Below are 57671 nucleotides of genomic sequence, written 5' to 3' on the forward strand. Positions count from 1 at the left end.
AGCACAAATGTTGTTAAATAAATACGTACAAACCAATGTTGAAAATTACCAACAAAATAGAGCGCTAAACCTACCTGATGCGGTCGTTGATGCTTTCAGAGCGACGCTCTTGTCTGAATCAACCGATCCGGCGTTAATTGCTCAAATCATTACACTACCTTCAGAAAACGAACTGGCAAATCTGTTTAACATCGTTGACCCAATTGCCATTTACCAAGTCCGCCAGTTTTTATTGGCTCGTTTTGGCAATGCGTTATATGACGAATTAACAGCCGTTTACCGCCATAATAAACTCGACAATTATCGAATAGAGCATAACGATATCGCTAAACGATCTTTAAAAAATGCCTGTTTAATGCTACTCGCTTATTCAAATGAGCGCGCACAAGTTAATCAGTTAGTTAGCCAACAATATTATCAGGCTAATAATATGACCGATTCAATTGCCGCACTATCGACTGCGGTCAAAGCGCAGCTTGATTGCCGACAAGAACTTTTAGCCGATTTTGACAATAAATGGCACCAAGATGGTTTGGTTATGGATAAATGGTTATCGTTAAACGCAACCAGTCCGGACCAACATGTCCTGTCAACGGTTAAAAAACTGCTTACCCATCGCTCGTTCACGCTCAGCAATCCAAACCGGATTCGTTCACTCATCGGTGCTTTTGTGAATAATAATCCGGTTGCATTCCATGCGACTGACGGTAGTGGTTATCAATTTTTAGTTGAAATTTTGACAGAACTAAATCAAAAAAATCCACAAGTTGCAGCAAGACTAATCGATCCATTAATCAGATTGAAACGTTATGACCAACAACGCCAACAACAAATGCGCAAAGCACTGGAATCATTGCTAAAACTGGACAATCTATCAAAAGATTTATTTGAGAAAATCAGCAAAGCGCTAGCGGCATAATCCCCCCTATCTCATCATGTTAATGCTTTAGCATGATGAGATCATGGCGTGTAAAACCAGATTTTTATACTTAAACATGGGTATTTTCTGAAACTTCTTGACAAGAATTAAAAGGAATTTAACCCAATAATTAAGACAAAAGCCCAACACTGACAGGGCTTTTAGCTGAATTAAAATAGAAAGATAGTATTATTGGTGCTGTCACAGAAGCTATTGTATTTTTTACTTAAACATAGGTATTTTCTGAAACTTCTTGACAAGAATTAAAATGAATTTAACCCAATAATTAAGACAAAAGCCTAACACTGACAGGGCTTTTAGCTGAATTAAAATAGAAAGATAGTATTATTGGTGCTGTCACAGGAGCTATTGTATTTTATACTTAAACATAGGTATTTTCTGAAAGTTCTTGACAAGAATTAAAATGAATTTAACCCAATAATTAGGACAAAAGCCTAATACTGACAGGGCTTTTAGCTGAATTAAAATAGAAAGATAGTATTATTGGTGCTGTCACAGAAGCTATTGTATTTTTACTTAAACATAGGTATTTTCTGAAACTTCTTGACAAGAATTATAATGAGTTTGACATAATGAATAATATAAACACCCTAACAGCTACCGAGCTTTCTGAAAAACTAAATCAGAAAACTCCGTTATTTTTACTTGATGTACGCGAGCCTAACGAAGTTGCGATCTGCGCAATTGCGGGGGCAACTCATATTCCGATGAATTTAATTCCACTTTATCTTGATCAAATCCCGGACGAAATTGATATTGTGATCTATTGTCATCATGGTGTAAGAAGCCTGAATGTTGCCAACTATTTAGCTGAGAATGGTTTTGAAACTCAACACCTTTACAATCTAAGTGGTGGGATCGATGCGTGGGCGTTAACCGTTGATCAGCTGATGCCAAGATATTAAAACGCCCGTTCGACAACGGGCTTTAACTTGACTATTCTTGTGGCATTACCCAATAACCGTTTTGATTATGGGCTTTCATATAATCTTTAAATTGTTGCGATTGATAAATACGCTTCACATCTTGAGCCCACTGGCTATTTTCATTACCGCCATTTACCACAACCATGATTTCTAAATCCGGAATAATGGTTTCTGATAATAATGCGGTTTTTGAATCAATATTGGCTGAATAGACAATACTGCCGGGTATAACCGCAAAATCGATTTCATTAAGCACCCGTGGAATATTCGCCGAATCCATTTCAATAATTTCAATACCGGCAATATTTTCCGCCACATCATTTTTACTGACAATAATCGGATTACTGTTCGGTTTCAACTTTATCCAACCGGCTTTTTCAAGCAAATTATAAGAGCGGGCGGCATTTGATGCATCTTGTGGTATAGCCACTTTAGCGCCGGCAAAAACCTGATTTAACGAAGTATATTTATTAGAAAATATCGCCGCCGGCACTGAAGGAACATGCACAACAGGTTTTAAATTCGCTTTACGCTGTGCATTAAACACATTCATATAGGCGGTGTGTTGTGCCACAGTTAGATCGATACTTCCTTCACTTAAGGCAACATCTGACTCTAACAAATGCGGAAAGTTAACCAATTTTACTTTATATCCTTCAGATTCAAGGATCGGTTTGACGGCATCTTTAAAAAGGTCATTATAAGGACCGGGTGAGACGCCCATACTGATCTCTTTTTTCGTTTGATTATCGGCTTTTCCCGATGAGTTATCACACGCACTGATTAAAAATATTGTACTAAATAAAGCGACCACGGCTGCACGCTTAATAAATGTTTGTTTGATAAATCCCGCTTTCATTTGAACAACCCTCAACAGTCTAAAAACATAAACACACTCTAACATAGAAAAAACCATTCAGTTATTCCATGTTCTTCTAACTTATAACTTTTAGGAATAAGATATAAAAAACGATTATTAGGGTGATAAATTAAGCTATGTTACTGTAAAAACTATCAATAATTAATTAGCGTTGGGTATAACATGAATTCGTCACTTGCAGATACGCTTAGAGAGCTTTTTACCACGTTGCATCAACATCCTGAATTATCCAATCAAGAGTTTGAAACAACAAAAACACTACGCGCTTATTTGGAAAAAGCACACATCCGCATCTTAGAATTAGGCGCTAAAACCGGCGTTATTGCCGAAATTGGCAGCGGCTCGCCGGTGCTTGCACTGCGGGCAGATATTGATGCGTTACCGATTAATGAGCAAACCAATTGCGCCTACCGCTCTAAAACACCCGATGTCATGCATGCCTGTGGACACGATGTGCATGCCACCATTTTAATGGGCGCAGCTTATTTATTAAAACAGCAAGAAAAACACTTAAAAGGCACTGTTCGCTTACTGTTTCAACCGGCAGAAGAGAACTTCACCGGCGCCTTGCAATTTATCGACATTGGCGCCCTAAATGGGGTAGATGCTATCTTAGGTCTGCACAATAATCCCAACTTAACGATTAATCAAATGGCATCACGAGCCGGCGCATTTTCCGCTAATGTTGATCGAATCGAAATCACCGTAACTGGCGTCGGTGCGCATGCGGCAAGGCCTGAATCGGGCGTTGACCCGATTGTCATTGGCGCACAAATTATCAGCGCAATACAGACTATTTCCAGCCGTGCGGTCAGTGGATTAGATGCGGTCATTGTCAGCATTACCAAATTTCAAGGCGGAAATACTTGGAATGTCATACCTGAAAAAGTTGAAATGGAAGGTACTGTCAGAACATTAACCCCTGAAATTCGTGCCAAAGTAAAACAACAGTTGGCGACTATTATTGAAAATATCGCCATTGCCATGGGCGGTAAAGCCGAATTAAGGTGGTTTGACGGCCCGCCTTCCATTATCAATGTGGCCGAATGGGTTGAATTTGCTCAAAAAGTTGCCAAACAAGTTGGTTATGATATTATTGATTTCAAACCACAACTTGGCGGTGAAGATTTTGCCCACTATTTACATCATTTGCCGGGTGCATTTATCAATCTTGGTTCACAAAGTTCTTATTCGCTTCATCATCCAAAATTCCAAATAAATCAAGACATGATAATGCCCGCAGCCAATTATTTATCCCAATTGGCGCAGCAAGCACTGATACAATTAGCACAGAATCGATAGGAACGAAATAATGATAAGATTTGAAAACGTCTCTAAGCAATATGAGCGCAACGGCATCACCACTCAAGCATTAAACAATATCAATTTAACTATCGATAAAGGCGATATTTACGGCATCATCGGTTATAGCGGCGCCGGTAAAAGCACCTTAGTGCGATTGATCAATTTTCTTGAAAAACCCACTCAAGGTGAAGTTATTATTGAAAACCAACTGTTAAATCAACTATCTAACAGTGAATTACGTCAAGTCAGACGAAAAATCGGCATGATCTTCCAACACTTCAATTTACTTGAATCAAAAACCGTGTATGACAACGTGGCAATTCCACTTATCTTAAATAAAAAAAATAAGCAAACAATCAAACAAAAAGTCCATGAACTGCTGGAATTTGTTGGATTAAGTGATAAAGCCAATAGCTATCCCAAAGAGCTATCCGGCGGGCAAAAACAGCGCATCGGTATTGCCAGAGCTTTAGCCAACGACCCGACTATTTTACTTTGTGATGAAGCCACTTCTGCGCTCGATCCGCAAACCACTCAAGCTATTTTAAACATCATCAAACAGATCAACGAAAAGTATAAAATAACCGTTGTTTTAATTACCCATGAAATGCATGTTATTGAACAAATTTGCAATAAAGTGGCGGTGATGGAAAAAGGCCAGATCATTGAACATGGTAATGTGCTTGATGTGTTTGGACACCCTAAACATCAAACGACCCGCAACTTTGTCAGTTCGGTCATTAACGATCAGATCCCAACTGGGGTCGTTGAAAATCTGTTAGAGATAGAAGGCAAAAAAGAGAATATCAAACTATTCAAGCTGGAATTTTTAGGGCGATCTGCTTCTGAGCCGGTCATGAACTCATTGATATTACAACAAAAAGTTGTCGTCAATATCCTGTTTGCCCATATGTCTGAAATTGAAAAAACGGTATTAGGCAGCATGTTTGTACAACTAAAAGGCAGTGAAACAAACATCGAACAATCAGTGCATTACTTACGTGAAAACGGCGTACAAGTCACTGAAATTAAACATTGGGAGATAAACTAAATGGAAATATTAACCAACATTTGTGATTACCTGAAAACTAATTTCTCAACATCAGTGACCGTCGATCAGTTTATTCAAGCCACTTACGATACCTTTTATATGGTGTTTTTTGCATTATTATTGGGATCGCTAATTGGCATATCCCTTGGCATCTGTTTAGTGACAACTCGTCCGGGTGGGCTGTTGGAAAATAGTCGGGTCTATCGCATTATTAATCCAATCATTAATCTGGTACGCTCACTGCCTTTTATTATTCTATTAGTCGCCATTGTTCCGTTAACGAAATTGATTGTCGGTAGCTCAATTGGTACAACGGCGGCCATTGTGCCTTTAACATGCTACGTGGCGCCTTATATTTCAAGGCTGGTTGAAAATTCACTGCTCGAAGTTAACAGTGGCATTATTGAAGCGGCGCAATCTATGGGCGCAACACCGGTACAAGTTATTTGGTATTTTATTTTACCCGAAGCGTTCAGCTCCTTAATTTTAACCCTAACAACTGCCACAATTGGTTTAATTGGTGCCACCGCCATGGCGGGCGCTATCGGTGCCGGTGGTATTGGCGATTTGGCGGTATCATATGGTTATCAACGCTTTGATACCACCGTGACCTATATTTGCGTGGTCATTTTAGTTATCGTCATTCAAATTGTCCAAAGTTTAGGAAACTATTTAGCACGTAAAGCTCGCCACGAATAACCTAAATCCTAGCGTACATTATTCACATAACAGGGAAAAGCCAGCTAAAAGCACTTTTCCCTAATAAAATAATGGGAAAATAAAGGATAGTAATGAACACTATTTCCAGCCAATAGTGATAAAGCATGGAACTGCTGATAAAATAAGCTAACTTACCAAAAAATATCGACAAATTGGCTAAAATGTCAGTTAAATCAACTATATGTTTAATAGATTTCATTATTCTAAAATATCAAGTAAAATAACTTCAAATTTAATCATGGTAGTGTAGGAAATCATAGTGACAAACACATTACAGCAAAATATAGTCGAAATTCACGATATGTCCTTTTATCGGGGAACAAGACCTATTTATAAAAATATGAGCCTGAATGTGCCAAAAGGCAAAGTGACTGCCATTATGGGTCCATCCGGAATTGGTAAAACAACACTACTCAGGCTTATTGGTGGTCAGCTTAAACCACAATCCGGTCAAATCTTATTTGACGGTGAAGATATTCCCAGTATGTCACGTTCAAGATTATATGAAGTGCGTAAACGCATGAGTATGTTATTTCAATCGGGCGCATTATTTACCGATCTCAATGTCTTTGATAATGTGGCTTACCCATTGCGTGAACATCTCAACTTGCCCGAACCGGTATTGCATAATTTAGTTCTGATGAAATTACAAGCGGTCGGACTACGAGGCGCGGCGCATATGATGCCTTCGGAATTATCCGGCGGTATGGCTCGGCGTGCAGCGCTAGCCAGAGCAATTGCGCTTGACCCAGACTTAATCATGTTCGACGAACCTTTTGCCGGTCAAGACCCTATCTCAATGGGCGTGATTGTCAAACTCATCGCCGAAATCAACCAATCACTAGGCTTAACCTGCATTGTGGTAAGCCATGATGTTAAAGAAGTACTAAGTATAGCTGATTATGCCTATATTATTGCAGAACAACATATCATTGCCGGTGGAACATCACAGCAACTTCGAGACAACCCGGATCTACGTGTGAAACAGTTTCTTGAAGGCTTAGCTGACGGCCCGGTGCCATTCCATTATCCAGCAGATGATTACAAATTAGACCTAAGCAGAGGTGCAAAATAATGTTGAATTTAATTGCGAAACTGGGGCAATCAGTCATTAATACTATCGCAATGCTGGGTCGTTCAGGTGTGATGCTATTTGGTGCGCTCATTGGTCGTCCACAATTTAAAAAGCAATTTCCACTGCTGATCAAACAATTCTATTTTGTCGGCGTACAATCACTGACAATTATTATTGTATCGGGTCTGTTTATCGGCATGGTATTGGCGTTACAAGGTTATTTTATTCTTACCACATTTGGTGCCGAAGCCAGCCTCGGGATGATGGTAGCCCTTGCGCTACTTCGTGAGTTAGGACCTGTGGTTGCCGGATTACTGTTTGCCGGGCGAGCCGGTTCAGCGTTAACCGCTGAAATTGGCTTAATGAAAGCCACAGAACAGTTATCAAGTATGGAAATGATGGCAATTGACCCCCTAAGACGGATTATTGCACCACGTTTTTGGGCTGGATTTTTTAGCATGCCTTTTTTAACCGCTATATTTGTCACCGTCGGAATACTGGGCGGCGTGCTTGTGGGCGTTGAATGGAAAGGTATTGATTCTGGATTTTTTTGGTCATCGATTCAAAACAACGTTGATTGGTGGCATGATTTAGGTAACTGTTTTGTTAAAAGCTTTGCATTTGCAATTGCCAGTACTTGGATTGCACTTTTTAATGGTTATGACTGTGTACCAACATCAGAAGGAATTAGTCGGGCAACAACCAATACTGTTGTCTATTCATCATTAGTTATTTTGGGGTTAGATTTTATTCTAACCGCATTAATGTTTAGTCATTGAGGTCATTAAACATGAGTCGTAAAGTTGAAATTACAGTTGGATTATTTATGCTACTGGTCATTGCATCAGTATTATTTTTATGCTTTAGAGTCACTGACCCGACATCATTTGTCAGTCATAACTCTTATCGTGTCTATGCGATATTTGATAATATTGGCGGATTAAAAGTCAAATCACCGATAAAAATTGGTGGCGTGGTGATTGGGCGAGTAAGTAACATTACCTTACAATCAACCGATGCTGAACAATATAAACCTTATGTCACAATGGATATTGATACATCATATGACAAAATCCCTAGTTCAAGCTCACTTTCAATAAAAACATCCGGTCTTTTAGGTGAGCAATACATCGATATCAATTTAAGTTTTGATAATCAAACCGTATTTGATATCGATTCCTATTCTGCAAATAATTCTACACCGGTTAACCCGAGTAAAGACAAACAACCCCCTTATTTCGAAGAAGGTTTTGTAATACATAACACAATACCGGCTATGGTCATCGAGGATTTAATCGGAAAATTCCTTTACTCAGTTGGTTCATCTGACAAAAATAAAACCGAAAATACAGAAAATACAGAAAACAAATAACAAGTAAGGAGTTCACATGTTAACCAAATTTAAGCAAGCCATTGTATTAGTCTTCGCTTTATTATTTAGTAGCCTAGTACTGGCTGAAAACAATCCGTATCAAGATATGCAAGTAGCCGCTGATAAAATCTTCGGCACAATGAAAGCACAAGCGGCAACCTTAAAAGCCAATCCGGATAAATTAAAAGATATTGTACGAACAGATTTATTACCTTATGTCCAAGTAAGATATGCTGGTGCACTGATTTTAGGTAACTACTACAAATCAGCAACCGACGCTCAACGTACAGCTTATTTTGATGCATTTGAAGGCTACTTAGTGCAAGCTTTTGCCCAAGCATTAACCCTATACAATGGTCAACAGTATGAAGTTGAATCCGCAAAAGATTTAACCGGTAAAAACTTGATATCAATTCGTGTATTACTTATTCAACCGGATAAGAGCCAACAACCGATTCGTATCGATTTCCAATGGCGCAAAAACACCGTTACCGGTCAATGGCAAGCTTATGATTTGATTGCTGAAGGGGTCAGTATGATTACCACTAAGCAAAACGAATGGTCTACCACTTTACGTCAGGAAGGTATCGATGCGTTAACAAAACAGTTAATCGACCTATCCAATCGTAAAATCGATCCTAACGCCAAACCAAAAGGTTAGTTGAACATGTCGCAAATTCAAGTAGAAAAGCAACAAACAGTATTACATTTAATTGGTGAGCTTGATGCTCACTCATTAAATGATTTGTGGTCAAAGCCAGATTCGCTCTTTATTGGTACTGACAGTATCGACGTAGCACAACTTAGTCGGGTTGACTCTTCGGGACTTGCGACACTCGTCTACTTTTGCATTAAGTATGGAACGAAACTAATCGGCATAAACCCTCAGCTACAAACCTTAATTGCGCTGTATGATTTGCAGCCGGTTATTGCCGATTAAATTAGGTTTTTACTTAAACGTATACAATTTCTGAAAGATCTTGACAGCACGTCACTATAATCATTAACAACAATGAGTTTTAATAATGGATAAACAACAAATCATTGATAAATTAAACAGTTCACTTAATCTTGATGATCTTCATGTCATGACAACTGACGGAAGTCATTTTCAGGTTATTGCTGTTGCCGACTTTTTTGGGCAATTAAGCAGGGTAAAAAAACAACAAGCAATTTATGCGCCATTAGCTGAGTTTATTAACGATAATCGTATTCATGCATTATCAATTAAAACTTATACACCCACTGAATGGCAACGTGAAAGAAAACTAATGGGCTTATAAGTTATTCGATGATTAGAATAGACTTCAATAGCCCTTTTTTGCCATTAAATTACGTTCTATCTATAGACGAAATCAATGCATAAGGTATCGCAACATGACAAACCCATTACTAACAGATGCACCTCTTCCACTATTTTCACAGATTAAGCCTGAACACGTATTACCAGCCATAAAACAGACTTTAGATAATTGTCGCAATACCATTGAGACAGTACTTAAACAAAATAGTGAATATACATGGGACAATTTAATTCAACCGATTGATGAAATGGACGAAAAATTTGGCCGGGCATGGTCTCCTGTTAGTCATCTCAATTCAGTGAAAAACAGCCCTGAGCTACGTCAAGCTTATGAAGCTTGCTTACCACTGCTTTCACAATACAGTACCTGGGTTGGTCAACACAAACCGCTTTACCAAGCCTATAAACAGCTCAAACAAAGTGAGCACTACAACACCCTTTCTAAAGCACAAAAAAAAGTGATCGACAATGCCTTGCGTGATTTTGATCTATCGGGAATCGGATTACCGGATGATAAGCAAAAACGCTATGGTGAAATTGTTGCGAAACTTTCCGAACTTTCATCACAATATAGTAATAATGTGCTTGATGCCACTATGGGTTGGTCAAAATTAATTACCGATATTAACCAGCTAGCGGGCTTACCGGAAAGTGCGCTTAGTGCAGCTAAGCAGCAAGCGACAGCGAAAGGACAAGAAGGCTGGTTATTAACCCTTGATATGCCTAGTTACATACCTGTCATGACCTATTGTGATAATCGAGATTTACGTTTTGAATTTTATCAAGCCTATAATACTCGTGCTTCTGATCAAGGTCCAAATGCCGGCAAATGGGATAACACCCAAATCATCAAACAGATTTTAGCATTACGTGATGAATTGGCTAAATTACTCGGTTTTGACACTTATGCCGATAAATCCTTAGCCACCAAAATGGCAGAATCAACCTCGCAAGTTATAGCATTTTTAACCGATCTTGCTAATAAAGCCAAACCGCAAGGCGAAAGAGAGCTGGCCGATTTAAAACGTTACGCTTATGAATTTTTTGGCGCAAGTGATATTCAACCATGGGATATTGCATATTACAGCGAAAAGCAAAAACAGTATTTATACTCGATCGATGACGAACAATTGCGCCCCTATTTTCCGGAGCAACGTGTCATTAACGGCTTATTTGAAGTTGTTCATCGCATCTTCGGTATTACTGCCAAAGAGCGTCATGGCGTTGAAGTGTGGGATCCGCAAGTCAAATTCTACGATCTTTATGATGCCAACGGTGAATTGAAAGGTAGCTTTTACTTAGATTTATATGCTCGTGAGCATAAACGTGGCGGCGCTTGGATGGATGATTGTATTGGTCGGATGCGTTTTGCGGACGGTCATGTACAAAAACCGGTTGCTTATTTAACCTGTAATTTTAATCGCCCGGTCGGTGATAAACCGGCACTCTTTACCCATAATGAAGTAACAACCTTATTCCATGAGTTTGGTCACGGTCTTCACCATATGCTAACCGAAATTGATGTATCATCGGTGGCCGGTATTAATGGTGTGCCATGGGATGCGGTAGAATTGCCGAGTCAATTTTTAGAAAACTGGTGCTGGCAACCGCAAGCATTGGCATTTATCTCCGGTCATTATCAAACCGGTGAACCGTTACCAACGCAAATGCTTGAAAAAATGTTAGATGCCAAAAATTATCAAGCGGCACTGTTTATTTTACGTCAGTTAGAGTTCGGGCTATTTGACTTTAAATTACACTCACAGAAAGATGCCGACATACTTGACACATTGGCACAAGTTAGACAACAAGTGGCGGTTGTGCCAACAGTTGACTGGGGACGATTTCCGCATGCATTTAGTCACATTTTTGCCGGCGGTTATGCAGCAGGTTATTACAGTTACTTATGGGCTGAAGTGCTATCTGCCGATGCTTTTTCACGCTTCGAAGAAGAAGGCATCTTTAATACCAAAACCGGTAATGCTTTCCTTGATCACATCTTGTCACAAGGTGGCAGTGACGAGCCGATGACACTGTTTAAAAACTTCCGTGGACGTGAGCCACAGCTAGAGGCACTACTACATCATTATGGTATCTCCTAGTTCGAATTTAGCTCAGCTAATCCAATTAGCTGAGCAGTGGTTATCTCACCATACCGATCTGCCATTCGCACTGACGTATCAAAATCAGCAACTTGCGTTAAAAAAAACTGACGAGCCAAAACTCAGTGCCATTACGGTTGATTTTGTGTCAGGCGCAATGGCGCATCGTCGTCAATTTGGTGGAGGTCGGGGCGAAGCAATTGCCAAAGCGGTGGGGGTTAAAGGCAGTTATCTTCCGAAAGTGATTGATGCAACAGCCGGGCTTGGTCGTGATGCATTTGTATTAGCTTCAATCGGCTGTCATGTGACAATGTTTGAAAGGCATCCGGTCGTTGCCGCCCTGTTGGCTGACGGTTTAAAGCGTGCCTATCAAGACCCAACTATCGGTCAGTGGCTGGCACAGCATTTACAGCTTATCTATCACTCGAGTATCGACGGCCTTGATTGTTATACCGATAAGCCCGATGTCGTTTATCTTGATCCGATGTTTCCGCATCGGCAAAAAAGTGCGCTGGTCAAAAAAGAGATGCGCGTTTTTCAGCAATTAGTGGGCAGCGATAGTGATGCTGATAGTTTACTTGAACCGGCAAGGCGACTGGCTCAAAAACGGGTTGTAGTAAAAAGACCGGACTATGCGCCCTTTTTAGCTAATGAAAAACCTACCGCTGAGATTAAAACCAAAAACCACCGGTTTGATATATATACCCCTGTTAGTGCATTATAGGAATGATAAAAAATTATGCGATTAGATAAATTTCTCGCTCACCATTTAGGCATTAGCCGTACCATTGTTGGTAAAGAATTAAAAGCCAAAAAAGTCACCGTTGACGGTGAAATTATTAAATCCGGTGCCTATCAGCTTACTCCACAGCAACAAGTTGAGTATGACGGCTATATCATTACCCCGGTTACTGAAAATCGTTATTTTATGCTCAATAAGCCTCAAGGCTATGTCTGCTCAACTGATGATCCGGATCATCCAACCATACTCTATTTTATTGATGAACCCATGCCGGAAAAACTGCATGCAGCGGGTCGATTAGATCTTGATACAACCGGACTTGTACTGTTAACCGATGATGGTAAGTGGTCACACCGTATCACCTCGCCTAAACACCATTGCCAAAAAGTGTATGAAGTTACCGTCGAACAGCCGCTAAGCCCTGATCTGATTGAACTATTTGCAAAGGGTATTAAGTTAAAAAGTGAGAAGTCACTAACTAAACCGGCGCAGTTAACGATTATTGATGATTATCATGCCGAATTGACGATTAGCGAAGGCCGCTATCATCAAGTAAAACGGATGTTTGCGGCAGTAAATAATCATGTGATTGCATTGCATCGCAAGCAAATTGGCAATATCATTCTTGATATACCCGAAGGCGAATATCGCTTACTAACACAAGATGAAATCAATTCATTTAGTTAATATCGAATCATATTATTAATCAAATAAAAACCTATTAATAAAATTGTTATGCGAAACCAATAAGCGCTTACGATTAATTAATAGTATTTAAATAATGTTGTAAATTAAAATCCATAAAGGAAAAAGTACGTGCAAAATACTGATCAACCCGTAGCAATTAAGATTTCGAAAAGCGCACTCATTTTTATTCTTGGATTACTGTCTATGTTAATGCCGCTTTCGATAGATATGTACTTACCCAGTATGCCAACTATCGCCCAGCGGTTTAATGTCGCTGATGCAACGGTGCAGTTAACGATTAGTTGCTATTTATTAGGCTTCTCAGTCGGGCAGCTATTATTTGGTCCACTGACCGACAGTTATGGCCGCCGTAAGGTGTTAATTGCCGGATTAACTATCTTCTTTGTGGCGGCATTTTGCTGCGCGATAGCCGCAACGATTCATCAGTTAATTACGGCTCGCTTCTTCCATGGTATTGCGGCTGCGGCAATTGCTATTGTAGTAAATGCCTTAATGAAAGATATCTTTCGTGATCGTGATGAATTTTCCAAAATGATGTCATTTGTGATGTTAATCTCCAATGTTGCCCCACTACTCGCCCCGATTATTGGCGGTTTTATTTTGTATTGGTTCAATTGGCAGGCTAACTTTTATAGCTTAAGTTTTATCGCCCTTGTGTCAATCATTTTAGTATTCACAACCATTCCCGAAACACTACCTAAAGTTAAACGCAGTAAATTTAGCTTAAGGCGTATATTGAGTAACTTCATTACCCTATTCCGTCACAGGCAAGTATTTACTTATATGATGATTGGTGCATTTTCTGGCGCCGGCCTGTTTTCATTTTTAAGTTTAGGGCCTTTTGTGTATATGAACTTACATGGCGTTGCACCAATCAATTTTGGTTACTATTTTGCGCTCAATATTTTAGTTATGGTATTTATGAATACCCTCAATAGCCGTTTAGTAAAACGTGTAGGCGCCATTAAGATGATGCAGTTAGGGTTATTAATCCAATTTATTATGGCAATTGGACTGGCAATCATAACCTTATGTAATTTAGGCTTTGTCTGTTTAGTGATTTGTGTTGCCGGTTATATTGGCTGCATGTCAACCATTGGTGGCAATAGCATGGCGGTTATCTTAGACCTTTACTCACATATCGCAGGAACCGCCTCATCACTGGCGGGCACGCTTCGTTTTGCGGTTGCTGGCGCAATCGGCGTCATCCTTTCGAGCTTAGTTTCAACGCATAATAGTGTTGCGGTGAATGATAATATGAGTGAATGGCTCATGGTTGGCTCAATGGTGATATGTAACTTTTTAGCAGTTGGTTTATACTTGACGGTGAAAAACATCAAAAGGAAAGAATCATGATCTATCAACTCGATAATTTACGCCCTAACATTGCCTCCGACTGTTTTATCGCAAAATCGGCCGATATTATCGGTAATGTCGAAATAGCATCCGGCGTATCGATTTGGTTTAATGCTGTTTTGCGTGGCGATATCGCCGCAATTTATATTGGTAAAAATAGCAATGTTCAAGATAATACAACGATTCATATTGAAACAGATATTGCTTGTGTTGTCGGTGAAAATGTCACTATTGGGCATAATGTGATTTTGCATAGCTGCACTATCGAAGATAATGCCTTAATTGGTATGGGCAGCACCATTTTAAACAATGCTAAAATTGCTAAAAATTGTCTGGTTGGAGCAGGCTCACTTGTTACCCACAGTCTACCTTATGAAGAAGGTTGTCTTATCATGGGCTCGCCGGCTAAAATTATCCGCAAATTGACCGATGCCGAAATTCAAGCCAATATTGAAAATGCCAACAGATACGTCGAAAATGGCAAACGGTTTAAACAAACTTTAGTTGCGATGACCAATTAGCCCAATAATAAATTCGTTTTTATGTTTTATTCCCTCTCTCAGAGGGCACAATATATGGTAAAATGCCAATAATTTTAACTGAAAATCGCTATTTAGGTACGTGTTTGAAAAAGTCAAAAATTACGAGAAGGCAGATTATAGCGCAACTGATTCTATTAACGATAATAGGGTTATCCGTTTGCTTATTTTTATCGCTGTTTACTTACAATCCCTCTGATCCGGGCTGGTCTCGCACCGCTTGGCATACACCGATAAGCAATTTTGGCGGTTATCTCGGTGCTTATGTTTCCGATGTGTTATTCCAATTTTTGGGCTTTGTGGCTTTTAGCATACCCGTTATTTTTATTTTCTTTTGTCTGCAATTAATGCACTATTTTTATCGGCATGCCAATGATCCGATTAACTATTTTAGTGTCTCATTTCGAATTATTGGTATTTTAGCGTTTATTTTCAGTTCCACTGGTTTTTTTGCCTTAAATATTCAAGATGCCGAACAATTTGAAGCCGGCGGTTATTTAGGTTCAATCGTTATTGAAAGTCTGTTACCGGTGATGAGCAACCTTGTCACCTCACTGGTTTTACTGGCAACCAGCTTTGCCTGCGTCACATTATTAACCGGGCTTTCATGGTTGTATCTAATAGAAAAATTAGGTGCACTGGTTATGCTGTTGTTATCACCAATTAGATGGTTATTTTCATTACGTAAAACAAGACACGTTGCTGACGATGAAAATGATGCGCCAGAAAACCCACAATCAGCTGAACAAGAGCAGGATCCTCAGTTTACTATTCCGTTTGATCATGATGCAGTCAATATCCAACAAACTGCCCCTCTTAATATCAAGGTTGATGATCAGCAAGCTGAGGCTGCAATTAAGATTGATAAACAACCTCAAACCGAAGCAACCTTATCGCCTAAAACGGAAGATGACAAACTTAAACAAACAACAATTGAGTTAGTCAAGGCGCTGCAAGAGCTTAATGCCAGATCGCTAGCTGCTGCTGAAGATAGTTCAAATAAAACGCAAAACCAACTAGAATCTGATGATATATTAACTCGCATTGAATCGATTTTACAAAATATGAAAGAACGTGATTCTGATTCAGTAAAATCGTTAGTTGAACAAATTCAACTAAACAAATCAGCAACGGTAGACCCTTTTGAGCACGACAAATACACTATTTCTGATGCGCCAAGTAAACCTTTGTTTATCATGAATGATAATCAACCGTCCATCACATTACAGCATGATAGTGAGATTGACGAAGAGAATGAACAGAGTGCATTTGATCCTATCGTCGAACTCTCAGCCGACGAGCCTGAGCCACTATTCATCACGCCTCAAATCATGACGGATGTTGAGCTACCTGAGCGGATACCAGCCACCGATGTGGATATAGATTTACTGAAAAAAGAAAATCCGGTTATTGAAGATATCTATCCAGTCGAAACCACCGATGAAAAAGTTCAGACGTTTGAGCCGATAGCGGACGATGAGCAAGATAGCTTGATTCATCCTTTACTCAGGCGGGATGATACGCCACGGGCAAAACCAACCACACCATTGCCGTCTTTGAATTTATTGACCGCACCGCCAACGACTCGAATTGAAGTTGACCATGCTGCCTTAAATGCCATGGCTGAATTAATTGAAAAAAGCTTAGCTGACTATCGTGTTAAAGCCAAAGTGGTCGATTATATGCCGGGTCCGGTCATCACTCGTTTTGAAATCGAACTGGCGCCGGGGATTAAAGCTGCCCGAATTTCAACGTTGGATCGTGATCTGGCTCGCTCTTTATCAATGCCGTCGGTGCGTGTGGTTGAAGTGATTCCCGGCAAACCTTATGTCGGTATCGAACTACCGAATAAAAACCGTCAAACCGTCTATTTTAGGGAAGTGCTTGATAGCCCACAATTTAAAAATGCCCAATCACCACTAACTGTTGTGCTGGGTAAAGATATCGCCGGACAATCGGTAGTGGCGGATTTGGCAAAAATGCCACATCTGTTAGTGGCAGGTACCACCGGATCCGGTAAATCAGTCGGCGTTAATGCGATGATTTTAAGTATTTTATATAAATCACAGCCGGAAGATGTTCGCTTTATCATGATTGACCCTAAAATGCTTGAGCTGTCTATTTATGAAGGTATCCCACACTTACTCACTCAAGTGGTTACCGATATGAAAGATGCGGCCAATGCGCTAAATTGGTGTGTCAATGAAATGGAAAGACGTTATCGCTTAATGTCATTTTTAGGGGTACGTAACATTGCCGGTTACAACGAAAAAATCAAACTGGCTGAAGAAATGGGTCGACCAATCCCCGATCCATTATGGAAACCAACCGACAGCATGGATCTGAACATGCCGACATTGGAAAAATTACCGTATATCGTTGTTATGGTTGATGAGTTTGCTGACTTAATTATGGCGGTAGGTAAAAAAGTCGAAGAGTTAATCGCAAGACTAGCGCAAAAAGCACGGGCGGCAGGTATTCACCTTGTCTTAGCCACTCAGCGACCGTCGGTCGATGTCATTACCGGTTTGATTAAAGCTAACATTCCAACTCGCATTGCTTTTACCGTTTCGAGTAAAATTGACTCACGCACGATTTTAGATCAAATGGGCGCCGAATCCTTGCTTGGTATGGGGGATATGCTTTATTTGGCACCAAATAGCTCTATACCAATTCGTGTTCATGGTGCGTTTGTCCGTGATGAAGAAGTTCATGCCGTTGTACAAGATTGGAAAGCACGTGGCACACCAAAATATATTGAAAACGTGACTGTTTCAACCGATGACAGTGAAAGTGGCAGCTTAGACGGTATTGATGAAGAGCTCGATCCATTATTTGATCAGGTTGTGGCTTTCGTTGTTGAAACACGTCGGGCTTCAATCTCTAGCGTTCAACGAAAATTTAGAATCGGCTATAATCGAGCGGCTCGCATAGTTGAGCAAATGGAGCTGGAAGGCATTATTAGTCCACCTAGTCATAATGGTAATCGTGAAGTTTTAGCAACCCAATCACAACACGATTTTTAAAGTGATAACGCCAGCTTATAAGTATCTAATAAGCTGGCAAGCTCGAAGGTAATAACCCGCAAATATATTAACTGGGGTAACCAAACTTTGCTGTTAACTTAAATTAATTGAAAATCGTTAATTTTGCACAGCAAGGCATTAAAACCCGCAAGGTAACACAGACAATGAGTGATTACTCACAGCAAGTGGCTTTATTGGAAGCCAAAATAATTGATAATAAAAATTTAAGCCCGGCGACACAGCTTGCGATTAAGGCGTTAATTAAAGAAATTTGCCTGTCACCTAAACCCGGTCTGGTGGATATGAACAATAATGGCGCACATCGGGATATGGATTTTCAAACCTTCATTTTCAGTATTCAAGCCATTACACATTGGTTTGAACAGTTTTACCAATACGGAAAAAACACCGCTAATAGGCCAGTTAACCAATTTTTATCGGGCATTAGACCGATTGGATTACAATGTGAAAAAGCGATGTTTGACGCAACGCATCAAGTCAATACCCACAAAGGAGGCATCTTCGCTTTTGGTTTATTACTCGGTGCTATTGGTCGAATTGAACAGCAAGGCTTGCCACTTAATGCACAAAGTATCTGTGAGCAAGTCGCCACTATCTGTCAAGGTATCGTCAATAACGAACTTAAACAAAACAACCCGACACATTCCGTCGGTGAAAAGCTGTTTAAACGCCACAATTTAGCCGGTGCCCGCGGAGAAGCTGAATCAGGTTATGCCACAGTTCGACAAGTATCACTGCCAATATATCAACAGATGATAAACCGCGGTTACGATGAAGAGACAAGCTTATTACAAGCTTTATTATATTTACTGGCTTTTAACCAAGACACCAATCTTGTCTCACGTGGCGGGCTTGAAGGATTAAGCTATGTTCAACAACACGCTAAAACTTTGATTGATCAAGGTGGAATGGTTGATCATCATGGGCGAGAAAACCTATATAAACTCGATCTTGAGCTAATAAAACGCAATTTAAGCCCTGGCGGTTCAGCCGATTTGATTGCTATTACGTGGTTATTATCTCAATACCCAAATACTTAAATCATCGTAAAATATCCGTAGATAGAATAAGAGCATAATTGGTTGATTGCAGTTTAGCCGCTTTTGCCACTCCCTATTTTGCTGGTTGTCTTTTAACGTAAAAACAGTACAAAACAGCGCCCAACACAGCGCTTATGGCTAAAATAAAATAAGCTAAAGTCATTGAATATTGCAAGCTGACATAACCAACAATCACCGGAAATAGCGTCATCCCTAAGGCATAAATTGCTTGAAATAAGCCCATTGCCGCCGAGCGAACATCTGCCGGAATATCGCTCATCGCTTCAAAAGTTAACAATGAGAACAAAATACCTGTTGCCATACCGGGAATGATCTGGAGCAGTAAAATTAAATAACTCGATGCCACAATAGGAACTAAAGCGCAATACAGCGCCAAAAGCAGAAAAGCGAGCATAATCCAAACCGATACACTTAATCGATCGATCCACTTACTGGCGCCGAGTTTGGCAAATAAGACCGAAGATAACATATAAATAATGGCAGACAGACCAATCATTGCAGAGTTTGCGCCCAGTTCACTCAATATCTGATTAGTAAAAGACATGGTAGTAGACATTTGTATACCCTGCTGAATAAGCGCCAATAACGAAAAAAAGAGTAACTTAGAATTAAAAAAGACTTTAAATAAATGGTGATATTGAAAATGATGATGTATTTTTTCAGGGTATTTAAGTTGGGTTGCTAATATAAAAGCAATTAAACCGCTTAAACAACTGAGTAAACAGATAAATTTCATGCCGCAAAAATCAAAAAATAGCATACCGGTTAAAAAGGCCAAGAAGATCCCTAAATTGTTTACCATAATAATCAAACTGGTGGCATACCCCCTTTTGGATTTGGGATAGAATCCTAAAAACAGCACCATAAATGAAATCCACATAGCACTGGCAAAGCCAGAAATAATATTACCGATTAAAAATCCCATGCCATTGGGCTGTATTATGCGAATAACTGAGGCAAAACCGGCTAAGAAACATCCCACGATAATAAACGCTTTATGCTTCTCTTTAACATTAGCGATTAAGCCCACCGGAAGGCGTAACACTAATTGTGAAATGCCGTAAGCACTGATCACGATACCAATAAATTGAGTCGACAAGCTTATCGCAGCCAGATAAGGCGTTTGATAAGGAATATAGATATATTGGGCATACCAGAAGAAAAACACAATTGTTAAGAGTAAATAGGACTTTTTTTTGGCAGATCTCATTTGTAGACAATTTCATGGCAACTAGTTGTATAAAAATATATCTAAATTAGCTATTTAGCAACTACCAATTCGACCTTGTCTAAATTTTTAAACTATGCTAGCGTGGAGTCAGTTAGTCAAACGATAAAAGTTAATTTTTACTAAAAAACATCAATAATTTCAGACATCATACGATAACTGATATTACTTGTTACCAACATTTAGTCTATTTTGTCTTTTATTAGTGTTTAACCATTCTTTTAGCAATGGAGAAAATAATGGATTATCAAAAAATTGCGCTACAAATATTAAAGCTCGTGGGTGGCGAACAAAACGTCGTTAGTGTGACCCACTGTTTTACGCGTTTACGCTTTGTATTAAATGATAATAACAAGGCAGATCGTGAAAAGTTGCTGCAAACCGAAGGGGTGATATCGGTGGTTGAAAGCAGTGGGCAATATCAGATTGTGCTAGGCAACAAAGTCACACACATTTATGATGCGCTCACACCGTTAATCGACAAATCAACAAAACATCATCAACCTGCCCCTAAAGTCTCAATTGGGGTAAAGATACTCAATGCATTTGCTGCCATTTTTACGCCAATTATTCCCGCTATTGCGGCATCGGGCATGTTGAAAGGCATTTTAGCCGTTGCTGTAATGATTGGTCAATACTACTATCAAACCGATATTAAAACCTATAGCACCTATACCATTTTACATGCGGCATCGGATGCTGTTTTTTATTTCATGCCGATAATATTAGGCTATACCGCCGCTAAAGTGTTTAAAGCGCACGAATTTATCTCCATGATTATAGGGGCAACACTATGTTACCCTTCAATCGTGAGCTTAATGGCAAGCAAAAATGAGGTGACTTTATTTGCTATCGAACTAACTAAAGCCAGTTATACTTCGAGCGTAATTCCAATTATTTTAGCGGTGTTTATTTTAAGTTATGTGCAAAGATTCTTAGAATATATCATCCCGGAAGTCTTAAAAATAATTATGGTTCCAACATTTTCTTTGTTGATCATGATACCTGCAACATTGCTAATTTTTGGACCTATTGGAATCTATATCGGCGAATTTATTAACTGGATCTATTACTACATTATGGGAGTGAGCCCTATTTTATTAGGTGCCTTTATTGGCGGTATTTGGTGTATCTTAGTTATTTTTGGTGCGCATCGTGCAATTGTACCAATTGGCATCAATGATGTTGCGCAAACTGGCCGGCAAAACCTATTAGCCTTCGCCGGTGCGGCTAACTTTTCGCAAGCTGGCGCAGCCTTAGGGGTATTTTTTAAAACGAAGAATAAAAACCTAAAGACTGTTGCCGCATCCGCTACCATTACAGCCCTGTTTGGCATTACTGAGCCGGCGATTTATGGCGCTAATTTAAGACTGAAAAAACCGATGATCTGCGCTGTCATTTGCGGTGCTATTGCTGGCGGATTTATGGGCTGGGGTGGCTCTTACGGTACCGCTTTTGCCAATCAAGGCGTATTAACTATTCCGGTCTATGCTGAAGCGGGCAGTAAAGCATTTTTATGCTACTTAATCGGCATTGCTTTTGCTTTTTTTGGTTCTTGCCTAATGACAATGATGATTGGTTTTAACGATATTCCAAACGATGAAGATTCAATAAAAACAGCGCCTAATACTAAAAATAACTTAACAACCGATGATGCCATTGCTGCGCCAATCGAAGGGCGGGTTGTGCCATTAAACGAGGTCAAAGATGAAGTGTTTGCCTCCGGCTCAATGGGATTAGGGGTTGCAATATACCCACAAACAGGCGAAGTTATCGCACCGGCTGATTGTACTGTGACGGTGCTTTATCCTACTTTACATGCGATTGGGTTAAAACTCGATAATGGGGTTGAACTTTTAATTCATATCGGTATTGATACGGTTAATCTACAAGGCGAATATTTCACAGCGCATGTTAAAGCGGGTGAGCATATTACTAAAGGCAGTAAAATCGTGTCGTTTGATATTCATCGCATTGAACAGAAAAATTATGATTTAACAACATCGATTATTATCGTTGATTCACAACAATATAAAAGCGTTGAAACTACGCAACAAAGTGAAGTGAGTTATCAAGACAATTTATTATTTATTCAAGTTTAGAGGTTAACATATGAAAACGTTTGCTAAGGATTTTTGGTGGGGGGCATCGTCTTCGGCATTTCAAATTGAAGGTGGCTGGGATGCTGACGGTAAAGGAATGACTGTTGCAGATTATAATTCCTTCCAACGTTCAGCTATACAAGCCGATAGCAAAGTCGCCAGTGATTTTTATCATCATGTAGAAAGTGACATCGCTTTATTTAAACAATTAGGACTCAAAACCTATCGCTTTTCAATCTCATGGGCAAGAATCATTCCGGACGGTGACGGGCAAATTAATCAAGCTGGTATCGATTTTTATGATCGAGTGATCAACGAGCTTTTAAAAAATGATATCTTACCCTTTATTACACTTTATCATTTTGACTTGCCTTTTGCTTTAGTCGAAAAATATAATGGTTGGCAAGATCGCCGCTGTGTTGATGCGTTTAGACGTTATGCGCAAATCTGTTATCAAGCGTTTGGCGATCGGGTCAAACATTGGCAGATTAATAATGAACAAAATTTAATGATTCGGGTTAACGAAAGAATGAATATGTATCACATTGCGCCTCAAGATGCTGAAAAAGTCAGAGCGCAAATGGATTATCATATGTTCGTTGCTCATGCTATGGCAACCAATGATTGCCATGATTTGATCCCGGGCAGTAAAGTAGGACCGGCTGTTTCCTCAACGATGACTTATCCGGCCAGTAATAAACCTAAAGATGTTTGGGCAGCGAAAATGAATGACAATTTCAAAACCAATTATGCCCTTGAAATGTACTGTTTTGGTGATTATCCCGGTTATTATAAAAACTATCTTAACCGCTGTGGTATCTATCCTATCACGCAAGCGGAAGATGCCGAAATTTTAAAACAGGCAAAACCCGATTTTATTGCGGTTAACTATTATCGTACGTTAGTTGCCAGCTATTTACCGGAAGATGAAGCGCATCCATTTGGTACTAAAGAGAACGATATCGATTTTAACCTTTATGGCTGTTTTAAAATCGAGAAAAATCCAAATTTAACGGCATCAACTTATGGCGCACAAATCGACCCTATGGGATTACGTTTAGTGCTTAATGAATATTATCGACAATACCGTTTACCCATGATTATTACAGAAAATGGTTTAGGTACACCCGATGTATTAACCGCTGATAATAAAGTCCACGACGATTATCGGATCGATTATATCAAAGCCCACATTTTAGCCTGCCATGATGCCATTGAAGACGGCGTTGAATTGTTTGGCTATTGCCCATGGTCAGTGATCGACTTATTAAGCTCTCATCAAGGCTTTAAAAAGCGGTATGGCTTTGTTTATGTTGATCGAGATGACCATGATTTAAAAACCCTTAATCGTATCAAAAAAGATAGTTTTTATTGGTATCAAAAAGTGATTAAGGACAATGGCATTATCGACTAGTTATTAACTAAAGAGCAATTTTATTGTCAGATGACGCTTTAAAAGCGTCATCTTTATCAAACGAAAATCTTTCAGATTAAAATCGGCTATCTTTCCCTAGCCTAACTCAACAAATTGTTATCGAAAAACTTACTTAGGTGAATAATCAGCACCAAAATAGTGTTGGCTAATTTTTGATAATTCGCCATTTTGGATTATCTTTTGTATGGCTTGATTAATATCCTGAGTTAACTGCTGCCCTTGTGCCCCTTTACTGATAAGCAAATAGCTGTATGGGGATGCGATACGTTCAGCATCTTCTTTGCTTAGTTCAATCGTTTTAAGATTCAGTTGATGTTCATTGATATATTGCGCCAACATGACTTTATCGATTAATTGAAAATCATACTGCCCGCTTTCAACATGTTGCAATACCGGCAATAACTCGGCTTCACTATAAACAATTTTGACCGGATTATTTGGATTTTGTTCATTATAAGACTCTAAGGCAGTGGCATAATTTAACCCCGGTGAAACTTCGGTTGATTTGCCTTTTAGATCACTAAATCCGTTAATCTGTTGATTGTTTTTTGCTACAGCAATCACATATTGATTTTTGAAAATCGGATCAGAATAGAAATACTTTTCTTTACGTTTTTCATTCATTGCGTAGTTATTGGCACCCACTTGATAACGTTGCGAATCTAACCCAGCCAAAACGGAAGGAAATTCAGTGATTTCAAAACTAATCTCGTATTGCGGTAGCTGAGCAAATACCGCTTTTACCACATCAATATCATAGCCAACCAGCTCGCCTTTATCATCTACCGTGGTAAAGGGGCTAGGTGCACCCGAGGTGCCAATAACAATCTTTTGTTTACCTGTGGTTGCAGTTGTTGAAGTTTGATTGTCACAACCGACTAACGACAATACGCCCAATAGCAATAAACCATACCATTTTTTGTAGCACATAAATAATTCCCTCGCCCAACTAGATTAATTTTCTGAAAGTTGTTAAAACACTCTTTCAACTATATAAAGCCCATATTTTTCATTTCTGTTCGATGATCGGCTTGATAACGTGCCATGCCGGTTTTCATTAAATCAAACCCTAAATTACGATAAAATTCGACGGTTTGGGGATGAGTGTAAAGGATGATATTGCAGTGTTTTACTTGCTCTACCAACTTTTCAATAATCAACCGACCATACTTTTGCCCATGCAGATGTTTGGCTAACGCTACGTTATAAATTGCCGCCTGACAAATGCCGTCAGATAATGCCCGTCCAACGCCAACAACTTGCTCATTTTCCAGTAAAAAAACTACGGCATAACTTCGCTTAAATACTTGCTCTTGCGTGTTAGCATCAAGCGAACTTAAACCATAAAAGGCCAGCAGATCAGCAACCTCTTGCCAGTTGATTGCTTGACAATGTTGTTGAATCACAATATTCATTGTTGCTCCTTTCACTCCTTAAATTTCATAATCAACTTGTATTGAAGAATAATATCTGGCTAAAAAAGCTTTGGTTCTGAGTTGTTTAGGATTAGAAAACATTTGCTGAGGTGAACTATCTTCAATAATTTGTCCTTTATCTAAAAACAGTACCCGGGTGGCAATATCATGCACAAAGCTCATTTCGTGTGAGACTAAAATCATGGTAATACCCGATTTTGCAGCCATTTTGATTGTCGCCAGTACTTCACCGACCAATTCGGGATCTAAGGCCGAAGTTGGCTCATCAAGCAATAAAACTTTGGGATCCATGGCTAAAGCGCGGGCAATAGCAACCCGTTGTTGTTGTCCACCTGATAACTGCTTAGGGTAATGATAAATGCGCTCTTTTAATCCAACTTCAACCAATTTTTCATACGCTATCTGTTGAGCTTGAGCTTTCGGTAATTTTTTAACAATAATTAAACCTTCCATTACATTCTCTAAGGCATTTTTTTGCTGAAACAGATTGAATTGTTGAAATACCATAGCCGTTTGCTGACGAAATTTAACTATGTCACGCCGTTTTATCTGGCTAACGTCCAACCCGACATTATCAATCTCAATGTAACCTTGCTGCGGTTTTTCTAATAAGTTTAAACAGCGTAATAAAGTTGATTTACCGGCACCGGAAGCACCGATAATAGCGACAATTTCATGAGGTTTAATCTGAAAATTAAGATGATCCAAAATGAGGTTTTGCGCAAATGATAATGTAAGATCTTTTACCTCAATCATAATAATTTCCCTCGACGATAACTCGGGGTATTGGCACTATCGGAAATGGTTAAGCGCTTTTCTAAATACTTAACCATTAACTCAATAATAATAGTCAATCCCCAATAAATTAAGGCTAATGAAATATAGACTTCAAAATATCGATAACTATGCCCGGCAAGCGTTTTGCCCCTACCGGTCATTTCAGTGACAGAGCAAACAAACGCCAATGAAGTCCCTTTGAGTAAACCAATCAACGTGTTACCTAAATTTGGTAAAGCAACAAGAAACGCTTCGGGAATAACAATTCGGCGCAGTAACTGGCTATAGGTCATGCCTAGCGATTGTGCTGCTTCAATTTGTCCTTTATTGACCGATTGTAATGCGGCTCGAATCGTTTCGGAATTATAAGCGGCCTCGTTTAACGAGAAGGCAATAAGTACAAATATCATCGGCGATATGCCATTGACATTGTAATTAGTATCATATAGATAATTGACATACCTTAATAAAACAGGAATACCGTAAAAGCTCAAATAGAGCTGGACTAACAAAGGCGTGCCACGGATGAACGAAACAAAAATCGCCGCCAATTGCGATAATACCGGTATTTTATGCATCTTAATGACAGCAACAACCAGCCCCAACATGACACCGAATAACATCGAAAACACGGTTATAAACAAGGTTACCGGCAAATATGCCAGTAACGTTGGAATTTGGGTGAATATTAATCCAAAATCTAAAATATTTGGCATCATCACTACCCCAGTTAATTTTATCTGTTTGAAGTAAAAATCTTATCTCTGTTATGTGGTGTGTGCCAATTACTGACATCGGGCCCCAAAGGTAAAATATCGTAAGGGTTATGCGCATTGTTACTTAAGAAATAGCCCTGTTTAATTGCATGAAAATCGGTTGTTTCACCAAAGGCTGGGATCTGATAAAGATCTCTGGCATAAGCCCATAAATTTGGAAAATCAATGATTCGATTCCGATTGGTTTTAAATGCACTATAGTAGGCCACATCAAATCTGGCTAATGTCACATATAACCGAATATCGGCATCGGTAATTTGATCGCCAAACAGATAGCGTGATTGGCTTAAACGTTGTTCGAGTTTATCAAGCTGATTAAATACGAGGTGATAAGCCTCTTCATAGGCTTTTTGGGAACGGGCAAACCCGGCTTTATAAACGCCATTATTCACTTCATGAAATATAACATTATTTAATGCATCAATATCAGCTCGCAATTTTTCCGGATAGAGATCCGGGGCGCCAGCTTTATGAAAGGGTTTAAATTGGGTTTCCCAATAGTAGGTTAGATTAAAATAATCGTTGTTAACCACTTTGCCAGTTTTGACATCGACAACCGTTGGTACGGTCGCTCGTCCATTATATTCTGGATCGGTTTTGGCATATATTTCGGGTAGAAATCGGATACCGAGCACCGGATCAACACCATTTTTATCTAACGAAAACTCCCAACCATTTTCCGTTCTTACCGGGTTGACTTTACCGACACTGATAACATCTTCCAGCCCCAATAATTTGATAGCTATCATCTGACGATGTGCCCAAGGACAAATTGCAGCCCAAATTAAACGATAACGCCCAGCTTCCACCGGTAGCATGCCAGGCTCATTACCAAAAGGAGTATTAAAGCGGTTAGTTTGACGAACAAAAGCGCCATCTTTACTGATTTCGTTATTTTCAGTTGTTACTACTTTTCCTATTGCTATAGACATATTTTTACCCCTTCTATTTGCGACTACAAATTTGATTTATCCCACATCGGATAAGTTCAATCTAGCATCAAATATTTAGTGGATAAAATAACAAATAAGCATATTTATATAATTATCAATTATATCTATAGTAGGATTTACAACTATAAAAACAGCGTTAAATCGAAATGATTATTTCCCAAGACGTTTATACAACCTTTCCGGGCGACCAATTTTTCCATGGTTAAGTTCTACAGTTAACAACTTAGTTTGTACACAATATTCTAAATATCGTCTGGCCGTTGTTTTACTTATTTGAGCATTTGCAACAATATCATCAACCGTTAATGCTTTATCAGTTTTTAAAAACAGATCTTTTACTTTTTGTAAGGTAATCTCTTCAATACCTTTTGAATGACGATTAACATCGACAAAATCTTTAGTTTGCAAATTAAATAGCTCGTCAATTCGTCTTTGATTAACATGTTTTTGTAGACTTTGGCGATATAAAAAAAGTTCAAATCGCTCTAATGAATGTTTTAACCGTTGGTATGATACCGGTTTAATTAAATAATCAAATGCGCCAAAGCGAATCGCTTTACTACACGTATCCATATCACTTGCCGCTGTAATAAAAATGACATAACTATCAAGATTGTTATTGATAATATATTCAAACAGATCAATACCTTTGCCGTCCGGCAAATAATTATCGAGCAAAATTAAGGTCGGTTTTAACTTTTCGACCATAATTTTTGCCTCTTGCAAGTTAGAAGCAATCCCAATGACTTGAACTTTTGTATCTCTCTGAATAAATTCGGCATTTAATTCTGCTAAAATAGGCTCATCTTCTACAATAAGAACTTTAATGGTATTTTCTTTTATCTCATGCATAATCTCTCCTCTTTACTACTTGGGTATAAAAACTGAAAAAATGGTGCCATAAGGTTGATTATCCTCAAAGGTGATGTAACCATTTGCTTTTTTGACATACGTTGAAACAAGGTGTAATCCGATACCATGTTCGCTCGCATCTTGTGAAGTCACACCGGGTTCGAATATCGAATCTCGCATGTTTTCATCAACGCCACAGCCTTGATCGCTCACCTCTATAACAACCTCATCGGTTGCATCACTCAAATATAGATGAATTGTTTTATTTCCATTTGGGTTTTTTAGCGCTGCATTAAAGGCATTATCAAGTAAGTTACCTAATATCGACATAAATTCCGTTTCGGTTATCATATCGGGTAACATTTTTAATTGACAGGCAGGGTCGAACACCAGTTTTAAGCCAATTTCATGCGCTTTAGAATATTTACCAATTAATAAACCGCACACCGCCGGTACTTGAAAATGCTTAGTTATAAAATCTAAGTTATATTGGTTATCCGCTGAGTGTAATGCTATGAATGATTGCGCTTCTTCATAACGTTCCATATAAATCAATCCTGACAACGTCGCCATCCAGTTTAAGTGCTCATGTCGGATAGCTCTTAAATTATCAACGTATTGAGTGACTTGCGTTAATTGCATACTCAAAACATTAATATCATTAAAATTACGAAAAGTAATCACCCAACCTTGAATATTATCATCAACAATTATGCGAATTCGGTTAGCAATAACATTAATATTATTAAAGTAGCATATTTGATCATGTATATCTTTGAGTTGATTATCTTTTCCATAAATAAAATCACTGGATTTGATAAAATCACATAAATCATGATTCAGTAACTGTTCATCACTCACATTAATACCAAGCATTATTCGAGCTGACTGATTAATGTTGATAATTTTATAATTAAGATCAATTGCTATAATACCTTCAAAGATTGATTCCATAATCGATTTTTGGCTTTTGACCAGTAATGCAATCTCTTTTGGCTCTAAATTAAACATCTGTTTTTTGATCGCCCGGGCAAAACAGAGCGAAAAAATAAATAACGCAATAAACAACAATGAGCAAAAAATAATAAACGGAATAAATTGCTTTTTATGTAAAGCATAGATATCATCAATCATATAGCCCACTGAAACAATACCAATAACTTTGCCTTTATTAATAATCGGGGCTTTACCTCGCAATGCGAGACCTAAAGAACCACGGCTGATTGTGGTACTACTATTACCATTTAATACTTCTTCATTATCATTACCAACCATGGGTGAATAGATGTCGTTATTGGCAGTATGAAACAGACGATAAGCCTTGGCATCGCCAATAACAATATAACTTGCATCACTTTGTTGGAAAATATCAGATACTAATTCAGATATTTTGTTGGTATCTTTTTGTTCAACATATTGGATCAAACTCGGAATGACAGCTAACTCTCGAGCTTGAATTTGCGCTTTATCTCCTAAACTTCGATATAAAGACGCTTCGGTTACATTCCAAATATAACTTTGTAAAAGCGCCAACACAATTAACGAAAATAGTAAAAGAGATAAAAACAATTTGTTGGTAAAAGAAAATTGTATTTTATTTCGCATTTTTATACTTAACATTTCTTAACATAACGTTTAGGAGTGTAACACAGCATTAAAAAACATAGAGCCTTTAAAACCATAAAAACCACACTTAATTTATGATTTATATCACAAAATTGAAAATAAATATTTGTCACTATATGCGCCATTCAAACAAAGCTAAAAAATCATTTTGGAGATAAAAAAAATATGGTGGATTTCAATTCAGTTGGAAAGACGCAGAATAATACAGCCGAAACTAAGAAAATTACCGAAGAACAGCCGAAAGGCTTTTGGCCTTATGGCTGGTGGAAACTTATGGATGACTACAAAATTGGTGTTATCCCGCTTCCGTTGTTTATTATAGCAGGTATTCTAATATTTACAGAAGTATTAGTTACCGGTAAGTTACCAAGCGAAATTGTCGTTATGGTGGTAACTTGTGCTTTCTTCGGTTTCTTATGTGGCGAAATTGGTAAACGTTTACCAATCGTTGGTAAAATGGGCGCAGCCGCAATTTGTGCAACGTTCATTCCATCGGCATTAGTTTACTATGGTATTTTGCCACAACCTGTTGTTGCCGCTACAACTAAGTTCTATAAAGATACCCATATTCTATACCTATACATTTGTTGTATCATCGTTGGTAGTATTATGAATATGGACAAAAAGACCTTAATTCAAGGTTTCTTGAAAATTTTCGTACCAATGGTATGCGGTGAAATTGTCGGTATGTTAGTTGGTGTTGGCGTTGGCTATTTACTTGGTTTAACACCTTTTGAAACATTCTTCTTCCTTGTATTACCTATTATGGCCGGTGGTGTTGGTGAAGGGGCGATTCCGCTTTCAATTGGTTATGCCGCTATTTTACATATGGATCAAGGCGATGCGCTAGGTCGTGTATTACCTATTGTTATGTTAGGTGGTTTAACCGGTATTATTTGTGGTGGTATCCTTAACCGTATTGGTAAAGCTTACCCGCACTTAACTGGTAATGGTCGCTTATTACCGGCATCAGAAGAAGATGCGTTAGAAACCAAAAAAGCAGCTAAAGCAGATGGCGTTATTGATGTAACAACTTTCGCTTCAGGTGTTTTACTAGCAGCGCTTCTTTACATGATTGGTATGATTGGACACAAATTAACCGGAATTCCTGCACCAGTAGGGATGCTATTTGCCGCAGTTTTTGTTAAACTAGTGTCAGGTGTTTCACCAAAAGTATTAAGTGGTTCGCAAGTAGTTTATAAGTTCTTCCAAACATCTGTAACCTATCCTATTTTATTTGCTGTAGGTGTTGCTATCACACCTTGGGAAAAAATCGTTGCAGCATTCACTATTACAAACTTGGTTGTCATTGTTTGTACAGTTGTTAGTCTCGTTACTACTGGCTTTTTTGTCGCTAAGAAATTAGGTATGTATCCTGTTGATGCAGCGGTTATTTCATGCTGTCAAAGTGGTCAAGGTGGAACAGGTGACGTTGCAATCTTAACCGCAGCAGAACGTATGGAATTAATGCCATTTGCTCAAATTGCTACGCGTATCGGTGGTGCAATTAACGTGTCAGTGTCATTACTTATTCTCGGCAATTTCTTAGTATAAATTTATATTTCAAACAACAACCTTAGTTCTGCTAAGGTTGTTCGCTTTTATGATGTTTTAACAATTAACTTAAATAGCTTTTAAGGAGTATTCATGAAGCTTGTCAGTTATCTGGTCTCTGGCAAATCAAGTTTTGGTATTCTCACTGAGAACGGCATTATTGATTTAAAAAACAAATTAGGTGACAAATATGTCGACTTAAAATCATTGCTTGCCGATGAAGCGGGTTTAGCAAATGCCAAAACTTACCTTAATGCCCCAAGTGACATAGATGAACAAGATATTACCTATTTACCTGTAATTCCTAATCCAAATAAAATTTTATGTGTAGGCATGAATTATGCGGAAAAGCGAGCAGAATTTAATGAAACCAGCTCAGCACCTACACTGTTTGTCCGTTTCCCTGATTCACAAACTGGACATAAAACAAATATTATCAAACCCGCTATTACTAACGAACTTGATTACGAAGGCGAATTGGCCATTGTAATTGGTAAAGCAGGATTCCGCATCAAACAAGAAGATGCACTATCTCATGTTGCTGGCTACAGCTGTTACATGGATGGTTCTGTGCGTGACTGGCAATATACTTGGTTTACCGCTGGCAAAAACTGGCCAAGCACCGGCGCATTTGGACCATGTTTAACTACAACCGATGAAATACCGGATCCGAAAGTATTATCGTTAACCACGTATTTAAATGGTCAAGAAATGCAACACGATTCAATTAGCAATTTAATTCACACCGTACCGGAATTAATTTCTTATATCAGTACTTTTACTAAATTATCACCGGGTGATGTCATTTTGACCGGTTCTCCTGGCGGGGTGGGTAAAAAACGTAATCCACCAGTATTTATGAAAGATGGTGATGTTATCGAAGTTGAGATCACCCATATTGGGCGTCTGACTAACTTTGTTGTTGCAGAATAAAGGTAAATGTATGTACGATTTAGTTGATTATAGTGTTGTTAATATCGCTGATTCAGCGCAGGATTATCAAGCTATTAAACAGTTACTTTCTCGTTCTGATCTGGATATTGATTCGCAAGTTACTTTATTTATGGTAGCGAGAATCGATAACAACATCATCGCTTGTGCCGGAATTGATCGTAATATTATTAAATGTGTTGCAATTGATTCTGATTATCGAGGTAATCAACTTAATCTTACTTTAATGGATCACACCATTAAATATGCCAACGAGCAGGGTTATTTTCATCTGTTTTTATACACTAAACCTGAAAATAAAGATTTCTTTAGAGGATGTGGTTTTTATCCCATTGTTGAGATATCAGATCTGGTTGTGTTAATGGAAAATACCCCTGTTGGTATCAAACAGTATTGTAAAAAATTACATGAGCAGTCGGTTTCTGGCTCTAAAATTGGTAGTATTGTGATGAATGCCAACCCTTTTACCAAAGGGCATCAATATTTAATCGAATATGCAGCAAGCCAATGTGATTGGTTACATGTTTTTGTGGTCAATGAAGATGCATCGATCTTCTCATTCGAAACCCGTTTACAGCTTGTAAAAGACGGTTCTGCCCACATCAAAAATGTGACGGTACATGCAAGTTCATCCTATATTATTTCAAGAGCAACGTTCCCAACCTATTTTTTAAAAGATAAAACTAAAATCGATTACGCCTATATGGGCATCGATTTATTAATTTTCCGAAACTATATAGCACCCGCTTTGAATATTACTCATCGTTATGTGGGCACTGAGCCTTATAGCGAAGTGACTAAAGCTTATAATCAAGCGATGTGCCATTGGCTTGAAGATGCAACAGTTAGCAACTCTCCAACGGTAACCGTGGTTGAAGTTGAACGCAAGATTGAAGGCGAAGACATCATTTCAGCATCATTAGTTCGAAAATTACTATCGTTGAAAAATTATGATGAGGTGAAAAAGTTAGTACCCGCAACTACATGGAATTATCTTTCTACCCATTTGGATAATTTGAAAATTTAATTCGTTTCTAAAGGTAACAAAATGAAAATACAAAAAGAAGCCATGGCAGGAACTCTCGAATCGAGCGATTTGTTAGTTAAAGTCATGCCTAACACTGGAATCGAGGTTGTTATTAACAGTGATGTTAACAAACAATTTGGCGATCAAATTCGTGCTGTTGTCGATCAAACCTTAAGCGCATTAGGCGTAACAGATGGTTTAATTATTATCGATGACAAAGGTGCCCTCGATTGTGCGATCAAAGCTAGAGTGCAATGTGCAGTATTACGCGGTGCAGAAGAAGAGAACTTAGATTGGAGTAAATTACTATGAAAAAATTACGTCGAAGTATGTTGTTTCTTCCGGGCGCAAACGCTGCGATGTTATCGACATCTTTTGTTTATAAACCCGATTCAATCATGTTTGATCTTGAAGATGCCGTTTCAATTAAAGAAAAAGATTCAGCACGTTTATTAGTAGCACAAACTTTACGCCTACCAGTCTATAAAGAGCACGGTATTGAAACTGTTGTTCGTATTAATGCACTTAATACTCCATTTGGTTTAAAAGATTTAGAAGCTGTAGTTAGAGCTGGTGTTGACGTTGTTCGTTTACCAATGACCAACTCAGCTGAAGATATTCACGAATTAGAAGCGCACGTTGAAAGAATTGAAAAAGAGTGCGGACGTGAAGTCGGTAGCACCAAACTTATGGCAGCAATCGAATCAGCTGTTGCGGTTGTTAACGCTGTTTCAATTGCAAAATCATCACCTCGTCTAATTGGTATTGCGCTTGCGGCATTTGACTATTTAGTTGATATGCAAACTGAACGTGGTGACGGTACTGAGCTATTTTATGCTCGCTGTGCAGTATTACATGCAGCACGGGTTGCCGGTATTGATGCCTTTGATGTTGTCTACTCTAATGTTAATGATGATGAAGGCTTCTTAAAAGAAGTGAGTTTAATCAAAAAATTGGGTTATAACGGTAAATCATTAATTAATCCTAGACAAATTGACCTGCTACATAATGCTTATGCGCCAACCGCAGCGGAAGTTGAAAACGCTCATAAAGTGGTTGAAGCAGCAGAAGAAGGCGAAAGAAAAGGGCTAGGTGTTGTTTCTTTAAATGGCAAAATGATTGATGCACCGATTATTGATCGTGCAAGAAAAATCATCGAGCTAGCCAAATATTCCGGTGTACGTAAAGAAATTTGATAGGATTGAAAAATGACAACTTCTATAGACAAAAAAATTGACGATTTGCTAAAACAGCATCCCGATCTTAAAAATATCACACCATTTGTTGATGCAACTGCAACCACACCTTACTTAAAAGATGAGTCTAAATATACACGTAAATTGTGTGATTCTATCGAACAAGCAATTCATAAATGTGAATTACGTGATGGTATGACAATTTCATTCCACCATGCGTTTCGTGAAGGCGATAAAGTTATCAACAAAGTCGTTGAAACGATCAGCAAATTAGGTATCAAAAACTTAACACTTGCTTCGAGCTCACTATTAAGCTGTAACTCAGCATTGATTCCACATATTGAATCGGGCGTTATTACTAAAATCTACACCTCCGGTTTACGTGGCAAGTTAGCTGATGCTATTTCACATGGTTTAATGGAAAACCCGGTACATATTCACTCCCATGGTGGACGTGTTAAACTGATTCAAAGTGGCGAAATTAATATTGATATCGCATTTTTAGCGGTTTCAACTGCCGATGAGCAAGGTAACGCAAATGGCGTATCGGGTAAATCACAATGTGGTGCGCTAGGTTATGCTATGGTTGATGCACAATTTGCCAAAAAAGTGGTATTACTGACTGAAGATATCGTCGCTTACCCGAATAATCCGGCAAGTATTCGCCAAGATCAAGTTGACTATATTGTTAAAGTTGATGAAGTGGGCGATCCAACTAAAATCAGTGTCGGTGCTGCTCGTATCACCAGTAACCCACGTGAATTAATGATTGCCCGTTATGCCGCCGATGTGATTGAACATTCTGGTTATTTTGAAGACGGATTCTCAATCCAAACCGGTTCCGGTGCATCATCAACGGCAGCTACCCGATTTTTAGAAAATCGTATGCGTGCTAAAAATATCACCGCATCATTTGCTTTAGGTGGTATCACAGCAAGCATCGTTGATCTACATGAAAAAGGTTTAGTTAAACGTTTACTAGATACCCAAAGCTTTGACGGCGCAGCCGGACAATCTTTAGGTAAAAATAAAGACCACATCGAAGTATCAACCAACGTTTACGCCAACCCTGCATCGAAAGGGGCTAGCGTTGATGAATTAGATATTGTGATCTTAAGTGCGTTAGAAATTGACCTTAACTTTAACGTTAATGTATTAACCGGCTCTGACGGTGTTATGCGTGGTGCCTCTGGTGGTCACTGTGATACAGCAGTTGGTGCAAATTTAACAATTATCGTTGCGCCATTAATTCGTAGCCGTATCCCGACAGTAATTAAAAATGTGACAACCGTTGTTACACCAGGTGAAAGCGTTGATGTTCTTGTTACCGACCATGGTATCGCTGTTAACCCAGCTCGCCCGGAAATTGCTGAGCGCTTAAAAGCAGCTAATTTACCGGTCATGACGATTGAAGAGCTTTATCAACGTGCGGTATCACTAACCGGTGAACCAAAACCAATCGAATTTAACGATAAAATCGTTGGTATTGTTCATTATCGTGACGGCTCAATCATTGATGTTGTTCGTCAAGTTAAAGACTAATTAACAATCAGTAGCATGGCAGATAAGATGCCATGCTCTTATTTTTGATAGATACTATGATAATTAAATTTGATGACGGTATCCCTGTTACCCTTGAGCAAATGTTATTTGCTAAAGAGCAACGGGTAAAACACCAACAAGCGGCATTAGAGCAGTTTAATCATCCGCTTATTTGCTTAAGTTTGGTCATCCCTGGCCCCATTAAAAAAAGTAGTGGCACAAATTTATTATTTCAAGAAGCAATAAAGGCAATTAAATCCTCATTAGCCAGCAAAAGTATCGTTATCAGTAATGAGCAATATTTTCATGCTAATACCGGTAGCGAAGCAATAATTAGTGCAAAATATCAAGCAGATGAACTAAAACAACTCTGTATTGATATTGAAAATCATCACCCATTAGGTCGATTATGGGATATTGATGTGATTGACCCAATTACCCAACACAGCATTTCCAGAACAGTATTTGATGAACAATCAAGACAGTGTCTGATTTGTCAAGATAATGCTAAAAATTGCAGTCGCTCGAAAAAACATAGTCTCGATGAAATTTTTGCTGTTATCGAAAACAGATTAAAAGATTATTTAAAAAGCCAATAACAAAATTATCATTTTTAGATAATTAAAAAAGATTGATGAAAGTACCGTAAACTCTCACCAATCCCAATGATTAATAATGACTTAAATCGTTGCTAAGGCTTGATCTAAATCCGCAATCAAATCATTAACATCTTCCAGCCCTACAGAAATACGTAATAACTGATCTGAAATCCCGGCCGTTTTACGTGCCTGCGCACTTATTCCTGAGTGGGTCATTGTTGCCGGATGACAGACCAGACTTTCAACGCCGCCTAATGATTGCGCTAAAGTGAAGATATTCAGTGCTTTTAAAAATTTTGGCATGACATCAGCATCGCCGACTAATTCAAAACTTAATAGAGAGCCGAAGCCTTTTTGCTGTTTTTTAGCGATATCGTGACCAAGATTGGTTGGTAGTGAAGGATGAAATACTTTGGCTATTTTAGGGTGATTAACTAAAAACTCAACAACCTTTTGTGCACTGTCTTGTTGTAGCCTTACCCGTGCCGATAGCGTTCTTAACCCACGTAATAAAAGATAGCTATCAAATGATGAAGTGAGGGTACCAATATTATTTGCCCACCAAAGTACATCGGTTGCCAGTTGTTGATCTTTAAAAACTAAAATACCGGCTAATAAATCAGAGTGGCCATTTAAAAATTTAGTACAAGAGTGAGTCACAATGTCAGCGCCTAATGCTATTGGATTTTGTAAAACAGGCGTCATAAACGTATTATCGACTAAAACAATTGCTCCCACTTCATGAGCTTGTCGAGTGATTTCTTGAATATCGACAACTCGCAATAAAGGATTACTTGGCGATTCAATCAAAACCAATTTTGGCCGTAAGCTTAGTGCCTCTTTTAATGCAACCGGATCAGATTGATCAACAAATTTTGCTTTAAAATGACCTCGTTCACTCAGACTATTGAATAAACGATAACTCCCACCGTAGCAATCATGTGGAGCAACGACCAGATCATTAGGTGTTAATAAAGCCACACTAACGAGATGAATTGCTGACATGCCGCAGTTAGTTAAAATTGCATCTGCACCACCTTCTAATTGAGCAACGGTTTGTTCGACTAGTCGCCGGCTAGGATTGGATTTGCGGGCATAATCAAATTCTCTTGGTTGTGCAAACTCTTGGTAGCGATAACATGTTGAAGGGGTAATGACAGGAACGACACTACCGTATTGATCATCTGTATTTAGCCCGCCACGAACAGCAATCGTGCTTTGGCTTAATTTTTTAGATTGACTAGCCATAATAACATCCCTATGTAAAACTTTATTTGTCGAATAATATCAGTGTATAAGAATAGCACAATTAACAAAGACGTCAACATGTCTAGACGTCTAAATATCTTGGTGTATAGATTGCGGCAACCTAAAAAAAAAGTTAAAATTACCCACATTATTTGTGATGTGATTTGGTGAGAGATATGATGGAATGGAACGGCGAGTATATAAGCCCTTATGCTGAACATGGCAAAAAAAGCGAGCAAGTGAAGAAAATCACAGTATCAATTCCGTTAAAAGTATTAAAAATTTTAACTGACGAACGAACAAGACGGCAAGTTAATAATTTACGTCATGCAACAAATAGTGAATTATTATGTGAAGCATTTTTACATGCTTATACCGGACAGCCTTTACCTTGTGATGAAGACTTACAAAAAGATCGTGAAGACGGTATACCAAAGCAAGCCCAAACGATGATGCGAAATTTAGGTATTGATCCCGATCTTATCGATGAATAGTAATGGCTAAATAATTTTATACTTTTCCATAAAAGCAAAAAGGCGCATAAATAGCGCCTTTTTTATTGCAGTTATTATTACTGCGAATTGCAATATGGAAAAATTATTTCTTTCCACCAACCATTGCAAAACGTTGTTTGAATTTATCAACACGTCCACCAGTTGCAACATCACGTTGTTTACCAGTATAGAACGGGTGGCACTCACCACATACGTCAAGATGAATATCATGACCAATAGTTGAATGAGTTTTGATTACATTACCACATGAACAAGTCGCTGTGATTGCAGTATATTCTGGATGGATACCTTCTTTCATAATAAGCCTCTAAAGTTTATTCGTATCGCTATATAAATGGCTGTAAGCAAAATCTATACACCATACGAGTGTTAAAAAACATGATAAGGTTGCGAATTATACGTCCTCTATAGGAGATAATCAAGTAATAAAAGCGTGATTAAACTGGCAATTGACCAATAGTGACTTGCAGTTCAATCTTTTCTCCATTTCGCAATACCATTATGGGGACGATTGTGCCCGGTTTCAACTCTGCAATCTGATCCATCGTGCCAACAATTGATTTTACCGGTTTATTATCCACCATGATTAAAATATCATTCGGCTCAACACCTGCCTGCAATGAAGGGCCCTCGGCATTAGTCACTAAGATACCTAACACAACCGGTTGATCGCTTGGATTTTGGGTTGGAGCAAACTCTAAGCCGTCGATTCCGATGTAGCCACGAATCACTTTGCCATCTTGAATCAATTTATTCATTATTTTGACCGCTAATGCGGTTGGAATTGCAAAACCAATACCTTCCGGCACATCTGTTCCGACATTTTTGGCAAAAGTGAGTGTGTTAATACCAACTAATTCACCTTTTGAGTTTACCAGTGCTCCTCCTGAATTACCGTGATTAATGGAAGCATCTGTCTGGATAAAGTTTTGTCGCCTATATGGGCTTAAGCCGTCTCGTCCGGTTGCACTTATAATACCTTGTGTTATTGTTTGCCCGATATTATAGGGATTGCCGATAGCCAAAACGACATCGCCAATTTTTGGATCTCTATTAGGGTTAATCGGAATGGTTGGTATATTCGTTGCGTCAATCTTTAACACTGCAATATCAACTAACTTATCTGAGCCAACTGACAAGGCTTCAAATATTCTGCCGTCTTGCAGGGCAACAATAATTTGTTCTGCGCCGTCAACAACATGATAATTAGTCACTATGTACCCAAGATCACTCATAATCACACCGGAACCTAAAGGGGTGATTGGGCTGTCTTCAGATTGATGAGGAACCTTGTTAATTGAGCGACTATAAATATTCACCACCGCCGGCGCCGCAATTTTAACCGCATCAGAATAGCTCATTAGATCATCATAAAAAATATTACGCGGAAAGCTTGAATGTGTCCCATTTCTTAAAGAAGGAAAGATAATAAGTAAGACTATCGCTAATACTGAACCAATCAATGTTGGCCATAAAATCTTTTTGAGCATAATTATCACTATGAAAATGATGAAGGTTGATATGATTCTATCATATCTAACAGCGGGATAACATTGATGTTTTCGTCGATGCATAGCATCGACGAAATTAAGCTAACAGGTTAAGTTAGCGTAAGATGAGATAAAGTTGGCTGTCGCCTCGTACTATGTTTAAAGCAATTGCAGAAGGTTTACTGTCAATAATTTTACGTAAGTCAGCAATATTATTCACACGCTCTTTATTCACGCCAAAAATGAGATCACCTTCTTTTAAACTTAAGCGCGATGCCGGAGAGTTTTTGGCGATACTTTCGATGATAACGCCTTTACGACCCTTAACTTCACCATTAGTGAAAACCGCTCCGTCAAGCGCTGGGTGAAGTGATTTGGCTTCAGTTGTAGACTCATCGCTTTGTTTCAATTTCACATCAACCGACATTTCTTTACCATCACGAATCAGTCCTAATTTCACCGTACGTCCGGCGCCGGTAGTGGCAATTTTGGCACGTAACTCAGCAAAACTATCAACCGGTTTACCGTCCATTGAAATGATAACGTCACCTGATTTGATACCAGCCTCTTTTGCCGCTGAATCATCAATGACTTCACTAACAAAGGCACCTTTTTGAACTTCAAGATCAAATGCTTTAGCAATATCAGAGGTCAATTCATTACCTTTTATGCCTAATACACCACGTTTAACTTCACCATATTCAATTAATTGAGAAGATAAACTTCTAACCATATTACTAGGAATGGCAAAGCCAATACCTACGTTACCACCGCCCGGTGCAATGATTGCAGTATTGATCCCAACTAATTCACCATTTAAGTTGACTAATGCCCCACCAGAATTACCCCGATTGATTGATGCGTCAGTTTGAATAAAGTTTTCAAAACCATTCATATTCAATCCACTACGTGCTAACGCAGAAATAATCCCCGAAGTAACTGTTTGACCAATACCAAAAGGATTACCGATAGCAACAGCATAATCACCCACTCTTAATTTGTCTGAGTCAGCTAATTTTATAGCAACTAATTTTTTGGCATCATCTATTTTCAATAAAGCGATATCACTTTGCGGATCTTTACCAATGAGTTTTGCTTTATATTCACGGCCGTCATTTAATATTACAGTGATTTCATCAGCATTATCAATAACATGGTTATTTGTTACCACATACCCTTTCTCAGCATCAATAATGACGCCCGAGCCTTGACCTGTGAATGATCTTGATTGACTATCAGGATAGCCAAAAAATCGTCTGAACTCTTCCGGCATATTAGTTTGCATTTCAGCTGTACCTTCAACCTTAATACTGACAACTGAAGGTAACACCGTTTCTAACATCGGTGCTAATGTCGGTAATTGGCTATTATCACTATTTGATAATGGAGGTAAATTAGCATAAGCATTTGGTAATGCTGCTAATCCTATCCCTAAGCTTAATGCAATTATACTTAATAATTTTTTTGGTTTTAGTAAAGAATCATTCATTGTAAAGCTCTCTCATCTTAAAAAAATAGTACTTATTGTTATATATATTGCCAGATTGCTCTGGCAAAAAGGATTTTATTACCTAGGATTTGATATCGTCAGCTTTGAATAGACCCGAAGGGTTATCCGAATAGTCTTTTGGTTGTTTTTCTAACGTTAACTCGTTATGAATATTTGAATCATTTTGGGTATCGAGTTCTATTTTAGGCATATCTTCACTTGAGATAAATTTACCGGAATTCTCCGCCATATGTTGATAAAGGCGACGGAACTCTTTTGCCATGTTATCTAAAATTTCAGCACTGTGGGAAAAGTGTTTGACGATCATCTGTTTTTGAGTGGCAAGCTCTTCTTGAGTTTGTTCTAATTCTCGTTTTGCTTTGGCATATTTACGCCCTTTCGGACTAATAACGTTCATGAAAATTATACCGATAACAAAGCCAATCACCAAACCAATGGCTAAGTATGTCATCATATCTTTGTCCATATTGCCCTCCTTGTATCTTCGCGTTATTTAGTTATAAAGTCTATTTTTTTAAATTATTTTGCATGGTTAGCAAGTTTAATCAATTGTTTTTTTAGCTTATCTGGTGCCTTCTCAGCGATAGCATACAAATAGGTTGCACTTGCTACTGTCAATGTACTTGTTTTGCTATGATTTTTTTTCGAGCACTCAATTACAGGTGATGTTTCAGAACAAATATCCGGATTAATCTTGTATTGAATTGATGATAAAGACGGTAAAATCTTACTACGGATGCCGGATAATAAATTACTTTGTTCATATTTAAGTCGAGTTAACCAACTTGCTGAACTCACCTCAAGTACCAGCACACCTTGACGGTAATTAGCTATTCGATAATGTTGCTTAAATAATGAAGGAAGTAATTCATCGATAACTTGAGCCAATTTACCTAATGCAAATGTGCGTTCTTTGATCTGAGAGAGTAAAGTACCTTCAGATAAAATAGACGTTAACATTTGCGGTTCATTGCATCGCATGATTGATGTTTACCCTTACTTCTAAAAAAATTAATAAACTTATTATTGCAAAAAAATGTACGACTTAATTGAGAATAATTTACCCTATTTATTTTTAATTGTCCTGTTTAAAAGTGCTATTTACAATTTATTATGAATTTATTGTGATTTTAACATTGACCGCCCCAATAGGGCTTAATCAATCACAGAAAAAAGACAGATAAAGATTAATATTTGCCAATAAGCTATTGGTTATTACCGATAACTATCCTTATCAACTGATAAATAGCTAAGCGCCCTATTTTCTCTGATAAATAGTCTAAAAACAATGCGTTATTGCAACAAATTAGCCATAACATGATATAAAACTGCTGGAAGTGAATAGCATTATATTGGTTTTAATATCGTTCGATAATGAAGCTTGATAAACAGAAAAAGACGACAAAAAATATTTTACAGCACAAAAAATATTGCGCTGTAAAATATCTAGGAAGTTAACTATTTTATAGCTTTTAGCTGAACTTTATGCGCAGGTTGATTGTTGATATAAAGCGCTCTCGTTTCACCTTTTGGCAAGCTGATAACGAGTTCTTGCCAGGCTGGTTGATATTCACCTTTAGCTTGCAAATGCAGATCAATCCTTTCATTAGTTGAATTTAATTGCCATTCAATCCACAGCCCTTTGCCGCCTTGATAAGCATAACTTTCACCATCATCTTCGAAAAAGCTACCGCTTGTTGCATTTACACCTTTAGCAGGAAAAACGTTAAATTCCCGATATTCATCCAGTTTATGATCAACATAAGCCATACGATTAGATGTCGGAATAATTGATCCGGCTTTAACTAATAACGGAAAAGACTCCAATGGAGCAGGTAATGTAATGGATTGTTTACCGGCAAACCATTGATGAGTATAAAAACAGTACCAACCCGTTTGATTATCAGGTAGATAAACCTCTCGCTCACGTTGATTCGGCTCTACCACATTAGCCACAAGCAAATATTGACCAATCATAAAATCATCAGTTTCAGCAAAGGTATTCTTATCATGCTCATGGTCTAAAAAGGTCGGTCTTAACATCGGTTCATCATTGCAATGCGCTTGCCAGAGCAAGTTGTAAAAATACGGCAATAATTGATAACGAAGACATATCATTTGACGAATAATTGGCGTGACATGGGGATACATCCATGGTTCATTGACGGTATGATCATCATTCCACGAATGAATGGTAAAACGAGGATGCATAATCCCATTTTGTACCCAACGGACAAAAAGCTCTGGCTCCGGTTTATCGCCCGAAAAGCCGCCAACATCATGCCCCACATTATAAAGACCGGACAAACTCATCCCTAATCCCATTCGAATATTGTATTTAAGGGTTTGCCAGCTGGTTCGATTATCGCCAGACCAGGTTTGAACATAACGTTGAATACCGGCGCAGCCAGAACGAGAAATTAAATAAGGACGAATATTTGGATTAAAACTTTGTTGCGCTTCGAGCGACGCACGGCACATTAGTAATGGCATCACCGGGCGAATATGCTTAATGGCAATTTCTTTTCCAAAACCATGACAACGAGCCTGATTATCCCATACTTCAAATTCATTATTATCATTCCATGTAGCATCAATGCCCATTTCAAGAAGTTGTGTTGTGACGTTTTGCTTCCACCAATTATAGGTTTTTGGATTGGTCATATCTAAATGCGACCCTTCATCATCCCAAAACATAGAACGTTCCGGATCATCACTTTCCGAATCTTTAATAAAAAGACCTTGTTCAGCCACTTGCTGATATTTGGGATGATCTTGTAACAGGCACGGCTTAATATTCGCCGCTATTTTTAGCCCAGCTTCATGATAAGATTGGGTAAAAGCTTTAGGATCGGGGAACTTATCGTAGTTCCAATTAAATACATACCGCTTGCCATTGATAGAGGTATAACCGGAAGATAATTGAAATGAATCACAGGCAATACCATGTTCTTTACATAAATCAATAAAATGTTGCATCTGTTGTTGGGCATCGGGGGCATCGGTATAAAACATGGTAGAGCCACTGTAACCTAAACTCCATTTAGGGCCAAAAAAGGTTTTGCCGGTCAATTGGACAAATGATTTGGTCACATCAATAATTTTAGGGCCGACAAAGAAGTAGTAATCAATATCGCCCGCTTCAGCCTGATAACGACGATAAGGAAGATGATAGTTATCATGCTCAGTACCCAGATCGATCCAACAACTGCTTAAATTATCGTAAAACAGTCCAAAACTGACATTATTACGATGCGTGATAGTAAAAGGAATATGTTTATATAGCGGATCGGTATGTTTGGCATTGTATCCCATAGCATCAAGGTTTCGCATCTCAAATCGCCGGCCGGCACGATTCAGATCACCGGCTTTATCACCCAATCCGTAGTAGTGTTCATCTTGATATCTGCGCTGATAATGCGCAATACCATCACCATGTGGATTAATTAAGTAAGCGCTGGTACTTCGATCCTCGACCAACAGTTGCCATTGCCCTTCTTGATCTTTGTACTCCCAAGTAAGCGAAAGTGGTTGATTTACGGTAACGCGTAATTGTTCGGTACTGACAATTAGTTGGTTATCATTTTGAGTTAATTGGTAATGAGGTAAAGAAAATCCCTCAGTACTTAATCTATCACGCCCTTCTAGCGGTACATCTTTATTTGGTGCGATACTCCACGTTCGGTCTAATGATAAACTATCATGACGTTTGATTAACACTCGAAACAGTTTTTGTTCCAACACGTATAAGCAAAAATGGTATTTATCATCAATTAATAGCTCAATGCAATTATGTTGTTGCTGTTTAAACTTCCATTTTTTTAATGTTTTCATCGATAACCTCAAAATCAGTATCTACTTTGGCAAAATATTTAGTCACGGCCTACCGAAATCAAATATCTTTCCTATATATCATCTCTATTATCTAGATTATTTTTATTCTAGTTATATTTTACAGTGGCGAAAAATAGTGGTCACTTTTTGCCAATCATGCATTGTCAAAACACGTTTAGTGACAAGCTGTTAGAACTAAAACGCAATTGCAAGCTCTTTAATCGTCTGTTTAGCGCCTTTTTGCATTAAAGTCAGATAATGTTCAGTCACTTTTTGTTTAAATAAAGGGTTATTTGGTAAATCGGTATTAAATACCGCTTTTAAGCTAAGTAACGCCTCGACCCGTTCAACCCCGTCTTTACTTGCGCCAACTAATGCCGCTATTTGTTCTAACATGGGATCACAAACTTCAATTTTATGATGATTATCATCTATTGCGCCCACATAACGCATCCAACCCGCCACACCTAACGCAAGTAATGAAAAATCAGAGTTATGCTCAATATGCCAACGAATGGAATCAAGCATACGTTGCGGTAATTTTTGTGTGCCATCCATCGCAATTTGCCAAGTTCGATGTTTAAGGGCTGGATTGCTGAATCTCTCAATCAGTTTGTTGGCATATTGGGTTAAATCGACATGATCTGGAACATGAAGCGTTGGCGCTTGTTGTTGCATCATGAGATTTAACGTGGCATTTTTGTAGTTGGCATCATTCATACAATCATTGATATGCTCATAACCGGCTAAATACCCCAAATAAGCCAGAAAAGAGTGGCTACCGTTTAACATTCTAAGTTTCATCTCTTCATACGGCACAACATCATCAACAAATTCGGCGCCAACTTCATCCCAATTGGGTCGATTCGTCACAAAATTGTCTTCTATAACCCATTGTATAAATGGCTCACAGGCAATACCGCAAGGGTCAAACATGCCGCCTAGGCTATCTTGAATCTCATTTAATGTATCAAGCGTAGCAGCAGGCACGATACGATCAACCATAGTGCATGGAAAAGTGGTGTTGTTTTCAATCCATTTAGCTAAACTAGGATCGCGCGCATTGGCTAAACCCAATATGGCTTTTTTAAGCACTAAACCATTTTCTGGCATGTTGTCACAAGACATGGCGGTGAAGGATGAAACCCCACGTTGCATCCTTCGATACAACGCTTCAACAATCACACCCGGTGCCGAACAAGGTTGTGAGGGATTAGCTAAATCGGCTTTAATTAAAGGATTATTTAAATCAAGCCCCACCCCACCGGGTAGCATACAGTAACCTTTTTCGGTCACGGTTAAAGAGACAATCTCAACGGTAGGATCTGCCATTTTTTGTAAAATTGCCTCGATCCCGTCAATAGGTGCTAGCAGTGACTCTTTTACGCTGCCAATAATAAAAGCCTGTTTTGATGTGGCGCCTTTTTCAAGTACGGTATATAAATGGTCTTGCTGACGAATATCATTGATAAGCGCTTCGCCTCCCACAATGTTAACTTCACAAATTCCCCAATCGCTAGCACCTTTATTCAATAACCGATCAGTCAATAGCGCTTGATGCGCACGATGAAAGGCACCAAAGCCTAAATGAACAATACGGGCGACCATATCGTGCCGGTTGTATAAAGGTTTATGTTCGATTGATTGAGGAAGATTGCTTAGATTTAACATTTTGCTTACCGCACTTAACAGGTTAATGACTTTATTGGTTAGACATATTTTCACTTGTTAATAAATTTTTCATCTCTATTTTTTATTTTTTGTGATTAAAATCACATTTTTTGGTTTATTTTATAGGGAGAAGTCGCAAAACATCTATAATACAACGTCATATTGGTATTCCAATTAATCGATAAACGGTAATGTATTATTATTGGCTAAAAACAATATAAGTAGCGTATAATTATTTTCATTAAACAAGAGATTAGAATGAGGATAATAATTAATGCTAACGGTTAATCGGCTATATCGGGAAATTGGTAATGAGCTTAAATCATTATTAAAAAGCGGCACTTATAAAATTGGTGACCGATTACCGCCTGAACGAGATATTGCTGAAACATTCAATGTTAGTCGAACAGTTGTCCGCGAAGCGCTCATTATGCTTGAACTGGAAAATTTAGTGACCGTTAAAAAAGGTTCTGGCGTGTATGTAATTGGTTTACCGGATGATGAATTATCAGAAAAAGATAAAAAACTGGAAGAAGAAGATTATGGCCCGTTTGAATTGTTGCAAGCCAGACAATTAATTGAAAGCAATATTGCTGCTTTTGCGGCTTCACAAATAGTCAAGTCAGATATTGTCGAACTTCGAGCGATATTAGAACAAGAAAGAAAAATATTAGAACAAGGCATTTTAGATGATTACAGTGCTGATGAAATGTTCCATATTGCCATAGCTAAAGCGACCAAAAACTCAATACTTGAAGGCTTATTGAATGATCTATGGCAAAAACGTTACGCCAGTAAAATGTGGGACCAGTTACATAGCCGAATCACTGATCATAGTTATCGCAAAAAATGGCTTTATGATCATGAAAAAATTCTGCAAGCCTTACAGGTAAAAGATGCCATGGCTGCTCGCCATGCGATGTGGCAACATTTGGAAAATGTTAAACAAACATTAATGACCGTTTCTGATAGTGAAGACCCTAATTTTGATGGTTATTTATTTGACTCTATACCGGTGACAATTGTTAACCAATAGATAATATAAAATGCGCATTGTTTTCGGTTTCTTTCACTGAGGAAAATTTGAAAAAATAAAAATCATTGAGGAGATTTTATATGGAACAAACAATGCGTTGGTTTGGCCCAAATGACCCCGTATCACTAGACGATATCAGACAAGCTGGAGCAACAGGAATTGTGACAGCTTTGCACCATATTCCAAATGGTGAGGTATGGACAGTTGAGGAGATCGAAAAACGGAAAAAACTCATTGAAGAAAAAGGCTTAATTTGGTCTGTAGTCGAAAGTATTCCTGTACATGAAGAGATTAAAACCCACTCAGGTGACGTTGCTAAGCACATCGCAAATTATCAACAATCAATTCGCAACTTAGCCGCATGCGGCATTGATACAGTTTGTTACAATTTTATGCCGGTTTTAGACTGGACCCGTACTGACCTTGCTTACCAATTGCCAGACGGATCAAAAGCGCTGCGTTTTGACCAAATCGCTTTTGCGGCGTTTGATATTCATCTATTAAAGCGCCCTAACGCCGAGCAGGATTACTCGGCGCAAGACGTCATTGCCGCCAAAAACTATTTTGAGCAAATGACCCAAGCGGATAAAGATAAATTAGTTGCCAATATTATTGCAGGCTTACCGGGCGCCGAAGAAGGGTATTCACTTGATCAGTTCCGTGCCCACCTTGCCACTTATGATGGTATTGATAAACAAAAACTGCGTGAAAATTATGCTTATTTTTTAAAAGCAATTGTGCCGGTAGCGCAAGAAGTTGGCGTAGTATTAACTGTTCACCCCGATGATCCCCCTCGCCCCATTTTAGGTCTACCCCGTATTGTTTCAACCATTGAAGATATGCAATGGATAAAAGATACCGTCGATAGCATTCACAACGGTTTTTGCTTCTGTACCGGCTCTTATGGCGTGCGCAGCGATAACGATTTAGCCACCATGGCAGAAAAGTTTGCTGACCGTATCCACTTTATCCATTTACGTGCAACCGTACGTGAAGATAACCCGTTATCTTTCCACGAAGGCGACCATTTAGCCGGTGATGTGGATATGTATGCGGTTATCAAAGCACTTGTTACTGAAGAGGAGCGACGCAAACAAGCAGGCATTAAACGCCCTATTCCTGTTCGCCCCGATCATGGTCACCAAATGTTAGATGACCTTAAGAAAAAAACCAATCCGGGTTATTCCGGCATTGGACGCTTAAGAGGATTAGCCGAAATTCGTGGCGTAGAATACGCCATAAAGCGTGCTTTTTTTAGCTAAATCATCCCAATCCAATTGATTATGCCCATGAATATGGGCATTTTCTTTGCATTATTAAATGCACTTTTAATTTTAAACTTATTTAAAAATAGCGTGACATGCACGCTATTAAAAACAGTTTTTCTAACTTTACCATTTAACAAACGATAACCTTAATTCCCTTTAGGTTTACGCTGAAATAGTAAAGCGCACATGATTATCGCCCCGATAATATCTAAAAAGCCCATAGTAATAAAGAATGGCTTAAATCCAATTTTTTCAACAAATTGCCCAACGATAATGGTAAATAAGAAACTGGCAATCCAAGCCGAACTACCCCGTAAACCATTCACGGTAGACACTTCTTTTCCGTCAAAATTCTCAATAACTTGAATGGTCAACATCGCTGATAACATTTGGTGCCCCCATGCGCCTATTGCAATTAATGCTATCGCTAAATAAGGACTTTCGGCTAAAGAGGCAAAAACCATTGAAAGCATGAAAAAAGCAGCGCCAAGATAGGTGATGCAGGCAGCATTAATTCGAGACAAACCGAAATATTTATCGAGCATACGAGAAAAATAACCGGAAGATAACCCGCCAAAATCGGCAGCTAAAAATGGGATCCAAACAAACATCGCCATTTCTTTTAATTGCATTCCACGCTCTGATAATAAGTAAAATGGCACCCAAAAGTTAACCGCTGCCCAAGCCGGCTCAGCTAAAAACGCAGGTATGGCAATGCCATAAAATTTCTTTTGCGTGACAACCTGTTTAATAGCATGCCAAACATTTTTATCTTGTTGTGCTTGACCGATATCTTGATCAGACAGAATGTATTTTCTTTCAGCATCAGTAACAAAGCGGCTTTTTGCTGGCTCACTAAAAAAGTAGAGCCAAATCCCAGCCCATATAATACCAATCGAGCCCGGAATTAAAAACGCCAACTGCCAGCCACCAAATTGATGAATAAAATAAATTAACGGCGGTGCAATCATCGCACCTAGTGAAAAGCCTACCATACTCCAGCCATTGGCAATCGCACGCTCTTTTTTAGGAAACCATGAACTAATCACTTTAGCATTAGCCGGCGCAACAACTGATTCGGCGCCCCCCATAACAAAACGTAAAATGGCTAAGTGAATCCAAGCGCCTGCGCCAGCATGTAACATGCACATTAATGACCATATGATGACCATGATAGCAAAGCCGACACGCAAACCAATGACATCAACAAACCAACCCACAATCGGTTGAAAGATAGTGTAAGCCAATTGAAAGGCACCGGTAATATAGGAGTACTCTTTAGGTGTGATTTGCAAATCATTGATAATTTCTTGCGCCATAATACCCAAAGCGTTGCGGTCAACATAGTTAAGGATAACACCCGTTGCAAATAAAATGATCATTAGCCAACGGATATAACCCTTTGATTTAAATATGGCATTCATAGTAACCTCTAATTGTAAATTAATTCTCTAAAACATAAATTTGATTAAACCCCTCAAATTGGTAAACCAAATTTTACAATTAATTTTGGTTACAGTATTCCAAATTAGATCATAATTGTGAAAGTGATCACAGTTTATACTATATTGGTATAACAAATCAGTCGATTTAAAATAGCAATTAAATTATCAATAAAATAAATATAATATATTCAATTTGATATAAAAGTTGATATATGAAAAGATGACGTATAGAGTTAATAAAACCCATACTTAATTGGTAGCCTGATTTTAAAAACAAATAAAAAGAGGTGAACTTTATTCCGGTTTTGACATTCTTAGTGATTAAACGTTATACTAGAATGGATATTTTTTGTACATCTGTATCGTTTAGCCGTTTTTTAATAAATCAGTTTAAACTTAAGGGGGTGTAACGTGGGTATCTTAAATAACATTTTTTCTAAAATCTTTCCAAGCGCACAAGCCACAGTAGGTAATGCAACAGATGCGGTTAAAGATCAAGTCGGAAAAGTAACCAATTCAGTGAAAGATATATTTTCACCACATTCAGATCAAAATCAAACCAATACAAACCAAAATCAGAATCAAGATCAATCTAATTCCGCTAATAATGCACCAATATCTAATGTAGATGTGATGTCTATTTTGGATAATTTAGCGAAAAAGTTTCCTGAAAAACTTAATTGGAAAACGTCAATTGTTGATCTACTAAAACTATTAGGCATTGATAATAGTTTAGATGCACGAAAAAAATTAGCTAAAGAGCTTAACTATACCGGTAGTACTGATGACACGGCTGCGATGAATATGTGGCTTATTAAAGAAGTGATGAAAAAAATTGCCGAAAAAGGCGGAAATGTCACACACCTATTTTCTTAGTTCTAATATTATTAGCAAATTTTTAATCCACCTAGGTGATAAGGGTGGATTAAAAGTTTGTTGTCAGTCGAATTAACTTAAGCGAAATTGCTCACTTACGCTTTGAATGAATGTAACCGATTCATAGCACTTTCAACCCCGTCAGATAAGAGGATATCAGTGCAACGAACTGCTTCATCAATCGCTTTATCAATCAATTCTTGCTCCGGTTTTGACGGCTGATTTAATACAAAACCAACCACCTTATTTTTATCGCCGGGATGACCGATCCCAATTCTGAGCCGATAAAAATTTAAGTTATTGCCAAGTTTATTTGCAATATCTTTTAAGCCATTATGCCCACCATGACTACCACCAAATTTTAATTTAGCCACACCGGGGTTAAGGTCAAGTTCATCATGGGCAACTAAAATTTCTTCTGGCTTTATCTGATAAAAGTTAGCCATTGCTTGCACAGCTTTCCCACTTAAATTCATAAAAGTAGTTGGCACCAGTAAGCGCACATCATGCCCTTGAATATTAATACGTGAAGTATAACCAAAAAATTTTGGCTCGCTTTTTAATGGTTGATTATATCGATCCGCTAATTGATCAACATACCATGCACCAGCGTTATGGCGAGTTGCTGCGTATTCATTTCCCGGATTGGCCAATCCTACAATAAGTTTTATCGTTGTCATGATTGCTATTAACTGTATATGAGAATTTATCTGTAAAAATGCCCCATAAAGGGGCATTTGAATCAATATTTAAAAATAGGTTATTGATGAAACATTGCTGAAATTGATTCTTCGTTACTAATACGACGAATAGCTTCAGCAAGCATACCTGATAATGTTAATTGACGGACATTTTTTAACGCCTTCACTTCGGCAGTTAATGGGATTGTGTCACAAACAACTATTTCATCAATCGCCGAGCTTTTAATATTGCTAACGGCTTTGCCGGAAAAAATTGGATGAGTTGCATAAGCAAAAACTCGTTTAGCACCTCTGGCTTTCAAGGCATCAGCGGCTTTGCAAAGTGTTCCGGCAGTATCGATCATGTCATCAACTAAGATACAATCTCTATCTGCAACATCACCAATAATGTTCATCACTTCAGCTTCATTAGCTCGTTGGCGACGTTTATCGATGATAGCCATATCAGTATCATTTAACAGTTTGGCAATTGCTCGTGCTCGAACCACACCACCAATATCAGGAGATACCACAATCGGACGTTCAAAATCACGTTGTAACATATCTTCTAAAATAACCGGGCTACCGAAAACGTTATCCACCGGAACATCAAAAAAGCCTTGAATTTGTTCAGCATGAAGATCAACGGTTAATACACGGTCAACACCGACTGTAGATAAAAAGTCAGCAACAACTTTAGCGGTAATTGGTACCCGCGCAGAACGCACTCGACGATCTTGTCTTGCATAACCAAAATAAGGAATAACCGCAGTAATACGACCAGCAGATGCCCGACGCATTGCATCGATCATAACCAGTAATTCCATTAAATTATCATTAGTAGGGGCACAAGTTGATTGGATAATAAAAACGTCTTCACCACGGACATTTTCATTAATTTGGACATTTACTTCACCATCGCTAAAACGACCTACAACAATATCACCCAAAGATGTGTAAAGACGATTAGCTATACGTTTTGCTAGTTCGGGTGTGGCATTACCAGCAAAAAGCTTCATATCAGGCACGAGAAAACCTCAAGCATGTTATTATGATTACTTAAAAATCGTAATCGGTTGAATCGGAGTGATAATTATATAATCATTTACAGATTTTGCTCAACCAGATTATAAAAATTTATCAAATTTTATCAAAATTTTTTTTATCAACAATCATAATAAATTGAAAAATCAATCGATAATATATTTTGTGAAGTAAAGATAAAATCGAGTAAAATAATTGCTGAGAATCATTAATCGTTGACTTCAATCAATTTTAAAACACAAGTAGATAACCTAATGAATGAACAAATAAACACCCCTGATAATCAACAAATCAAACCTAAAAGAACGATTCGTAGCTTTGTACTACGACAAGGTCGTTTAACCAAAGGGCAAGAGCAAGCTTTGACCCATTTATGGCCAATTTTTGGCATTGACTACCAAAGTGGCACCAACATTGAGTTTAATCTCTCGCAACCTACAGTTTTAGAAATCGGATTTGGAATGGGCGCTTCATTAGTTGAAATGGCTAAAGCGGCACCAAATAAAAATTTTATCGGGATTGAAGTGCACAAACCGGGAGTGGGTGCGTGTTTAATGGCAATTGAAGACAATCAATTATCTAACTTAAAAGTGATGTGTCATGATGCAGTGGAAGTGTTAGAAAATATGATTCCGGACAATTCACTGGATAAAGTACAAATATTTTTCCCCGATCCATGGCATAAAGCAAGGCACAATAAACGCCGTATCATTCAGCCCAAATTTGTTAATCTAATTAGCCAAAAATTAAAATCTGGCGGCATTTTACATTTAGCCACCGATTGGCAGCATTATGCTGAACATATGCTAGAAGTGCTGAGTAATGCCGACGCATTTACCAACCTATCACCGACGAATGACTATGTACCAAGACCTGAAGATAGACCGATTACCAAATTTGAAAAACGCGGTCAAAATTTAGGTCATGGCGTGTGGGATCTGCAATTTATCCGAAAATAGTAACCTTAAGGAGCCATTATGCAAAACGAAACAATAAAGACAATTTGTCATCATCGCTCAATCCGTGCTTATCAAGCGACAGCCTTAACCCAAGCACAAATCACAGCAATTGTTAGCGCTGCACAATCGGCTTCCAGTTCTAATTTTCTCCAGTGCGGAACAATTATCCGCATTACCGATGTCGATAAACGTAAACAACTCGCCCACTACGCTGGTGATCAAAGTTATGTTACTCAAGCGCCAGAATTTTGGGTCTTTTGTGCCGACTTTAACCGGCATTTTCAGATAGATCCCAGCATACCCCTTGAAAAAGCCGAACAACTGTTAGTTGGTTGTATAGACACGGCACTTATGGCACAAAATGCCGTTATTGCAGCTGAGTCTTTAGGTTTAGGTACGGTTTATATCGGTGGTTTACGCAATAATATTGATAAAGTCACGGCATTACTTGAACTGCCTAAATACGTCCTGCCTCTGTTTGGGCTATGTCTGGGATATCCGGCGCAAGATCCACAAATTAAACCAAGATTACCGAAACAATTAATCTTTTTTGAAAATAGCTATCAACCGATCGACCGTGCATTATTAACACAGTATGATAAACAGATGCACGATTATTATGGGCATCGTGATACTAACCAAAAAGGCGGTGGCTGGAGTGACAAAATTGCTGAGACAATCGTTAAAGGACAACGAGATTTTATTTTAGATTATTTACATAGACAAGGCTGGATAAGAAAATGAGGAACAATCACTACCAATTGGACAAAGTTGTAATTTTAAGCCGTCATGGTATTCGTACACCTTTGCAAAATACGCTTGAGTTTCTTGATCAAGCAACATCTTTCACATGGCCCAAATGGGATCACCCCTATGGATATTTAACCACACGCGGAGGCGCACTCGAAACCTACTTTGGTCACTATCTATCTCAATGGCTTGAGCAACAAAATATCTCATTTTCGCCAGAAAATCCGCAATTATTTGTTTATGCCAACAGTTTGCAAAGAACGGTAGCAACAGCCCAATTTTTAATTATGGGTGCCTATGCTGGTCATGACATTACAATCAATCACAAATACCCGATTGAAAAAATGGATCCTATCTTTGATCCAGCTTTAGAAGATAATTCGCCCGAATTTAAGCAAGCGGTGTTAAACGATATTGAACTGGAAGACAAAACCCACGACATTTTTAAAAATTTAGCGCCTGCTTATCAGATTTTATCGGACATATTGGATTATAAAAACTCGCAATTATATGCAACTCATCAATGTGCCCTAGCCGATATTCCCCAATCACTCTATTTTGAAAAACATCAAGAGCCGGCACTACTCGGGGCTTTAGCGGTGGGTATTTGTGCTGTTGACTCATTTTTACTGCAATACTATTCCGCATTCCCTAAAGATCAAATCGCATGGGGAAGAATAGACAGTCTTGAACAATGGCAACAAATTACCCAAATTCGTAATCAATACATTAATCTCATCTGTCATACCAAAACGATAGCTGACCGTGCGGCCAACAAATTGATTAAAATGATAAATTCGTTAGTTGCCAATGATCAATATCAAGTAAGCTTGCTAGTTGGACATGATAGTACTATCGCTTCTTTATTAGGCGCATTAGATTTTGAAAGTTATAGTCTGCCGAATCAATTTGAAACCACGCCAATTGGCGGTAAAGTGATTTTTCAACGTTTCTGTCATCGTCAAACCGGGCAATACTATTTCAAAGCGGAATATGTCTATCAAACATTTGAACAACTGCATACCGGTCAAGCACTCGATATCAATAATCCACCAGCGCACTTTGAATTGAAATTAAAAAATGCCAATTTAAATGCTGACGGTTTTTACCCATGGGCAGAGTTTGAAAAACGAATAAACATCACCAATAATCAGTAACAGTAACAGTAACAGTAACAGTAATAGTAATAGTAATAGTAATAGTAACGATAAGATGATTTGTGCGTCTGTAATATATGACAAAGCAAGTTATCTTATCGTAAAACCTGAAAAATTATTCCAATACCGCCTGCCAACTTGTCAAGAAGTTTCAGATTTACCCTATGTTTTAGCAAAAAACAGCTATCATGTTTAAAGGATAAACACTAAACTTTGTCTTACTAACAACAACAGCGACAATTATCCGACCAGTCAATCGCTCCGATTAAACTGACTCGCCCGTCTTTTATTGGACGGGCTATTTTGTCATTTCAATGTTGAAATAGTGCAACGTATTTGGTGGATAAACCTTTACTCACCATAAATGTAATCGATTCCAAATAAATATTACTTACCTATCTAATCTTGATGACTTATTGTTCAATAATGGTTATTCAAACTTGAGGTAACATGATTATTTTTGATAATTTTAATTGTTTATCTAAGCTTCTTTTTAGAAAATAGCTAATAATACTAATTTAAACAATAGATTAACGACTAAAGTAACGGCTAATGTCGGGCAAATAAAAAATGTAAACGATTTCATAAAGTGTTACCTAGATCACTTTTTTTGGATTTTCTTAGTGATATTATTTACGCAATCTTATGTAGCTTTTTCTGTTTACTGAATATGTAAACGATTCCCAAATGATGAATTAATCATTTAAGGCTTAGCAAAGGAAGTTCACTATGAATCAAAAAATCAAGTCTTCATTACACAACAAGAATTACTGGGTGTTTAGCCTCTACTTCTTTCTGTACTTTTTCATTATGGGCGCTTATTGTCCATTTTTTCCTGTTTGGTTGAAAATGAATGGACTAAATGAAGCCGACACCGGTTATGTGTTTTCATTTATTTCACTATTCGCACTGTTTTTTCAGCCTTTATTTGGTTTAGTTTCCGATAAGTTGGGACTTAAAAAACATCTGCTATGGGTCATAACCTTGCTGTTAGTGTTATTTGGTCC

55 protein-coding genes (2 of these 55 running past the window's edge) are annotated in these 57671 nt (G+C 38.3%); 35 read left to right on the plus strand and 20 right to left on the minus strand.

Features of this window, described 5'->3' with window-relative positions; genetic code table 11:
* Both pepN and J3U42_RS03230 read left to right on the plus strand, forming a co-directional pair.
* Positions 1-919, plus strand: the 3' portion of a protein-coding gene (gene pepN, locus J3U42_RS03225; RefSeq protein ID WP_267335498.1) for an aminopeptidase N. It extends 1718 nt beyond the left edge of the window; 919 of the gene's 2637 nt are visible here — the last part of the coding sequence; its start codon lies off the left edge, out of view; the stop codon is at positions 917-919.
* Between the two features lie 593 nt (positions 920-1512).
* Positions 1513-1845: a rhodanese-like domain-containing protein gene (locus J3U42_RS03230; RefSeq protein WP_267328624.1), complete on the plus strand. Its 333-nt coding sequence runs from the start codon at positions 1513-1515 to the stop codon at positions 1843-1845.
* A gap of 31 nt (positions 1846-1876) precedes the next feature.
* Here J3U42_RS03230 and J3U42_RS03235 read toward each other — a convergent pair whose 3' ends face one another.
* Positions 1877-2725 (minus strand): MetQ/NlpA family ABC transporter substrate-binding protein, encoded by an 849-nt coding sequence (locus J3U42_RS03235; RefSeq protein ID WP_267335500.1) that lies wholly within the window; start codon positions 2723-2725, stop codon positions 1877-1879.
* Positions 2726-2908: 183 nt separating this feature from the next.
* Between J3U42_RS03235 and J3U42_RS03240 the strand changes: the two genes are divergently transcribed.
* The 16 genes from J3U42_RS03240 (at position 2909) to citG (ending at position 19106) form a co-directional block, all read left to right on the plus strand.
* Positions 2909-4048: an amidohydrolase gene (locus J3U42_RS03240; protein WP_267335502.1), complete on the plus strand. Its 1140-nt coding sequence runs from the start codon at positions 2909-2911 to the stop codon at positions 4046-4048.
* Between the two features lie 10 nt (positions 4049-4058).
* Positions 4059-5102 (plus strand): methionine ABC transporter ATP-binding protein, encoded by a 1044-nt coding sequence (locus tag J3U42_RS03245; protein ID WP_220219002.1) that lies wholly within the window; start codon positions 4059-4061, stop codon positions 5100-5102.
* On the plus strand, positions 5103-5801 hold the full coding sequence (locus J3U42_RS03250; RefSeq protein WP_267335504.1) for a methionine ABC transporter permease: 699 nt from the start codon (positions 5103-5105) through the stop codon (positions 5799-5801).
* 280 nt (positions 5802-6081) lie between these two features.
* Positions 6082-6897, plus strand: a complete 816-nt coding sequence (mlaF, locus tag J3U42_RS03255) for a phospholipid ABC transporter ATP-binding protein MlaF (protein WP_220219000.1) — start codon at positions 6082-6084, stop codon at positions 6895-6897.
* Positions 6897-7676 carry a lipid asymmetry maintenance ABC transporter permease subunit MlaE gene (gene mlaE / locus J3U42_RS03260; RefSeq protein WP_220218999.1) on the plus strand — a complete coding sequence of 260 codons (780 nt, stop codon included), beginning with the start codon at positions 6897-6899 and terminating at the stop codon, positions 7674-7676. The genes mlaF and mlaE overlap by 1 nt, the downstream gene beginning before the upstream one ends.
* Positions 7677-7687: 11 nt before the next feature.
* Positions 7688-8269, plus strand: coding sequence for an outer membrane lipid asymmetry maintenance protein MlaD (gene mlaD / locus J3U42_RS03265; protein ID WP_267328626.1), 582 nt, complete (start codon positions 7688-7690; stop codon positions 8267-8269).
* 16 nt (positions 8270-8285) lie between these two features.
* Complete coding sequence (gene mlaC / locus J3U42_RS03270; RefSeq protein WP_220218997.1) at positions 8286-8930, plus strand: phospholipid-binding protein MlaC; 645 nt, start codon at positions 8286-8288, stop codon at positions 8928-8930.
* Positions 8931-8936: 6 nt separating this feature from the next.
* A complete protein-coding gene (locus tag J3U42_RS03275) occupies positions 8937-9209 on the plus strand; it encodes an STAS domain-containing protein (RefSeq protein WP_220218996.1) in 273 nt (90 codons plus the stop codon).
* Positions 9210-9294: 85 nt separating this feature from the next.
* Entirely contained in the window at positions 9295-9552 is a 258-nt protein-coding gene (locus J3U42_RS03280) for a BolA family protein (protein WP_267328627.1), read from the plus strand.
* Between the two features lie 94 nt (positions 9553-9646).
* The gene (gene prlC / locus J3U42_RS03285) at positions 9647-11674 is read left to right on the plus strand and encodes an oligopeptidase A (RefSeq protein ID WP_267335506.1); all 2028 of its coding nucleotides are present in this window, start codon (positions 9647-9649) and stop codon (positions 11672-11674) included.
* Positions 11661-12398: a class I SAM-dependent methyltransferase gene (locus tag J3U42_RS03290; RefSeq protein ID WP_220218993.1), complete on the plus strand. Its 738-nt coding sequence runs from the start codon at positions 11661-11663 to the stop codon at positions 12396-12398. The genes prlC and J3U42_RS03290 overlap by 14 nt, the downstream gene beginning before the upstream one ends.
* A 15-nt stretch (positions 12399-12413) precedes the next feature.
* A complete protein-coding gene (rsuA, locus tag J3U42_RS03295; RefSeq protein WP_220218992.1) occupies positions 12414-13103 on the plus strand; it encodes a 16S rRNA pseudouridine(516) synthase RsuA in 690 nt (229 codons plus the stop codon).
* 129 nt (positions 13104-13232) lie between these two features.
* Positions 13233-14480: a Bcr/CflA family multidrug efflux MFS transporter gene (locus J3U42_RS03300; RefSeq protein ID WP_267335512.1), complete on the plus strand. Its 1248-nt coding sequence runs from the start codon at positions 13233-13235 to the stop codon at positions 14478-14480.
* A complete protein-coding gene (locus J3U42_RS03305) occupies positions 14477-15001 on the plus strand; it encodes a gamma carbonic anhydrase family protein (RefSeq protein WP_267335514.1) in 525 nt (174 codons plus the stop codon). Before J3U42_RS03300 ends, J3U42_RS03305 begins: the two co-directional genes overlap by 4 nt.
* Positions 15002-15105: 104 nt before the next feature.
* On the plus strand, positions 15106-18045 hold the full coding sequence (locus tag J3U42_RS12390) for a DNA translocase FtsK 4TM domain-containing protein (protein WP_416380435.1): 2940 nt from the start codon (positions 15106-15108) through the stop codon (positions 18043-18045).
* Between the two features lie 164 nt (positions 18046-18209).
* Positions 18210-19106, plus strand: coding sequence for a triphosphoribosyl-dephospho-CoA synthase CitG (citG, locus tag J3U42_RS03320; RefSeq protein WP_267335515.1), 897 nt, complete (start codon positions 18210-18212; stop codon positions 19104-19106).
* A 73-nt stretch (positions 19107-19179) separates the two neighbouring features.
* Here citG and J3U42_RS03325 read toward each other — a convergent pair whose 3' ends face one another.
* Positions 19180-20337: an MFS transporter gene (locus J3U42_RS03325; RefSeq protein WP_220218987.1), complete on the minus strand. Its 1158-nt coding sequence runs from the start codon at positions 20335-20337 to the stop codon at positions 19180-19182.
* A 257-nt stretch (positions 20338-20594) separates the two neighbouring features.
* On the opposite strand from J3U42_RS03325, the gene J3U42_RS03330 reads away from it, so the two are divergent.
* Complete coding sequence (locus tag J3U42_RS03330) at positions 20595-22457, plus strand: beta-glucoside-specific PTS transporter subunit IIABC (RefSeq protein ID WP_267335516.1); 1863 nt, start codon at positions 20595-20597, stop codon at positions 22455-22457.
* A gap of 10 nt (positions 22458-22467) precedes the next feature.
* Entirely contained in the window at positions 22468-23871 is a 1404-nt protein-coding gene (locus J3U42_RS03335; RefSeq protein WP_267335517.1) for a glycoside hydrolase family 1 protein, read from the plus strand.
* Between the two features lie 129 nt (positions 23872-24000).
* Here the strand turns inward: J3U42_RS03335 and J3U42_RS03340 are convergent, their stop codons facing one another.
* The 7 genes from J3U42_RS03340 to J3U42_RS03370 all read right to left on the minus strand — a co-directional run bounded on the left by J3U42_RS03340 (position 24001) and on the right by J3U42_RS03370 (position 30291).
* Positions 24001-24822, minus strand: coding sequence for a transporter substrate-binding domain-containing protein (locus J3U42_RS03340; protein ID WP_267335518.1), 822 nt, complete (start codon positions 24820-24822; stop codon positions 24001-24003).
* 59 nt (positions 24823-24881) lie between these two features.
* Positions 24882-25307, minus strand: coding sequence for a GNAT family N-acetyltransferase (locus tag J3U42_RS03345; RefSeq protein ID WP_267335520.1), 426 nt, complete (start codon positions 25305-25307; stop codon positions 24882-24884).
* An 18-nt stretch (positions 25308-25325) separates the two neighbouring features.
* Positions 25326-26084, minus strand: a complete 759-nt coding sequence (locus tag J3U42_RS03350; protein ID WP_220218982.1) for an amino acid ABC transporter ATP-binding protein — start codon at positions 26082-26084, stop codon at positions 25326-25328.
* Positions 26081-26821: an amino acid ABC transporter permease gene (locus J3U42_RS03355; RefSeq protein WP_220218981.1), complete on the minus strand. Its 741-nt coding sequence runs from the start codon at positions 26819-26821 to the stop codon at positions 26081-26083. Before J3U42_RS03355 ends, J3U42_RS03350 begins: the two co-directional genes overlap by 4 nt.
* A 20-nt stretch (positions 26822-26841) precedes the next feature.
* Positions 26842-27813 carry a glutathione S-transferase family protein gene (locus J3U42_RS03360; protein WP_220218980.1) on the minus strand — a complete coding sequence of 324 codons (972 nt, stop codon included), beginning with the start codon at positions 27811-27813 and terminating at the stop codon, positions 26842-26844.
* A gap of 171 nt (positions 27814-27984) precedes the next feature.
* Positions 27985-28677 carry a response regulator gene (locus J3U42_RS03365; RefSeq protein WP_370634049.1) on the minus strand — a complete coding sequence of 231 codons (693 nt, stop codon included), beginning with the start codon at positions 28675-28677 and terminating at the stop codon, positions 27985-27987.
* A 24-nt stretch (positions 28678-28701) separates the two neighbouring features.
* Complete coding sequence (locus J3U42_RS03370; RefSeq protein WP_267335523.1) at positions 28702-30291, minus strand: ATP-binding protein; 1590 nt, start codon at positions 30289-30291, stop codon at positions 28702-28704.
* Between the two features lie 186 nt (positions 30292-30477).
* Here J3U42_RS03370 and J3U42_RS03375 point away from each other — a divergent pair, with 186 nt between their 5' ends.
* The 7 genes from J3U42_RS03375 (at position 30478) to citX (ending at position 37181) form a co-directional block, all read left to right on the plus strand.
* The gene (locus J3U42_RS03375; protein WP_220218977.1) at positions 30478-31866 is read left to right on the plus strand and encodes a 2-hydroxycarboxylate transporter family protein; all 1389 of its coding nucleotides are present in this window, start codon (positions 30478-30480) and stop codon (positions 31864-31866) included.
* 93 nt (positions 31867-31959) lie between these two features.
* Positions 31960-32799 carry a fumarylacetoacetate hydrolase family protein gene (locus tag J3U42_RS03380; RefSeq protein WP_267335526.1) on the plus strand — a complete coding sequence of 280 codons (840 nt, stop codon included), beginning with the start codon at positions 31960-31962 and terminating at the stop codon, positions 32797-32799.
* 10 nt (positions 32800-32809) lie between these two features.
* Positions 32810-33844, plus strand: a complete 1035-nt coding sequence (gene citC / locus J3U42_RS03385; protein WP_220218975.1) for a [citrate (pro-3S)-lyase] ligase — start codon at positions 32810-32812, stop codon at positions 33842-33844.
* A 21-nt stretch (positions 33845-33865) separates the two neighbouring features.
* A complete protein-coding gene (gene citD / locus J3U42_RS03390) occupies positions 33866-34156 on the plus strand; it encodes a citrate lyase acyl carrier protein (RefSeq protein WP_220218974.1) in 291 nt (96 codons plus the stop codon).
* Positions 34153-35040, plus strand: coding sequence for a citrate (pro-3S)-lyase subunit beta (gene citE, locus J3U42_RS03395; RefSeq protein WP_220218973.1), 888 nt, complete (start codon positions 34153-34155; stop codon positions 35038-35040). Before citD ends, citE begins: the two co-directional genes overlap by 4 nt.
* 12 nt (positions 35041-35052) lie before the next feature.
* Positions 35053-36582: a citrate lyase subunit alpha gene (citF, locus tag J3U42_RS03400; protein WP_220218972.1), complete on the plus strand. Its 1530-nt coding sequence runs from the start codon at positions 35053-35055 to the stop codon at positions 36580-36582.
* 56 nt (positions 36583-36638) lie between these two features.
* On the plus strand, positions 36639-37181 hold the full coding sequence (gene citX, locus J3U42_RS03405; protein ID WP_267335528.1) for a citrate lyase holo-[acyl-carrier protein] synthase: 543 nt from the start codon (positions 36639-36641) through the stop codon (positions 37179-37181).
* A gap of 81 nt (positions 37182-37262) precedes the next feature.
* Here citX and metB read toward each other — a convergent pair whose 3' ends face one another.
* Complete coding sequence (gene metB / locus J3U42_RS03410; RefSeq protein WP_220218970.1) at positions 37263-38429, minus strand: cystathionine gamma-synthase; 1167 nt, start codon at positions 38427-38429, stop codon at positions 37263-37265.
* Positions 38430-38605: 176 nt separating this feature from the next.
* On the opposite strand from metB, the gene metJ reads away from it, so the two are divergent.
* Entirely contained in the window at positions 38606-38923 is a 318-nt protein-coding gene (metJ, locus tag J3U42_RS03415) for a met regulon transcriptional regulator MetJ (RefSeq protein ID WP_220218969.1), read from the plus strand.
* A gap of 103 nt (positions 38924-39026) precedes the next feature.
* Here the strand turns inward: metJ and rpmE are convergent, their stop codons facing one another.
* From rpmE to J3U42_RS03450, 7 genes are all read right to left on the minus strand, one after another.
* Positions 39027-39242 carry a 50S ribosomal protein L31 gene (gene rpmE / locus J3U42_RS03420; protein WP_065557564.1) on the minus strand — a complete coding sequence of 72 codons (216 nt, stop codon included), beginning with the start codon at positions 39240-39242 and terminating at the stop codon, positions 39027-39029.
* A 139-nt stretch (positions 39243-39381) separates the two neighbouring features.
* Positions 39382-40434, minus strand: a complete 1053-nt coding sequence (degS, locus tag J3U42_RS03425; RefSeq protein ID WP_267335531.1) for an outer membrane-stress sensor serine endopeptidase DegS — start codon at positions 40432-40434, stop codon at positions 39382-39384.
* A gap of 115 nt (positions 40435-40549) precedes the next feature.
* The gene (locus J3U42_RS03430) at positions 40550-41923 is read right to left on the minus strand and encodes a Do family serine endopeptidase (protein ID WP_220218967.1); all 1374 of its coding nucleotides are present in this window, start codon (positions 41921-41923) and stop codon (positions 40550-40552) included.
* Between the two features lie 82 nt (positions 41924-42005).
* Complete coding sequence (locus J3U42_RS03435) at positions 42006-42410, minus strand: YhcB family protein (RefSeq protein WP_220218966.1); 405 nt, start codon at positions 42408-42410, stop codon at positions 42006-42008.
* Positions 42411-42463: 53 nt separating this feature from the next.
* Positions 42464-42904, minus strand: a complete 441-nt coding sequence (locus J3U42_RS03440) for a DUF721 domain-containing protein (RefSeq protein ID WP_220218965.1) — start codon at positions 42902-42904, stop codon at positions 42464-42466.
* Between the two features lie 498 nt (positions 42905-43402).
* Positions 43403-45778, minus strand: coding sequence for a glycoside hydrolase family 31 protein (locus J3U42_RS03445; RefSeq protein WP_267328642.1), 2376 nt, complete (start codon positions 45776-45778; stop codon positions 43403-43405).
* A gap of 195 nt (positions 45779-45973) precedes the next feature.
* A complete protein-coding gene (locus J3U42_RS03450) occupies positions 45974-47449 on the minus strand; it encodes a mannitol dehydrogenase family protein (RefSeq protein ID WP_267335533.1) in 1476 nt (491 codons plus the stop codon).
* A gap of 274 nt (positions 47450-47723) precedes the next feature.
* Here J3U42_RS03450 and J3U42_RS03455 point away from each other — a divergent pair, with 274 nt between their 5' ends.
* Both J3U42_RS03455 and uxuA read left to right on the plus strand, forming a co-directional pair.
* A complete protein-coding gene (locus J3U42_RS03455) occupies positions 47724-48485 on the plus strand; it encodes a GntR family transcriptional regulator (protein WP_220218962.1) in 762 nt (253 codons plus the stop codon).
* 80 nt (positions 48486-48565) lie between these two features.
* Positions 48566-49747: a mannonate dehydratase gene (uxuA, locus tag J3U42_RS03460; protein WP_220218961.1), complete on the plus strand. Its 1182-nt coding sequence runs from the start codon at positions 48566-48568 to the stop codon at positions 49745-49747.
* Between the two features lie 152 nt (positions 49748-49899).
* Here the strand turns inward: uxuA and J3U42_RS03465 are convergent, their stop codons facing one another.
* On the minus strand, positions 49900-51177 hold the full coding sequence (locus J3U42_RS03465) for an MFS transporter (protein ID WP_267328645.1): 1278 nt from the start codon (positions 51175-51177) through the stop codon (positions 49900-49902).
* Between the two features lie 432 nt (positions 51178-51609).
* Between J3U42_RS03465 and J3U42_RS03470 the strand changes: the two genes are divergently transcribed.
* Positions 51610-52074, plus strand: coding sequence for a DUF3597 domain-containing protein (locus tag J3U42_RS03470; protein WP_267335535.1), 465 nt, complete (start codon positions 51610-51612; stop codon positions 52072-52074).
* Between the two features lie 95 nt (positions 52075-52169).
* Here the strand turns inward: J3U42_RS03470 and pth are convergent, their stop codons facing one another.
* Together pth and J3U42_RS03480 are read right to left on the minus strand one after the other, a co-directional pair.
* Entirely contained in the window at positions 52170-52754 is a 585-nt protein-coding gene (pth, locus tag J3U42_RS03475; RefSeq protein WP_324099744.1) for an aminoacyl-tRNA hydrolase, read from the minus strand.
* 80 nt (positions 52755-52834) lie between these two features.
* Positions 52835-53782, minus strand: a complete 948-nt coding sequence (locus J3U42_RS03480) for a ribose-phosphate pyrophosphokinase (RefSeq protein ID WP_220218958.1) — start codon at positions 53780-53782, stop codon at positions 52835-52837.
* Between the two features lie 270 nt (positions 53783-54052).
* On the opposite strand from J3U42_RS03480, the gene trmB reads away from it, so the two are divergent.
* From trmB to J3U42_RS03500, 4 genes are all read left to right on the plus strand, one after another.
* Entirely contained in the window at positions 54053-54757 is a 705-nt protein-coding gene (gene trmB / locus J3U42_RS03485; RefSeq protein ID WP_267335537.1) for a tRNA (guanosine(46)-N7)-methyltransferase TrmB, read from the plus strand.
* Between the two features lie 18 nt (positions 54758-54775).
* The gene (gene nfsA, locus J3U42_RS03490) at positions 54776-55501 is read left to right on the plus strand and encodes an oxygen-insensitive NADPH nitroreductase (RefSeq protein ID WP_267328647.1); all 726 of its coding nucleotides are present in this window, start codon (positions 54776-54778) and stop codon (positions 55499-55501) included.
* Positions 55498-56664 (plus strand): histidine-type phosphatase, encoded by a 1167-nt coding sequence (locus J3U42_RS03495; RefSeq protein WP_267335539.1) that lies wholly within the window; start codon positions 55498-55500, stop codon positions 56662-56664. Before nfsA ends, J3U42_RS03495 begins: the two co-directional genes overlap by 4 nt.
* Positions 56665-57393: 729 nt before the next feature.
* Positions 57394-57671, plus strand: partial view of an MFS transporter gene (locus J3U42_RS03500; protein ID WP_267328649.1) — the 5' portion only. 997 nt of this gene lie beyond the right edge of the window; only the first 278 of its 1275 coding nucleotides appear in the window; it begins with the start codon at positions 57394-57396; its stop codon lies off the right edge, out of view.

It is taken from the genome of Gilliamella sp. B2923, assembly GCF_026536565.1.
Taxonomy (GTDB): Bacteria; Pseudomonadota; Gammaproteobacteria; order Enterobacterales; family Orbaceae; genus Gilliamella.

What these genes read in the sequence shown, in the direction of transcription:
- J3U42_RS03230 (WP_267328624.1), top strand. Translation starts at nt 1,513, where the DNA reads ATGAATAATATAAACACCCTAACAGCTACCGAGCTTTCTGAAAAACTA.
- J3U42_RS03235 (WP_267335500.1), bottom strand. Translation starts at nt 2,725, where the DNA reads ATGAAAGCGGGATTTATCAAACAAACATTTATTAAGCGTGCAGCCGTG.
- J3U42_RS03240 (WP_267335502.1), top strand. Translation starts at nt 2,909, where the DNA reads ATGAATTCGTCACTTGCAGATACGCTTAGAGAGCTTTTTACCACGTTG.
- J3U42_RS03245 (WP_220219002.1), top strand. Translation starts at nt 4,059, where the DNA reads ATGATAAGATTTGAAAACGTCTCTAAGCAATATGAGCGCAACGGCATC.
- J3U42_RS03250 (WP_267335504.1), top strand. Translation starts at nt 5,103, where the DNA reads ATGGAAATATTAACCAACATTTGTGATTACCTGAAAACTAATTTCTCA.
- mlaE (WP_220218999.1), top strand. Translation starts at nt 6,897, where the DNA reads ATGTTGAATTTAATTGCGAAACTGGGGCAATCAGTCATTAATACTATC.
- mlaD (WP_267328626.1), top strand. Translation starts at nt 7,688, where the DNA reads ATGAGTCGTAAAGTTGAAATTACAGTTGGATTATTTATGCTACTGGTC.
- mlaC (WP_220218997.1), top strand. Translation starts at nt 8,286, where the DNA reads ATGTTAACCAAATTTAAGCAAGCCATTGTATTAGTCTTCGCTTTATTA.
- J3U42_RS03275 (WP_220218996.1), top strand. Translation starts at nt 8,937, where the DNA reads ATGTCGCAAATTCAAGTAGAAAAGCAACAAACAGTATTACATTTAATT.
- J3U42_RS03280 (WP_267328627.1), top strand. Translation starts at nt 9,295, where the DNA reads ATGGATAAACAACAAATCATTGATAAATTAAACAGTTCACTTAATCTT.
- prlC (WP_267335506.1), top strand. Translation starts at nt 9,647, where the DNA reads ATGACAAACCCATTACTAACAGATGCACCTCTTCCACTATTTTCACAG.
- J3U42_RS03290 (WP_220218993.1), top strand. Translation starts at nt 11,661, where the DNA reads ATGGTATCTCCTAGTTCGAATTTAGCTCAGCTAATCCAATTAGCTGAG.
- rsuA (WP_220218992.1), top strand. Translation starts at nt 12,414, where the DNA reads ATGCGATTAGATAAATTTCTCGCTCACCATTTAGGCATTAGCCGTACC.
- J3U42_RS03305 (WP_267335514.1), top strand. Translation starts at nt 14,477, where the DNA reads ATGATCTATCAACTCGATAATTTACGCCCTAACATTGCCTCCGACTGT.
- citG (WP_267335515.1), top strand. Translation starts at nt 18,210, where the DNA reads ATGAGTGATTACTCACAGCAAGTGGCTTTATTGGAAGCCAAAATAATT.
- J3U42_RS03325 (WP_220218987.1), bottom strand. Translation starts at nt 20,337, where the DNA reads ATGAGATCTGCCAAAAAAAAGTCCTATTTACTCTTAACAATTGTGTTT.
- J3U42_RS03330 (WP_267335516.1), top strand. Translation starts at nt 20,595, where the DNA reads ATGGATTATCAAAAAATTGCGCTACAAATATTAAAGCTCGTGGGTGGC.
- J3U42_RS03335 (WP_267335517.1), top strand. Translation starts at nt 22,468, where the DNA reads ATGAAAACGTTTGCTAAGGATTTTTGGTGGGGGGCATCGTCTTCGGCA.
- J3U42_RS03340 (WP_267335518.1), bottom strand. Translation starts at nt 24,822, where the DNA reads ATGTGCTACAAAAAATGGTATGGTTTATTGCTATTGGGCGTATTGTCG.
- J3U42_RS03345 (WP_267335520.1), bottom strand. Translation starts at nt 25,307, where the DNA reads ATGAATATTGTGATTCAACAACATTGTCAAGCAATCAACTGGCAAGAG.
- J3U42_RS03350 (WP_220218982.1), bottom strand. Translation starts at nt 26,084, where the DNA reads ATGATTGAGGTAAAAGATCTTACATTATCATTTGCGCAAAACCTCATT.
- J3U42_RS03355 (WP_220218981.1), bottom strand. Translation starts at nt 26,821, where the DNA reads ATGCCAAATATTTTAGATTTTGGATTAATATTCACCCAAATTCCAACG.
- J3U42_RS03360 (WP_220218980.1), bottom strand. Translation starts at nt 27,813, where the DNA reads ATGTCTATAGCAATAGGAAAAGTAGTAACAACTGAAAATAACGAAATC.
- J3U42_RS03370 (WP_267335523.1), bottom strand. Translation starts at nt 30,291, where the DNA reads ATGCGAAATAAAATACAATTTTCTTTTACCAACAAATTGTTTTTATCT.
- J3U42_RS03375 (WP_220218977.1), top strand. Translation starts at nt 30,478, where the DNA reads ATGGTGGATTTCAATTCAGTTGGAAAGACGCAGAATAATACAGCCGAA.
- J3U42_RS03380 (WP_267335526.1), top strand. Translation starts at nt 31,960, where the DNA reads ATGAAGCTTGTCAGTTATCTGGTCTCTGGCAAATCAAGTTTTGGTATT.
- citC (WP_220218975.1), top strand. Translation starts at nt 32,810, where the DNA reads ATGTACGATTTAGTTGATTATAGTGTTGTTAATATCGCTGATTCAGCG.
- citD (WP_220218974.1), top strand. Translation starts at nt 33,866, where the DNA reads ATGAAAATACAAAAAGAAGCCATGGCAGGAACTCTCGAATCGAGCGAT.
- citE (WP_220218973.1), top strand. Translation starts at nt 34,153, where the DNA reads ATGAAAAAATTACGTCGAAGTATGTTGTTTCTTCCGGGCGCAAACGCT.
- citF (WP_220218972.1), top strand. Translation starts at nt 35,053, where the DNA reads ATGACAACTTCTATAGACAAAAAAATTGACGATTTGCTAAAACAGCAT.
- citX (WP_267335528.1), top strand. Translation starts at nt 36,639, where the DNA reads ATGATAATTAAATTTGATGACGGTATCCCTGTTACCCTTGAGCAAATG.
- metB (WP_220218970.1), bottom strand. Translation starts at nt 38,429, where the DNA reads ATGGCTAGTCAATCTAAAAAATTAAGCCAAAGCACGATTGCTGTTCGT.
- metJ (WP_220218969.1), top strand. Translation starts at nt 38,606, where the DNA reads ATGATGGAATGGAACGGCGAGTATATAAGCCCTTATGCTGAACATGGC.
- rpmE (WP_065557564.1), bottom strand. Translation starts at nt 39,242, where the DNA reads ATGAAAGAAGGTATCCATCCAGAATATACTGCAATCACAGCGACTTGT.
- degS (WP_267335531.1), bottom strand. Translation starts at nt 40,434, where the DNA reads ATGCTCAAAAAGATTTTATGGCCAACATTGATTGGTTCAGTATTAGCG.
- J3U42_RS03430 (WP_220218967.1), bottom strand. Translation starts at nt 41,923, where the DNA reads ATGAATGATTCTTTACTAAAACCAAAAAAATTATTAAGTATAATTGCA.
- J3U42_RS03435 (WP_220218966.1), bottom strand. Translation starts at nt 42,410, where the DNA reads ATGGACAAAGATATGATGACATACTTAGCCATTGGTTTGGTGATTGGC.
- J3U42_RS03440 (WP_220218965.1), bottom strand. Translation starts at nt 42,904, where the DNA reads ATGTTAACGTCTATTTTATCTGAAGGTACTTTACTCTCTCAGATCAAA.
- J3U42_RS03445 (WP_267328642.1), bottom strand. Translation starts at nt 45,778, where the DNA reads ATGAAAACATTAAAAAAATGGAAGTTTAAACAGCAACAACATAATTGC.
- J3U42_RS03450 (WP_267335533.1), bottom strand. Translation starts at nt 47,449, where the DNA reads ATGTTAAATCTAAGCAATCTTCCTCAATCAATCGAACATAAACCTTTA.
- J3U42_RS03455 (WP_220218962.1), top strand. Translation starts at nt 47,724, where the DNA reads ATGCTAACGGTTAATCGGCTATATCGGGAAATTGGTAATGAGCTTAAA.
- uxuA (WP_220218961.1), top strand. Translation starts at nt 48,566, where the DNA reads ATGGAACAAACAATGCGTTGGTTTGGCCCAAATGACCCCGTATCACTA.
- J3U42_RS03465 (WP_267328645.1), bottom strand. Translation starts at nt 51,177, where the DNA reads ATGAATGCCATATTTAAATCAAAGGGTTATATCCGTTGGCTAATGATC.
- pth (WP_324099744.1), bottom strand. Translation starts at nt 52,754, where the DNA reads ATGACAACGATAAAACTTATTGTAGGATTGGCCAATCCGGGAAATGAA.
- trmB (WP_267335537.1), top strand. Translation starts at nt 54,053, where the DNA reads ATGAATGAACAAATAAACACCCCTGATAATCAACAAATCAAACCTAAA.
- nfsA (WP_267328647.1), top strand. Translation starts at nt 54,776, where the DNA reads ATGCAAAACGAAACAATAAAGACAATTTGTCATCATCGCTCAATCCGT.
- J3U42_RS03495 (WP_267335539.1), top strand. Translation starts at nt 55,498, where the DNA reads ATGAGGAACAATCACTACCAATTGGACAAAGTTGTAATTTTAAGCCGT.